Annotated in this window: 49 protein-coding genes and 2 tRNA genes (1 of these 51 running past the window's edge); 32 read left to right on the forward strand and 19 right to left on the reverse strand. The window is 36.8% G+C overall.

Annotation, left to right across the window (positions count from 1 at the left end; all coding sequences use genetic code 11):
• Positions 1-34: 34 nt before the first annotated feature.
• The 3 genes from MKL35_RS07540 to ycaC form a co-directional block, all read right to left on the reverse strand.
• A complete protein-coding gene (locus MKL35_RS07540; RefSeq protein ID WP_000343018.1) occupies positions 35-1,243 on the reverse strand; it encodes an IS256-like element ISAba26 family transposase in 1,209 nt (402 codons plus the stop codon).
• A gap of 133 nt (positions 1,244-1,376) precedes the next feature.
• On the reverse strand, positions 1,377-2,351 hold the full coding sequence (locus MKL35_RS07545; RefSeq protein ID WP_065286462.1) for a LysR substrate-binding domain-containing protein: 975 nt from the start codon (positions 2,349-2,351) through the stop codon (positions 1,377-1,379).
• A 20-nt stretch (positions 2,352-2,371) separates the two neighbouring features.
• On the reverse strand, positions 2,372-2,998 hold the full coding sequence (gene ycaC / locus MKL35_RS07550) for an isochorismate family cysteine hydrolase YcaC (RefSeq protein WP_270913262.1): 627 nt from the start codon (positions 2,996-2,998) through the stop codon (positions 2,372-2,374).
• Between the two features lie 275 nt (positions 2,999-3,273).
• Between ycaC and MKL35_RS07555 the strand changes: the two genes are divergently transcribed.
• The 4 genes from MKL35_RS07555 to MKL35_RS07570 all read left to right on the forward strand — a co-directional run bounded on the left by MKL35_RS07555 (position 3,274) and on the right by MKL35_RS07570 (position 7,150).
• On the forward strand, positions 3,274-4,146 hold the full coding sequence (locus MKL35_RS07555) for a pirin family protein (protein WP_032011892.1): 873 nt from the start codon (positions 3,274-3,276) through the stop codon (positions 4,144-4,146).
• 439 nt (positions 4,147-4,585) lie between these two features.
• Positions 4,586-5,884 carry an NAD(P)/FAD-dependent oxidoreductase gene (locus MKL35_RS07560; protein WP_002052191.1) on the forward strand — a complete coding sequence of 433 codons (1,299 nt, stop codon included), beginning with the start codon at positions 4,586-4,588 and terminating at the stop codon, positions 5,882-5,884.
• A gap of 4 nt (positions 5,885-5,888) precedes the next feature.
• Positions 5,889-6,716 carry an SAM-dependent methyltransferase gene (locus MKL35_RS07565; protein WP_032011893.1) on the forward strand — a complete coding sequence of 276 codons (828 nt, stop codon included), beginning with the start codon at positions 5,889-5,891 and terminating at the stop codon, positions 6,714-6,716.
• An 8-nt stretch (positions 6,717-6,724) separates the two neighbouring features.
• A complete protein-coding gene (locus tag MKL35_RS07570; protein WP_002052170.1) occupies positions 6,725-7,150 on the forward strand; it encodes a GFA family protein in 426 nt (141 codons plus the stop codon).
• A 331-nt stretch (positions 7,151-7,481) separates the two neighbouring features.
• Here the strand turns inward: MKL35_RS07570 and MKL35_RS07575 are convergent.
• Positions 7,482-7,557 (reverse strand) — tRNA-Thr (locus MKL35_RS07575).
• 124 nt (positions 7,558-7,681) lie between these two features.
• Entirely contained in the window at positions 7,682-8,926 is a 1,245-nt protein-coding gene (gene sxtP, locus MKL35_RS07580) for a multidrug efflux MFS transporter SxtP (protein ID WP_032011894.1), read from the reverse strand.
• Between the two features lie 138 nt (positions 8,927-9,064).
• On the opposite strand from sxtP, the gene sxtR reads away from it, so the two are divergent.
• Complete coding sequence (gene sxtR, locus MKL35_RS07585) at positions 9,065-9,985, forward strand: multidrug efflux pump transcriptional activator SxtR (RefSeq protein WP_032011895.1); 921 nt, start codon at positions 9,065-9,067, stop codon at positions 9,983-9,985.
• On the opposite strand, the gene MKL35_RS07590 is transcribed toward sxtR, so the two are convergent.
• Entirely contained in the window at positions 9,982-10,869 is an 888-nt protein-coding gene (locus MKL35_RS07590) for a DMT family transporter (protein ID WP_065286463.1), read from the reverse strand. The genes sxtR and MKL35_RS07590 overlap by 4 nt on opposite strands.
• Before the next feature lie 228 nt (positions 10,870-11,097).
• Here MKL35_RS07590 and MKL35_RS07595 point away from each other — a divergent pair, with 228 nt between their 5' ends.
• Together MKL35_RS07595 and MKL35_RS07600 are read left to right on the forward strand one after the other, a co-directional pair.
• On the forward strand, positions 11,098-11,841 hold the full coding sequence (locus tag MKL35_RS07595) for a hypothetical protein (protein ID WP_032011897.1): 744 nt from the start codon (positions 11,098-11,100) through the stop codon (positions 11,839-11,841).
• A 25-nt stretch (positions 11,842-11,866) separates the two neighbouring features.
• Positions 11,867-12,262: a hypothetical protein gene (locus MKL35_RS07600; protein ID WP_032011898.1), complete on the forward strand. Its 396-nt coding sequence runs from the start codon at positions 11,867-11,869 to the stop codon at positions 12,260-12,262.
• 47 nt (positions 12,263-12,309) lie between these two features.
• Here MKL35_RS07600 and MKL35_RS07605 read toward each other — a convergent pair whose 3' ends face one another.
• The 3 genes from MKL35_RS07605 to MKL35_RS07615 form a co-directional block, all read right to left on the reverse strand.
• Positions 12,310-13,311, reverse strand: a complete 1,002-nt coding sequence (locus MKL35_RS07605; protein ID WP_032011899.1) for an aldo/keto reductase — start codon at positions 13,309-13,311, stop codon at positions 12,310-12,312.
• A gap of 111 nt (positions 13,312-13,422) precedes the next feature.
• Positions 13,423-14,325 carry a helix-turn-helix domain-containing protein gene (locus MKL35_RS07610; RefSeq protein ID WP_209796557.1) on the reverse strand — a complete coding sequence of 301 codons (903 nt, stop codon included), beginning with the start codon at positions 14,323-14,325 and terminating at the stop codon, positions 13,423-13,425.
• Between the two features lie 122 nt (positions 14,326-14,447).
• Positions 14,448-15,248 (reverse strand): GNAT family N-acetyltransferase, encoded by an 801-nt coding sequence (locus MKL35_RS07615; protein ID WP_065286464.1) that lies wholly within the window; start codon positions 15,246-15,248, stop codon positions 14,448-14,450.
• 697 nt (positions 15,249-15,945) lie between these two features.
• Here MKL35_RS07615 and MKL35_RS07625 point away from each other — a divergent pair.
• Positions 15,946-16,497 (forward strand): TetR/AcrR family transcriptional regulator, encoded by a 552-nt coding sequence (locus MKL35_RS07625; protein ID WP_065286465.1) that lies wholly within the window; start codon positions 15,946-15,948, stop codon positions 16,495-16,497.
• A 159-nt stretch (positions 16,498-16,656) separates the two neighbouring features.
• Entirely contained in the window at positions 16,657-17,352 is a 696-nt protein-coding gene (locus MKL35_RS07630; protein WP_032011902.1) for a DUF4145 domain-containing protein, read from the forward strand.
• Between the two features lie 270 nt (positions 17,353-17,622).
• Here the strand turns inward: MKL35_RS07630 and MKL35_RS07635 are convergent, their stop codons facing one another.
• The 3 genes from MKL35_RS07635 to MKL35_RS07645 all read right to left on the reverse strand — a co-directional run bounded on the left by MKL35_RS07635 (position 17,623) and on the right by MKL35_RS07645 (position 19,434).
• Positions 17,623-18,588, reverse strand: a complete 966-nt coding sequence (locus MKL35_RS07635) for an Abi family protein (RefSeq protein WP_050598863.1) — start codon at positions 18,586-18,588, stop codon at positions 17,623-17,625.
• 264 nt (positions 18,589-18,852) lie between these two features.
• A complete protein-coding gene (locus MKL35_RS07640; RefSeq protein WP_209796556.1) occupies positions 18,853-19,071 on the reverse strand; it encodes a DUF6500 family protein in 219 nt (72 codons plus the stop codon).
• Positions 19,072-19,098: 27 nt separating this feature from the next.
• The gene (locus MKL35_RS07645) at positions 19,099-19,434 is read right to left on the reverse strand and encodes a winged helix-turn-helix transcriptional regulator (protein WP_032011905.1); all 336 of its coding nucleotides are present in this window, start codon (positions 19,432-19,434) and stop codon (positions 19,099-19,101) included.
• A gap of 116 nt (positions 19,435-19,550) precedes the next feature.
• Between MKL35_RS07645 and MKL35_RS07650 the strand changes: the two genes are divergently transcribed.
• The 4 genes from MKL35_RS07650 (at position 19,551) to MKL35_RS07665 (ending at position 22,691) form a co-directional block, all read left to right on the forward strand.
• On the forward strand, positions 19,551-20,108 hold the full coding sequence (locus tag MKL35_RS07650; protein WP_017392575.1) for an NAD(P)H-dependent oxidoreductase: 558 nt from the start codon (positions 19,551-19,553) through the stop codon (positions 20,106-20,108).
• A 144-nt stretch (positions 20,109-20,252) separates the two neighbouring features.
• Positions 20,253-21,032, forward strand: coding sequence for a hypothetical protein (locus MKL35_RS07655; RefSeq protein ID WP_032011906.1), 780 nt, complete (start codon positions 20,253-20,255; stop codon positions 21,030-21,032).
• A 52-nt stretch (positions 21,033-21,084) separates the two neighbouring features.
• A complete protein-coding gene (locus MKL35_RS07660) occupies positions 21,085-21,657 on the forward strand; it encodes a hypothetical protein (RefSeq protein ID WP_022576025.1) in 573 nt (190 codons plus the stop codon).
• A 302-nt stretch (positions 21,658-21,959) separates the two neighbouring features.
• The gene (locus MKL35_RS07665; protein WP_270913264.1) at positions 21,960-22,691 is read left to right on the forward strand and encodes a Fic family protein; all 732 of its coding nucleotides are present in this window, start codon (positions 21,960-21,962) and stop codon (positions 22,689-22,691) included.
• A 126-nt stretch (positions 22,692-22,817) separates the two neighbouring features.
• Here MKL35_RS07665 and MKL35_RS07670 read toward each other — a convergent pair whose 3' ends face one another.
• Positions 22,818-23,702 (reverse strand): hypothetical protein, encoded by an 885-nt coding sequence (locus MKL35_RS07670; RefSeq protein ID WP_270913266.1) that lies wholly within the window; start codon positions 23,700-23,702, stop codon positions 22,818-22,820.
• 514 nt (positions 23,703-24,216) lie between these two features.
• Between MKL35_RS07670 and MKL35_RS07675 the strand changes: the two genes are divergently transcribed.
• The 3 genes from MKL35_RS07675 (at position 24,217) to MKL35_RS07685 (ending at position 26,091) form a co-directional block, all read left to right on the forward strand.
• Entirely contained in the window at positions 24,217-25,158 is a 942-nt protein-coding gene (locus tag MKL35_RS07675; protein ID WP_270913268.1) for a YagK/YfjJ domain-containing protein, read from the forward strand.
• A gap of 69 nt (positions 25,159-25,227) precedes the next feature.
• Entirely contained in the window at positions 25,228-25,353 is a 126-nt protein-coding gene (locus MKL35_RS07680) for a hypothetical protein (RefSeq protein WP_270913270.1), read from the forward strand.
• A 66-nt stretch (positions 25,354-25,419) separates the two neighbouring features.
• Positions 25,420-26,091 (forward strand): hypothetical protein, encoded by a 672-nt coding sequence (locus MKL35_RS07685; RefSeq protein WP_270913271.1) that lies wholly within the window; start codon positions 25,420-25,422, stop codon positions 26,089-26,091.
• Positions 26,092-26,190: 99 nt separating this feature from the next.
• Here MKL35_RS07685 and MKL35_RS07690 read toward each other — a convergent pair whose 3' ends face one another.
• Positions 26,191-26,700 carry a hypothetical protein gene (locus MKL35_RS07690; protein ID WP_270913273.1) on the reverse strand — a complete coding sequence of 170 codons (510 nt, stop codon included), beginning with the start codon at positions 26,698-26,700 and terminating at the stop codon, positions 26,191-26,193.
• Between the two features lie 113 nt (positions 26,701-26,813).
• Positions 26,814-27,935, reverse strand: a complete 1,122-nt coding sequence (locus tag MKL35_RS07695) for a hypothetical protein (protein ID WP_270913274.1) — start codon at positions 27,933-27,935, stop codon at positions 26,814-26,816.
• Between the two features lie 792 nt (positions 27,936-28,727).
• Between MKL35_RS07695 and MKL35_RS07700 the strand changes: the two genes are divergently transcribed.
• The 10 genes from MKL35_RS07700 (at position 28,728) to MKL35_RS07745 (ending at position 41,147) form a co-directional block, all read left to right on the forward strand.
• Positions 28,728-29,045, forward strand: coding sequence for a hypothetical protein (locus tag MKL35_RS07700; RefSeq protein WP_270913276.1), 318 nt, complete (start codon positions 28,728-28,730; stop codon positions 29,043-29,045).
• A 65-nt stretch (positions 29,046-29,110) separates the two neighbouring features.
• Positions 29,111-30,160, forward strand: coding sequence for a DUF932 domain-containing protein (locus tag MKL35_RS07705; protein WP_270913278.1), 1,050 nt, complete (start codon positions 29,111-29,113; stop codon positions 30,158-30,160).
• A 165-nt stretch (positions 30,161-30,325) separates the two neighbouring features.
• A complete protein-coding gene (locus MKL35_RS07710) occupies positions 30,326-31,468 on the forward strand; it encodes a YqaJ viral recombinase family nuclease (protein WP_270913280.1) in 1,143 nt (380 codons plus the stop codon).
• A 144-nt stretch (positions 31,469-31,612) separates the two neighbouring features.
• On the forward strand, positions 31,613-32,509 hold the full coding sequence (locus MKL35_RS07715; protein WP_270913282.1) for a recombination directionality factor: 897 nt from the start codon (positions 31,613-31,615) through the stop codon (positions 32,507-32,509).
• Between the two features lie 88 nt (positions 32,510-32,597).
• Complete coding sequence (locus MKL35_RS07720) at positions 32,598-32,828, forward strand: helix-turn-helix transcriptional regulator (protein ID WP_309004436.1); 231 nt, start codon at positions 32,598-32,600, stop codon at positions 32,826-32,828.
• A 258-nt stretch (positions 32,829-33,086) separates the two neighbouring features.
• Complete coding sequence (locus tag MKL35_RS07725; RefSeq protein ID WP_270913286.1) at positions 33,087-34,358, forward strand: DUF6361 family protein; 1,272 nt, start codon at positions 33,087-33,089, stop codon at positions 34,356-34,358.
• A 3-nt stretch (positions 34,359-34,361) separates the two neighbouring features.
• On the forward strand, positions 34,362-36,194 hold the full coding sequence (locus tag MKL35_RS07730; RefSeq protein WP_270913288.1) for a phospholipase D family protein: 1,833 nt from the start codon (positions 34,362-34,364) through the stop codon (positions 36,192-36,194).
• A 1-nt stretch (position 36,195) separates the two neighbouring features.
• Positions 36,196-39,456 carry a C-terminal helicase domain-containing protein gene (locus MKL35_RS07735; protein ID WP_270913290.1) on the forward strand — a complete coding sequence of 1,087 codons (3,261 nt, stop codon included), beginning with the start codon at positions 36,196-36,198 and terminating at the stop codon, positions 39,454-39,456.
• Between the two features lie 70 nt (positions 39,457-39,526).
• Positions 39,527-40,114, forward strand: a complete 588-nt coding sequence (locus MKL35_RS07740; protein WP_270913291.1) for a class I SAM-dependent methyltransferase — start codon at positions 39,527-39,529, stop codon at positions 40,112-40,114.
• A 7-nt stretch (positions 40,115-40,121) separates the two neighbouring features.
• Positions 40,122-41,147 carry an HNH endonuclease gene (locus tag MKL35_RS07745; RefSeq protein ID WP_270913292.1) on the forward strand — a complete coding sequence of 342 codons (1,026 nt, stop codon included), beginning with the start codon at positions 40,122-40,124 and terminating at the stop codon, positions 41,145-41,147.
• On the opposite strand, the gene MKL35_RS07750 is transcribed toward MKL35_RS07745, so the two are convergent.
• Together MKL35_RS07750 and MKL35_RS07755 are read right to left on the reverse strand one after the other, a co-directional pair.
• Complete coding sequence (locus MKL35_RS07750) at positions 41,140-43,050, reverse strand: hypothetical protein (protein ID WP_270913293.1); 1,911 nt, start codon at positions 43,048-43,050, stop codon at positions 41,140-41,142. The two genes, MKL35_RS07745 and MKL35_RS07750, sit on opposite strands and share 8 nt — an antisense overlap.
• Before the next feature lie 61 nt (positions 43,051-43,111).
• On the reverse strand, positions 43,112-46,297 hold the full coding sequence (locus MKL35_RS07755; protein ID WP_270913295.1) for a DEAD/DEAH box helicase: 3,186 nt from the start codon (positions 46,295-46,297) through the stop codon (positions 43,112-43,114).
• Positions 46,298-46,546: 249 nt separating this feature from the next.
• Here MKL35_RS07755 and hsdR point away from each other — a divergent pair, with 249 nt between their 5' ends.
• The 5 genes from hsdR to MKL35_RS07780 are packed head-to-tail and all read left to right on the forward strand — an operon-like array spanning position 46,547 to position 55,940.
• Positions 46,547-50,062: a type I restriction-modification system endonuclease gene (gene hsdR / locus MKL35_RS07760; protein WP_270913297.1), complete on the forward strand. Its 3,516-nt coding sequence runs from the start codon at positions 46,547-46,549 to the stop codon at positions 50,060-50,062.
• Positions 50,063-50,081: 19 nt separating this feature from the next.
• The gene (locus tag MKL35_RS07765) at positions 50,082-51,644 is read left to right on the forward strand and encodes a class I SAM-dependent DNA methyltransferase (RefSeq protein WP_270913299.1); all 1,563 of its coding nucleotides are present in this window, start codon (positions 50,082-50,084) and stop codon (positions 51,642-51,644) included.
• A complete protein-coding gene (locus MKL35_RS07770) occupies positions 51,644-53,173 on the forward strand; it encodes a restriction endonuclease subunit S (RefSeq protein WP_270913301.1) in 1,530 nt (509 codons plus the stop codon). The genes MKL35_RS07765 and MKL35_RS07770 overlap by 1 nt, the downstream gene beginning before the upstream one ends.
• Entirely contained in the window at positions 53,173-54,813 is a 1,641-nt protein-coding gene (locus MKL35_RS07775) for an AAA family ATPase (protein WP_270913304.1), read from the forward strand. The genes MKL35_RS07770 and MKL35_RS07775 overlap by 1 nt, the downstream gene beginning before the upstream one ends.
• On the forward strand, positions 54,813-55,940 hold the full coding sequence (locus MKL35_RS07780; RefSeq protein ID WP_270913306.1) for a hypothetical protein: 1,128 nt from the start codon (positions 54,813-54,815) through the stop codon (positions 55,938-55,940). Before MKL35_RS07775 ends, MKL35_RS07780 begins: the two co-directional genes overlap by 1 nt.
• A gap of 77 nt (positions 55,941-56,017) precedes the next feature.
• Here MKL35_RS07780 and MKL35_RS07785 read toward each other — a convergent pair whose 3' ends face one another.
• Positions 56,018-57,199: a tyrosine-type recombinase/integrase gene (locus MKL35_RS07785; RefSeq protein WP_270913308.1), complete on the reverse strand. Its 1,182-nt coding sequence runs from the start codon at positions 57,197-57,199 to the stop codon at positions 56,018-56,020.
• Positions 57,200-57,366: 167 nt separating this feature from the next.
• Positions 57,367-57,456: transfer RNA gene (locus MKL35_RS07790), tRNA-Ser, on the reverse strand.
• 118 nt (positions 57,457-57,574) lie between these two features.
• Between MKL35_RS07790 and MKL35_RS07795 the strand changes: the two genes are divergently transcribed.
• Positions 57,575-57,671: the 5' portion of a potassium transporter Kup gene (locus MKL35_RS07795; protein ID WP_006581027.1), read on the forward strand. 1,781 nt of this gene lie beyond the right edge of the window; 97 of the gene's 1,878 nt are visible here — the first part of the coding sequence; it begins with the start codon at positions 57,575-57,577; the stop codon falls past the right edge of the window.

A 57,671-nucleotide genomic window follows, 5' to 3' on the forward strand; every position in this document is an offset into this window, starting at 1 on the left:
GAGCCTGTAAATTATTTTGTGTAAGTTCCATTTTTTATAAATGATCTTTTAATCGATCATCGAACTGAATCGTAAACCAATTCATTGCTAAACGCCAATTTTGAATTGGCATCGTCCATTTCTTCGCAGCATTTGATGTTGCTAAGTAAATGACCTTCTTTACTGAGTCATCAGATGAAAAGATTTTCCTTTTCTTCGTTGAATGGCGTATTACGCTATTCAACGACTCAATCGCATTTGTTGTATAAATTGCATGACGTATTTCGGCTGGATAGCTAAAGATCGTTCGGATATTTTCCCAATTGGCCCGCCAGGATTCTCCAATTTTGGGATACTGGTGATTCCATTGATCACAGAAGATGTCTAGGGATTTTAAAGCATTTTCCTCTGTACTTGCCTGATAAATCGCTTTCAGACCCGACGTAACAGCTTTGTAGTCTTTCCAGCTTACAAATCTCAGGCTATTGCGTACAACATGCACGATACACAGTTGAATATCAGTATGAGGGTAAACAGAGGCTATCGCGTCAGGGAAGCCTTTTAATCCATCTACACAGGCAACAAGAATGTCCTGTACTCCTCGATTTTTTAGCTCTGTCATGACTGACAGCCAGAATTTGGCACCTTCTGTCTGAGCAATCCACATACCCAGTAATTCTTTTTGCCCATCCATATTGATGCCTAAAGCAAGGTATACGGACTTGTTAATCACATTGGAGTGCTGACGGACTTTGACAACAATACAGTCAAGATAGACAACAGGATAAAGGCTATCTAAGGCTCTATTTTGCCACTCAGTCACTTGCTCAATCACAGCATCGGTAACTTTGCTGATGAGAGATGCTGACACATCGGCATCGTACATTTCTTTGAAGAAGGCTACAATTTCCCTATTAGTCATTCCTTTTGCATACAGTGAGAGGATTTGGTCATCCATACTGGTGATGCGTGTTTGGTGCTTTTTTATAATTTGTGGCTCAAATGAACCTTCTCGATCACGGGGAATATCTAAAGCCAGTTGTCCATCTTGAGTTGTAATGGTTTTAGAACTAAACCCATTACGGCTATTTGAGCCTTTCTTGGGCTGATGCTTTTCATAACCGAGATGGTCTGAAAGTTCAGTATTGAGTGCAGTTTCAATCATGAATTTTTTAAAGACTGCTGTCATTTGGTTTAAGTCTTCTGGTGTTTTTAGACCTTTAGCCAATTCGGCAGCCATACTTTTGATTGTTGCTTCATCCATGTGAAGTACCTTTTGTAATTATCCTCTGAAGGATAAATGAAAATTAAGTACTTACACAAAATTTAGAACAGTCCCTGCTGTATGTGATGTTTCACAAAAACCGGTCATGCCCATTCATGACCGGTTTTTTTATTTAAGTTGGCAAATACCCTTCATGGCTTTCAGGTAAACGTCTGAGTTCTTCAATTAGCGTTTCAATGAGTTTTTCGACTACCAGACGTTGGCCTTTTCGGGACACATAAACCAGTTGTAACATGCCAATATTCGACTTCCATTCAGGAAGAATATGAACCAGTGTGCCTTTACGAATTTCCGATTCAACGGTTAAAAAGGGCAGGTCAGCAATACCTAAACCATCCATCACAGAATAATAAACACCAGCCAAATCATTACTTTTGATTCGTGGTTGATAAGGTACATCAACCGATTCACCATTTCGAATATTGCATAAATGCCAAATATAATTTTGCTTTTGAGTGCCTAAACTAATACTTGGAAAGTCTTGTAATTCAGAATAATGTTCAATAGTTCGGCCTTGCAGTAATTCAGGCGAAGCCACTAGACAGTGATCGGTTTTAATCACATCACGAACAATTAAATTCGAATCTTCATTTGGTTCGAAGTTGGTCCGAATCGCGAGGTCGATGTCATCATGCAAGATATCAACTCGGCGGCTGGTTAGCTCAAGAGATATTTCAACTTTAGGGTAAGTTTTTAGAAACTGATTTAAAATTTTTCTAATTTGAAAATGCATCATTAAAGGCGGGCAGCTGACTTTTACCAGACCCTGAGGCTCACTTTTTTGCCTTAATAACACGTTTTCTGCACATTCAACTTGAGCAATAACTTTGCAGCATTCTTCGTAGAACTCTTGGCCTAAATCGGTCACTTTAAAATGGCGGGTTGTTCTTTGAATCAGGCTGACATTAAATTTATTTTCAAGGTCAATAATGCGTCGGCTGAGTTTGGACTTACTAATATTTTCAGCTTCACTGGCCGCACTAAAGCCGCCGTGTTTTACGACTAAATAGAAATAATAAAAATCATCAAAAGAGCTTATCAATGTCAGATCAATCCATTTAAATTTAAGATTAGAGCGCTTAAGCACTCTAATCTTAGCAATTCAGCTTATTTTTGCGATGTATTAAAGCTATAGCTTGTCATTAGGTTGCGGTAATCAGGAATATGATTTGAGAAGAGAGCACCTAAGCCTTCTACATCATTACGCCAGTCACGGTGTAACTCACATGCCATACCAAACCAAGTCATCAGCTGAGCACATGCTTTTGACATACGGTCCCAAGCAGCATCACGGGTTAATTCATTGAAAGTACCAGAAGCATCAGTAATCACAAACACTTCGAAGCCTTCTGCGAGTGCAGATAGTGCAGGGAATGCCACACAAACTTCGGTCACCACCCCTGCAATAATTAGCTGTTTTTTACCTGTCGCTTTAACTGCTTTTACGAAGTCTTCATTGTCCCATGCATTAATTTGACCAGGACGTGGAATAAATGGCGCATCTGGAAAAAGTTCTTTTAGTTCTGGAACTAAAGGACCGTTTGGACCATTTTCGAAACTGGTCGTTAAAATCGTCGGTAAGTTAAAATATTTTGCTGCATCTGCAAGCGCTAATATATTATTTTTAAATTTATCAGGATCGATATCTCGAACTAAAGAAAGTAAACCTGCTTGGTGGTCAACTAAAAGAACCGCAGCATTATCCTTGTCTAAACGTGCGTAATCTTGAGCCATTTTTATATCCTCATGTTATCAAAATAAATAATCAAAATTATTAAGTAGGTCATTCGTGCCTAAAATTATGCTAGTTGAGTTTATTGTCGTGATTAAGTCTAAAAAATAGGATTAAGAATTTTAAAAATAGGACGATCTTTTAAAGAATACCGCAAACTTTATGATTGTCTCATATATGAAATAATGTGTTGCTAATCCTGATCTATAAACTGCAATTATTGAGGCGTAAAATTACTCTCAGTTCAAGAAAATCCTACATATATAGGAGAGATCAGATGAAGAAATTTCTTGGTGCATATCAAAATAACCACATGCATTGGGTTGGTGATGGTTTCCCTGTATATAACCTGTTCTCTTATGACCGTTTAGGCCAAACCCTAAGCCCATTTTTGTTACTGGATTATGCAGCGCCTTATAACTTCTCACCAACCACCGAACAACAAGGTGTAGGGTCACATCCTCATCGTGGCTTCGAAACCGTGACGATTGCCTACCAAGGTGAAGTTACACATAAAGACTCAAGTGGTGGTGGTGGAACCATTAAAACCGGTGACGTGCAATGGATGACTGCGGGTGCAGGAGTGTTACACGAAGAGTTCCATTCTCCTGAATTTGCAGAGCATGGTGGCTTGTTTGAAATGGTGCAATTGTGGGTAAATTTACCTTCACATTCAAAAATGACCCCTGGAAAATATCAAGCGATTGAAGCCAAAGATATTCCAGACATTACGCTAGATGAGCACGGTAGCCATTTGCGTGTGATTGCAGGTGAATATGCAGAGGCAAAAGGTGCAGCAACGACGTTTAGTCCATTAAACGTATGGGATGGTAAATTGGTCAAAGGCCAAAAACATACCCTTTATGTGCCTGAAGGGCATACCACACTTGTGGTGATATTAGAGGGTGCGGTTGTCATTAATGATACAAACCGTCTTGAAGGTAAAACCGTTGCGATTTTATCTCGTGAGGGAGTTGAGTTTAGCTTAAATGCTGAAGAAGACACTAAATTCTTAGTGCTAACTGGTCAACCACTCAATGAACCTATCGAAGGCTATGGACCATTTGTGATGAATACCAAAACCGAGATTATGGAAGCGATTGATGATTTTAATCGTGGAAAATTCGGTTCAATCATGCAAGAAGCATAAATTGCTAAGCTGTTCTTAAAAATCTTTAAAAGCAAAGTAATAAAAAGCCCGCTATCAAGTGTGAATAGCGGGCTTTTTCGCTGTAAAGTTTCTATTTTTATGATGGATATCATTATTGTGTCGGCATTGTTTTGTGTGATTTAGTTCTCATTATTATGATGCCATGATATCGCAAAAAGGATTGCTTGTAAAACGAATGATATAAATATAGTTAAATTATCTCATTTTATTTAAAAGAATTTTTTTAAATTTTTAAAAAATATAGGTTTTTATACACTCATCTTCTTTTGTAAAATTTTATGAACGACAGCTTCTCTAATTCGTTTAAATTCTTCTATATAAATTGATGCAAAAAATAAAAATCTGGTAGTTTTTAATACGGTGTTTTTTTAGGGTATGAGTGATAATCAAAAAAATTCTCGAAAAATGGGACATCATTTTGGATATCGCAATTATTGGCAGTGGAATGGCAGGACTTGCAGCAGCAAGAATCCTGAAAGATGCAGGACATACAATCACGATATTTGAAGCACTTCCTGGCCGGGGAATGGACAGTCATAGCATTGAGTTCGATGGTGGGATTATTGATGCACCATTGCGTGTTATGAACCCGCATCTATGGAAAAATACACTTAGCCTTGCTGCACACTTAGGTATTAAAACTTTTCCAGTACGTACCTATATGTCTTGTAGCTGGTTATTCGAAGATCGTACGGAAACATGGTTAACCACATCTCGTAGTCGTATTGGTAATTTCCCAATTATCAATAACCGTAAAGGCATCCAGCAATATGGCTGGCGTCTTGTTAAAGGGATGTTGCAATTAAAAACTGCGATTCACCAGTTCTTTAAATCTAAAAATCAAGATATTACTCTCGCTGAATTTATTAATCAGAACGATATTGAAGAAGTATTCTGGCATGGTGTAGTAATGCCGGTGCTTTATACCATTTGTACATGTAACCCAAAAACAATTGGTGACTGGCCTGCGAAAAACCTTCTTGAGTTTTTGCGTCATTTAACCGATGGCGACATGTTGTTGCGTATGAAAGGTGGTACACCTGCGTTTGTAGACAGCTTAATTAAAGGCATTGATATCCATAGCGGTTCGGCAATTAAAAAGGTTGAGCTACAAGGTGAAAAGGTTCTGGTCGAAAATGAGAAAGGTGACCAAGGTACATTTGACCGCGTTATTGTGGCGACACCAACATCTAAACTTGAAGAGTTCTTAAATCCTGAACAGTTTGCAGAAGATATGAATCTGCTTAAACAGTTCCGTTTCGAACAAGGTGACTTGGTTATTCATACAGACGCAACAGTGATGCCGCCACGCCGTAAAGACTGGTCAGTGCTGAGCTATATGATGGACCGTAAGTTTACTCGTCAGCAGTTTACGGTTTGGATGAACGCGGTAGAGCCATCGCTTGTGGGTAAAAATCCTGTATTCCAGACTTGGCGTCCAGTGACTGATATTGACCCTAAAAAAATCATTTCAAAAGTGACCTTAACGCGTGCAGTTGTAGACTCACAAACCATTGCTTTAAACAAAGAGCTACAGCAACGTCACTTAGAACCAAACCGTAAAGTATTCTACTGTGGTTCATGGTCATGTGATGGTTTGCCAATTTTAGAATCAGCCGTGACTTCAGCAATGCATATTGCGGAAATTTTAGGTGCACCTTTACCATTTGTAGGATTAAAGCCTAAGGTCGAAGTTGCCCCTGAACTCGGTTACTAAAATTGTGAAAGCAAAAGTTCGAGCAGCTCTTTCTCGACTTATCCCTCATAAATATGCAATTGATGCATCAAGTTTGGGGGATAGTGAAGAGCTTGCTTGGACAAATTTGGGTTTTTGGAAAAGTACCCAAACCTACCGTGAAGCTTGTCGCCAACTGGCCGACCATTTGGCTCAAGCTGTCAATTTAAATTCAAAAGATCATTTACTTGATTTAGGCTGTGGGCAGGGCGCAAGTTTGTTGCACTGGTTACAGTACTATCACCCCAAAAGCCTCAGTGCAGTTGAACTACAAGCTTCATGTGTTAATAAAATTCAAAAACTTATTCCTGAAATAAGCCAGATTTTCTGCGGTTCATTTTTAAATTTAAAACAATTTGAATTTAAACAATGCTTCGATGTCATTTTATGTATCGATGCAGCTTATCACAGTCATTTAAATTCATTTCTGGATTCGGTCACTCCAGTTTTAAATTCAAAAGGACGATTAGGTTTTCATTACTTAATGCGTGCCGATTCATGTCAGAACATGACCATGCTACAAGAACAAAAGCACTGTTATTTACTTAAAGCAGCCGATGTCACTTGGGATGCCTTACTCACGGAAGAGATACTGAGAACTACCTTGGAACAACAAGGTTTTACAGATATTAAAATTGAAGATTTATCAGAACAGGTATTATTAGGTTTTTCACAATATATTCGAAATCAACAAGGACAAAGCCATAGTCGAGGGTTGGCAAAGTTTAAAATTCAAATGACTGCAAAGTTGTGCCAACAACTCTATCAATATAGATATGTCCGTTATATTCAAATAACAGCAATAAAAAAATAGGATGTGCCATGTCAGTTAAATATCAAGGATCATGTTTATGTGGAGCTGTAAGCTATCAAAGCGATGCAGAGCCACGTTATAGTTTTAATTGCCATTGTCGAGATTGCCAAAAAGCCACAGGTTCGGCCTATGCGCCCATCGCTTTTTTTCATCAATCTGAATTGAAAATAACTGGCGAACTTAAATATTTTGAGACCGTCGGTTCTTCTGGCCGTCCTATTAAAAGAGCTTTTTGCCCGACTTGTGGTTCTCAGCTTTTTGGTTTACCTGAACTTGTTCCTGAAATGATTTCAATACGCGCAGGTACTTTGGATGACCCAAGTCTCTATCACCCTAAAGCGGAAGTTTTTGTGAGTCAGGCCTATGCTTGGGACATGTTGAACCCAAACCTTAAACATTTTGAAAAAATGATAGAGAAGAAGAAAGAAGGGTAGCTGTTCTGACAAGCTCGTACGCTTTTTCCTACATCCATTCAGGAAATTGACGTCTTTCTATGACCTCACGAATTGCCTATGATGAACTCATCAGGAACAGGAAGTTCCAAAACGTAAAACAACAATAATAAGTTTAGGCATCAGGACGTGAGGTACTACAGGATGTATACCTAGTAACGAAATACGAAAAAAGCCCAACAGGAAGTTGGGCTTTTTTCATTTCTTATTAATGAATCTCTTTTTCGTCTAAGGCAACACAGCTAAAAGCTATATTTCAAAACCTACAGACAACAAAAAACCCCATAAATCAAATATTCATGAGGTTTAATGATGGTGCCGGCACACGGATTCGAACTGTGGACCTACTGATTACAAGTCAGTTGCTCTACCAACTGAGCTATGCCGGCGATGTGGAGTGAATTTTACAGTTTCTTAAAAAAAATACAAGCCAAAAAATGAGCATTTAAATTTTTTCATATCATTTTTAAATACTCATCGGATTTTGCCTCAAAAATTTAGGGTTTTAATACATTAATTTGCTTTTGCGTGAGAGGTATAAACCGCTAAAAATATCCCAAGTAACGACAATACAACGGTTAAGCCCACAATCGCACTCCAGCCGCCGTGTAGCCAGAACCAACCACCTGCCGAACCGACAATACTTGAACCCATATAGTAAAAAAGTAAATACAGAGAACTCGCATGGGCTTTGGCTTGTTTGCTTTCAGCACCCACAGAACTACTCGTAAGCGAGTGGGTAATAAAGAAGCCTGTGGTAATAAAGGCAATCCCAATAATAATGCCAAAAAGCGAGCTGAGTAGGGTCATGAGGCTACCCACAATCATGAGCGCAAAGCCACTCATCATCATGGTTTTTTTGCCGAAGCGATCGGCTAAGCTACCTGCCAACGATGAAGACACCATACCGAAGCTATATGACAAAAAGATAAGACTAATTTGTGTTTGGCTCAGTGAATAAGGTGCACCGCTTAAGCGGAAGGTCGCATAGTTAAACAGAGTCACAAACACACTGGTGAGCAAGAAACCAATCGCAAACAGGCGTAATAATTTAGTATTGCTTAAATGAGCGCGCCACATTTGCATGTGAAAGCCTAAATTCAGCCCTTTTTTCTGCACAAAATTACGCGAAGCAGGCAGTAAGTTTAAAAAGGCAATTGAGCAAATAAAACAGATTGCGCCAAGTAAACCTAAAGCGGTGCGCCATGAAAAATATTCAACCAAAATACCCATACCGACACGGCCCATCATGCCACCAAAGGCCGTACCTGCAATATATAACCCCATGGTTTTACCGAGGTGCTCAGGTGCAATTTCTTCGGCAATCCAAGCCATTGTCACTGCGGGTACACCACCAAGCAATAAACCTTCTAACGCACGTGCCATCAGCAAACTGTGCCAGTTTGGGGTAAACATCGAGACAATATTTAAAATTGCTGCACACAGCATGGATGTAAAGATCACACCGCGACGGCCAATCGCTTGTGAAAAGGCACTCGATAGCACAATCGAAATTGCTAAAAAAGCAGTCGTTAATGACAGTGCCAAAGAGCTACTCGCAGGGCTAATCTGGAAGCTTTGGCTAAATGCAGGTAACAGTGGCTGTACACAATAAATGAGAGAGAAACTGGCAAAACCTACGAGGAATAAAGCAAATCCTGCGTGTTTATAGGCTTGAGTCCCTTTGTGAATCCACTCGCGGGAAAGAGCAGACGTTGCCTCAGGGTTTAAGGTACTGGGTGTAGATGAAGAGTTCATATCATGACCATGACAGAAAAAAGAGCAGTGCCTAAAGGCATGCTGCATCGAGAAAATTCGATGAATTAAAATTAGCAATTTAGAGGGTATTTTTCTAATATATTTAACAATAGGTCATGATATGTTTTATATATAACAATGGAACTTAGGCATATACGCTACTTTTTGGCAGTAGCAGAAGAAAAAAACTTTACCAAAGCTGCGCAGCGCTTAAACATGAGCCAGCCGCCTTTAAGCATGCAAATACGGGACTTAGAAGAAGAACTAGGTGCAGATTTATTTATCCGTTCGCCTCATGGGGTGGAGCTGACCGAAGCGGGGCTTGCCTTTTTAAATGCGATACAGCCAGTACAGCAGCGTGTAGAAGATGCAGCAAACCTTGTTAAACAGGTAGCAAATGGCGAGGTTGGCCAATTGCGATTAGGCTTTACAGGGACTTCAATGTTGAATCCTTTAATTCCTAAATGCGTTCGCTATTTCCAGCAGCAATACCCGAAAGTAAATTTAAAGCTTGAAGAAGCCAATACCTTACTGCTCATCGATTTATTACTTGAAGACCGTTTAGATGTCGCAATTATTCGCTCACCACGCAATATTCCAGATAGCCTCATTTTGCAAGAATTATTAGCAGAGCCACTCATTGCGGCTTTACCTTCCGAGTCTTTTAAACTGGACGATTCAACACAAGAAATTGATTTAACCACACTGCGAGAGCTTGATTTTATTGTCTCCCCACCTTCAATTAGCGCAGGGCTTTTTGATGCGATAAAACAAGCCTGTCATGAGCGCGGCTTTGAACCAAAAATTGGACAAAACGCCCCGCAAATTGTGTCAATTTTATCGTTAGTGTCTGCAAACTTAGGCGTGTCGTTAGTTCCCGAGTCGACTAAACAATTGCAAATACAGGGTGTGGCTTATCGCTCTTTGAAAGCACCTATCCCTACGGTAGGTTTAGGGCTTGCCTATAAAAAACATGCCCCTTCACAAATGGCGATTAACTTTGCCAGTGTGGTGCAAGTGGCTTGCCACCACGCCAACGAAATTGATGAAATTGGCTAGTTTGATTTCGGCGCTTTATTCATTAAAAAGATGCCTGAAATAATAAAAATCGCACCATATAAAAACGATAAAGTCGGCTGTTCATGAATGAAAACCCAAGCCATGAGCGCTGCAAAAATAGGTTCGGAAAGCTCGGTCACTTGCACCTTTGCGGCACTCATATAAGACAACGCTTTGGTGGTGCAGAAAAACCCGAGTATGGTTGGTAGAACAGCTAAACCAATCAAACCTAAAATGATGTCGGTATTAAAGTTTATGCTGTGTAAATTTATTAAAAACGGAACTGCAAGATAAACGCTACCAAATAGCAATAAATACTTAGTCAGAAACAGCCCGCCATTTAGCCTAAATTTTTTAATTAATACTGAAAATAAGCCATAACCCGTACCGGCAATTGAGGCATTAATCAGCATTAAAAGGCTATTTTCACCTTTCCACGAAATGATGCTAATACCCGCAACCGCCAATAATGTTCCAACAAGAGAGTGAATATAGATGCTTTCTTTTAAAATGAACCGACCAAAAAATAGGGCAGAAATAGCAGCCGAAGCCATGAGTACCACGACTACATTAGCGGCAGCACCGTGGTTATAGGCAATGGTTTCAAAAAAGAATAAAGAGAAAATCCCTAAAAAAGCGCATATAGCAATTTGAGTAAAAACGCTGAGTTTACTTGGCATGCTGCTAATAAATGCAATCTTTTGGCTGACAGGCACTTTAAATAAAAAAACACTTAAAAAGAAAAAGGCGATAATGGTTTTTAAAAAGGCAATGTCTTGTGGGTTTAAACCACTGTGCATGAGTAATTTACTAATGACACCAATCGATGCATTTAAAGCCGCTGCACACAGTGCAAATAGGGTTCCGATAATTAAATTATTCACTTTTATAATTCTTCCTAAATTTTACGCATGCAGTCTACATGATTTTTTGGATGAATATTCAATTAAAATAACCAGTTAAGGTTGAATATTTACAGTAGTTTATTCTGTGTGAATTTAACTATTTTTATAAAAAACTAAACGCTTCTAATAGACTTTTGTTTCAAAGAATTGTGATTTATAGTGCCAGCTCATATTATATAATTAGTTAATTATTAAAGAATTTTAAAAATGATTAAATCGATTATTACAGGTTGCGCGGTTCTTACACTTTCAGCTTTAACGGTAACTCATGCTGAGTTTTCTTATGAACAAGAATTACAACAAGGCTGTAATAAAGTGAAGCAATACGCAAGCTTAGGTAAGAAAAACTACGACCAAAAACAATATAAAAAAGCGCTCGAAAACTTTCATAACCAAGCCTCTTGGACTGCTTTTTGTAAAGCCAATGAAGATGAAACCACAGTTAAATTTACCGACCGTGATATTGAAGTTGCTAACAATAACGTAGGTTTGGCCTATGCCAAATTGGGTCAGCCACTTTGGGCAAGAGCATGGTTTATGCTCGATGAAAAATCAAAATCTAGCCAGTTTAACCTTCAGCAATTGCCTGCACCTAAAACCTCAAATGACCTGTCGGGTGAGTATGTACGTTACTCAGGTTTTGGTGAGTGGGATCACATCACGGTAAGTCGTAAACAGGGCCAATATGCCATTGGCTATTCGGGTGTTTATATGGGCATAAGAAGTTTAATTTATGGCCCAAATATGGGTGAGTTTGGCACTACAATGCCGACCAATGCCAAACAAACCATTTATAAAGATCAAGACTGTCGCATTCAACTCGACTTTAAAACTAACGCGAAATTAGGAAATTATATTCAGGTCAAACAAAGCGAAGGTGAGTCGGGTTGTGGCTTTGGACATAACGTTTATGCGGATGGAACGTATTTAAAAGTTGAGTCTGGAAAATAATCTTAAAAACTCTAGGAACTAAATAATGAAAAACATATTTGTACATTTACTACTTCTTTCGACAGTTATTTTCTCTGTTCAGGTGTATGCAGAGGTGGCAAATAGCTCATGTAAAGAAGTGAAATTCCAAAAAGCCGATGAAGCGTGGAGTGGGCACTATTATTTACATGGTGTGATGGAAGTCGGTTCGGAACTTTTACTTCAACCAGATGGTAAGTTTAAATGGATGCTTGCAGTGGGCGCGTTAGACCAATATGCCGAAGGCACATGGTGGAAAAACGGTGACTGTATTGGTTTAAAACCAGAAGCCAAATTTAAAAAGGATTTAAGTATTTTTCCCGAAAGCCTAACGATTTCGGATAAATCCTTAGATGCAGTCTGGCAGGGTGGACGCCAACAAGGCACATATAGCAAAGACTAAACTAAAAAAGTCCGACACTGAGTCGGACTTTTTTTATGGCTTATATATTAGTGGTTCACTGCAGCAAGTTGCTGAGCGTTATAGCGTGCGCCCATATTTGGGTATCTCGCAATAATCGCTTCGATTTCTGCCAAATCTGCCGCTGATAAATGAAGGTCTACAGCACCCGCATTTTCTACAAGACGCTCGATTTTACGCGTACCCGGAATTGGAATAATGTCGTCACCTTGCGCCAAAATCCAAGCCAAAGCCAGTTGAGCCGCTGTCGCATTTTTGCTTTGGGCAAAGTCACTAAATGCTTGTGCCAAGCTTTGGTTATTTTTCCAGTTATCGCCTTGATAGCGTGGCAACTGACGACGGAAATCATTTTCGTCTAGGTTGCCCACATCAAGCGTATTGGTGATTAAACCACGCGAAAGTGGTGAATACGGCACAAGGCTAATACCTAACTCACGAATGGTTTGCAAATGGGTTTGCTCGAACTCACGAGTAAGTAGCGAGTATTCATGTTGAACCGCTGCAATCGGGTGTATCGCATGCGCTTTACGAATAGTTTCCGCCGACGCTTCACTGAGTCCTAAATAACGAACTTTACCTTGTTGCACCAAGTCAGCCATTGCGCCAATGGTGTCTTCAACTGGAACATTTGGGTCTATGCGGTGCGCATAATACAAATCAATCACGTCTGTATTTAAGCGTTTTAAGCTATTTTCGACCGCAACTTTAATCCACTCTGGAGAACCGTCAATATAAGACTCTAAAGAGTTTTGTGGGTTAAGGTTGTCTTCTTTATAACGGAAGCCAAATTTGGTCGCCAAGAACACTTTGTCGCGGTTTTTTTCTAAAACTTTTGAGAGCAAAACTTCGTTTGCGCCGTTGCCGTACATGTCGGCGGTGTCCCAAAAGTTAATGCCGAGGTCTAATGCCTTTTCTAGAGTGGCAATGCTTTGTGTGTCGTCTGAGGCACCATAGGCAAAGCTCATTCCCATGCAACCTAAACCAAGTGCTGATACTTTTTCGCCTGTTTGTCCTAAAGTTCTATATTTCATTTTTCACACTCTTTTTGCAAAATCACTTGAGTAGAAAAACTATAAAATGCTTTGGCTCAAACTGACGTATAACATTCAAACCAATAATTATAAAATTCAAACAATCTGATTTTAGGCTACACAGTCTTCGCGGAACTTTTTAGGCGAAAAGCCGGTATTTTTCTTAAAGAAGTTGGTGAAATACGCTGAATATTCAAAGCCTAAGCTATAGGCAATTTCGGAAATATTCCAACTGGTGTGTTGTAGCAGTGCTTTGGCTTCTTGCGTAATACGCGAGCTAATATGCTCAGACGTGGTTTTGCCTGTGGCTTCTTTTACAGCGCGGTTTAAATGGTTCACATGTACCGACAAGCCATAGGCAAAGTCATTTGCCGTTTTTAGTTTAAGCTGAAAATGTGGCGAGTCGATGGGGAACTGACGCTCTAATAACTCAAAGAATAAATGGCAAATACGAACCGCAGCATTACTATGTTTTTCAAACTGTTGGGTCGGTTGCATTTTCATGGCTTCATGCACAATTAGGTGCAAATAATTTCTTAAAACATTGTATTTATGAATATAGTCTGAATTTATTTCATTCATCATCTTTTTGAAAATAAATGAAATTTCCTCAACCTGCTGGTCATTTAAAAAATACAGCGGGTCGCCGTCGACTTTAAACAGTGGTGAGTCTTGTAAAAAGCTTTGTCGCGATTCTTGGTTTACAAACTCTTCGGTAAATAGACAAAACCAGCCTGCCTGTTCAGGCGAATTAATTTCCCATGCATAGGGCACCATTGGGTTTGAAAACAGTAAAGCAGGGCGGTCGACTCGTATCCAGCGGTTAGCATAGTGAAGTTCACCTGTGCCTAAAACTAGTGAAATTTTATAATAATCGCGGCGGCTATAAGGTGTCAGAAATGAGCAGGCGTCGCGTTGGAACACGTTAAAATGTCCAAACGAAGTCGATGGAACCGAGTAATCGCTATCTCTGGTTAAAGAAAAGCGGCGATAAAAATCATGTATGGTTTCCATGTCTTTGCCTGCGTGCGTTATTAATTTATTTAAAGTTATAAAATTCAAACTTTATTTACTGTAGCTTTTATTTATAGCGCGATCAATCTGTTCATTTAAACAGGTTTGAAAATGAATGATTTTTATAAATACTCTGGGTAGGCAATGTAAGAAGACTCTACACATTCGAAGCCCATTTGCCGATAAAGGGTAACCGCTGGAGTGTTATCAACGTCGACAATTAAGTGGGCAACTCGTCCAGTTGCAACAATCCGATTTACTGCAAATTTTAAGATGCGTTCGGCAAAACCTTTTCGGCGATAAGCAGGGAAGGTATATGTGCCGCCAATAGAAACGAGTCGATCTGTTTCTATGCCTAAACGCACAATCGAAACGATTTGTTGATCTGCTTCAAGCACAATAATTTTTTGTTGTTGAATTAGAGATACCCAGTCAGGTGTTTCATTTACTGAGCGCTCATTATTGTATTGATGTTGATATTCGTTAAGGCGGGCAATATCCGAAATTTCAGCCAAGCGGCCTTGAGCTTCAGAAAATTGGCGTGAGCAAACCATGATCCATTGATCATACTCTCGCAAAATACGTCCTTTTTGCTTTATCTCGGTATGTAATAAGTCTCGCCCGATTGCGGTGGTTACAATCCGACGCGGCTTAAGCTCTAAAATGGATGTACAGAGTAATGATCCAGATGATGCCTCTGATGGAACCCAAAAACAGGTGCCGCCAGCAAGAATGACCGCGACTCCTAGCAGTTGCTTGGCATTTCGTGAGTCATACAAACGTAAGAGTTGCCACTCGGCATTGGTAGCTTGTGTTTGAGCAAGGAAAGCCATCGCCCCAATAGAATAATAAAACCGCTCTTCAAGCCATTGAAAGATAATTTGATATTCTTCTGAACTAGTAGGAGGTCCCTTTATTATCATTATTAATTACTCATTCAAATGATGAACTCAATCATAATTCACTATCCTACATTTTTATTATCATGACATCGTTAAATTTAAGTTGAAGGTCTTTTTAGCTTAAATATCTAATTGAATAAACAACAATAATTATTTAACCAATTTCTATTCAACCTTACATTGACACTCCAAAACGTGCGGATTATCCTTTGCCTGCTGGCCTACATTGCCAGTCGGTTTTAGCAGACCGTCGTACAGATTACATCAGATTTATTCCTTCTGAGGGAGAGATCTGCATGTATTCAACCCGTCTCCCTCACGTTGCGGTAGGGCGAGAGGGGGACACCTTCGGGTGTGCTGGTTCTGTACCCAGTCTGCTAACCCCCTTTCGTTCTGCCACCATCTTTTAGCAGAGATAGGCAGAATCCTTATTTGTACAGGAATCCGTCATATGCGTACTATTTCATCTCTCTCATTGGCAACCTTCGCCAAAATCTTTACATCTACATCCCACTGGTCTTTAAAACGGGTTAACCGACTCTAGGTTTTAAGCCATAGGTCATTACGACTAAAAAATCATAGCAACAATAAAACCCGAGATAGGCGAGCACACCATTTTTGTGCGGCTTCTGCATGCCTGTTTTTTAGCGCTCAATTTAAGAGTGACGGCATTTCTATCTCTTTTATTTACAACAAAAAATTATTTTAAGCGATATACATGAAAAATTTAGAAGCTTCATTTAGAGCATTGCGAGTGCTCCACACGGCAAAAGATTTATTTAACCAATATGGGTTTCACAAAGTCGGGGTAGACCGAATTATTGCCGACTCCCAAATCAACAAAGGCACCTTTTACAACTACTTTCGCTCCAAAGAACGACTCATTCAGATGAGTTTAACTTTTCAAATAGACGCTTTAAAAGAAGAGGTATTTTCCACGATCTATTCGTACAGCGAACTGATGGTATTCGATAAACTCAAGAAAATTTTCTTTTTACATGCTGACTCAGAAGGTTTTTATCGTTTGCCCTTTAAGGCAATTTTTGAAATAGAAAAGCATTATCCGTCGGCTTATAAAGTGGTGGTTGATTATCGAAACTGGCTTATTCAGGAAATTCATAAACTGCTTTTAACTGTAAAACCTGCCGCTACAGTTGAAGATGCGCATATGTTTTTATTTGTGGTCGATGGCGCGATGGTGCAGCTTTTAGGATCAAATCAAACCGATGAAAGGGAATATCTGATTGATTATTTTTTAAGTCGGGTTTGAGGGGAGAAGGCCTAGATTTAGGCCTTTTTAAAACTTTAAGTATTTTAATTATATTGTTGCCTTGAGTTATTTTTTAAATAGTTATTGAGTAAAGTTTTTATGTTATATAGGAAATATAAAATTTTGTTTTTGCACTTATATTAAAATTGAGGAAAGAATATGTCTTTTGGTTGGAGATGCCCATATTGCAATCATACATGTACAATAACTAATTATAATATTAGTAATAAGACACACACATTTAATTTAAAAAATAAATATAAAGTTGCATTAGGTTTAGATACATTGGTAATTGTTTGTCCAAACCCTGAATGTGAGGAAATATGTGTTAAAGCATCACTTTTTAAAAGTCAAAGTCCAAACTTGTATTCACCTGAACCCCTTCCAGAAAAGGAATGGAGTTTATTGCCTCAAAGTAGTTCGAAAACGTACTCAACAACTATCATCCCTGAAGTCATCCTTAATGATTATGAAGAAGCATGCTTAATTAAAGATTTAAGTCCTAAAGCTTCTGCAACGTTAGCTAGAAGATGTCTTCAAGGAATGATACGAGATTTCTGGAAGGTGAAAGAAAAGAATTTATTTGAAGAAATAAAAGCCATACAAGATAAGATAGAACCAGAAGTATGGGAAGCTATTGATTCTATTCGATCACTCGGAAATATTGGGGCTCATATGGAGAAAGATATCAATATTATTGTTGATGTTGAGCCGGATGAAGCACAATTATTAATAAGTCTGTTAGAGATGTTATTTGATGAATGGTATATAGCTGCTAATGAAAGAAAGGAAAGACTTCAAAAGATTAAAGATTTGAAAGTAATTAAAGATGATTTAAAAAAAATTGGGTCATAATAAAAAATTATTTACAAGAATAAATAGTTAGATATAATTCCCTATAAGGAATCTCTCCAATTCTTACCCATTGTATAAGCAAAGTTAGGCTAAAAATGGGTGTTAGTTCCCAAAACTAACGTAATTAGATAAGGAGATAGACAATGTCTAAGAAATTAGTCAATGTTCGAGCATATCGTCGTTATCGCTTAGGTGTATGGGAAGATGTGTGTAAGCACAAACGCTCATATCCTAATCGATAAGTGAAATGTGGGAGAGATTCTGGACTAACTAATTCCATATAGTTTCTGTATTCCAATTTTGTGGAAAACCCATCTGTTTCTCTAAATTTATAATTTTATCTTTATAATCTGCGAATAATTTTTGCATTTCTTCTTTTATATTTTTGTCGATAGTAATTGAGTCTTTAGTCATTAAATATATAGATAAAATAATTAAATATATTCTGTGAGGATTTATGTTTTCTTCGGTTGGTTTTGAATATCCTTCTAATCCTTTTGGGATCATGTGTTTAGAATTCCATAGTCGACTATTGTGACAAGCTTGATTTCTAATATATTTGATAACTTCTAGCCAACTTTTTAGTTGCTTAAAATTTTCTGCGCCAAGCTTTTTGGCACATTTATCTAATACATTCTCACCCTTTTTTTCAAATGTTTGTGGGTTTAACTTCTCTATAATTTTTAAAAACTGATCAAAAGTAATAAGTTCCATAGCTATCCAGAATGGAGGCAATAATCTGTATGAAATATAGGGGCTTTTATAATTTTTCTTAAAATGTTTTACAAAGTCGGCATCAGATTTGGCCATCTTACTTAATATTTGGCTTCTTTCATAATAAGGCTGCTGATTTTTTATGAAATAGTCATCATTTACATACCAAAAAGGATCATTAGTGAATTCTGTAATTGCTTGATCTATATAGCTTTTTGAAATTATTTCGATTTTTAACGTGTATTTAATAATGATTTTTCTTAAATCATCATCCAATAAATAGATATTCCAACCATCACTAAATTTAGTTTGAGGCTTATATTTTTCCTCTGGTGCATTTAAATCCTGAATGAAGGGGTAAAAATATATTTTTAAATGATACCAATTAATTTGAGATAAGACTTTCCCAGCAAAATCAATTTCATCCCCTTGAATTGATAAACCTTTTTTAGCTACTAAATAATCTGTAACCAATTTTTGAGGTGTAATATAAGGTTTGCTATATTCTTGTAAAGTATTCATATAAATCATAAAAATAGAAAAGCCCGTAATGTATATCACAAAATAATCATGATCTCCATTACGGGCGTCGTTAGAGTTACTTTATAGAATAAAGTACTCTAATGTCAATATAGCTGTAAGAAATTTAGTTAGAATACATAGGAACTCTATAGACTTTTTAATATATGAAATTAAAAAGTTGTATTTCGCTTGTCTCGTTCATAAATCATATCTAATAAATAATTACAAACAACTTTCTTCATGCTTCGTGACAGTCTTAAGCCTTTACTGTTCACTCAAAACCAATTTTTTAATCTTCACAGCTTTCTCGAAGTGATCTAGCTTATGCTCCATAATCCACCAATGCGCTGCTTCCATTAGTAACTCAGGTTTATCATTCTTATTTTTAAAAAAAGCATAAAAAGACAGACCAACATTGTCTCCCTTCTTTTCAATTTTATCTTCGCATCCCTTAATAAAAATTTCTCTTAATTCATTTCTCATATTGAGTATCACTTCAAGTCTATAAAACTAAGACGGCTTATTCCGCTCGCCCCATTGGCACATCATATCTAACAAAGGAATTAAAGATTGTCCTCTCTCAGAAAGCCGATATTCAACTTTTGGCGGAATTTGAGGATATTCTTTACGAATAATAAGTTCGTCTCTTTCTAACTCTTTGAGTGTATTGCTGAGTGTTCTAAATGAAATATTGCCAATGCAGCGTTGCATCTCATTAAAACGCATGACATTTTTTTCATACAGCCAATACATAATAATCATTTTATATTTGCCATTAATCAAAGAAAGGGTATATCCAAATCCCGTTTCTTCTAATGGCGTGTTTGATGGAACGCACTCGGTCATTTTAAAAATCTACACTATCTTTTAGTATAGTATATAACATAAATTACCGTACTTATATTTAGGAAAGCACACTTCTATAATCGATTTATCAACTTTCCGATAAGAGTGTTTTTATAATGAAAAAGACATTAGTCATTGTTACCCATCCTCACATAGACCAATCAGTCGTAAATAAAAGATGGGTAGAGGAATTAGAAAAATACCCAGACCAATTTACGGTTCACCAGATTTATCAGGCCTACCCAGATGGCGTAATTGACGTTGCCAAAGAACAAGCGCTTGTAGAAGAACACGAAAATTTAGTTTTTCAATTTCCAGTGTATTGGTTTAACTGCCCACCGCTTTTGAAACAATGGCTTGATGAAGTTTTAACATATGGATGGGCTTACGGTTCAACAGGTGACAAAGTTAAAAATAAGAAGTTTATGCTGGCTGTGTCTGCGGGTGGCCAAGAACATATTTATTCAGAGCAGGGTGAATATAAACTTACGTTGGACCAAGTTTTTAGTTCTTTTCAGCTCACTGCTTTATATGTTGGGGCGGACTATCAACCACTTCATGCATTTTATGGTTTAGACACAAACCCTTCAGAAGATGACGATGTTCCTACTCATCAAGACGTAGCAAATAATGCGATTGAGTACGTTCAGAAGTTATTAGCGTTGTCTGAGTAAGTTTTAAGGTAGGGAGGCCTAAACGTGAGAGTTTGGGCTTCTTATATAGAGGATTTTTAAAAAATTACATTAAGGTTTTAAGTTAAATATACAATTTATTTATGATATAAATGTCCGCTAAATATAGATTAAATTTAAAAATTTATGACTATTCTTGATATTAAAGAAAAAGAAAATTCCCTTATAACTGACGATGCTCATGAATTAATATGCTACGCAACAATCAGTGAAATAAGCTCATGGAAGGATGTTACTAACTTATATTCAGAAATTAAGCAGAAGCATTTACCTAAAAAAGTATTATTACTTTTAGAAGATATAGGACAGTGCCAATACACCTCTATGCATGCTTCAATGGGAGATGGACTTTATTTTGATACCACAGAACTCGTTGAAGATGACAGTGAAGTAAGTTGGGAAAATACTCGACCTTTAGAGCTTCAATATCATATAGAACAATTATTAAAGCCAGAAAATTATATAGACTTTAATAACTTGCCTAAAAAACTTAAGTATAGCGATGAAGATCAAGTAACTCTGCTACAGATTAATGCTGAACCCGACAAAATTTTAGATGCCGTTATTCAAGTAAAGTTAGTCAATAGTCAAACTGAAACTCAAAAATTTGCAGCATGCCTCAATGGATATTTTAGTTGTGATTTGAACCCTTTTGAATCTTTTAGCTTGATTGAGCATTTAAATCAAAACTATGGCTTAGAGTATGTGGGTTTAGGGGCAAGCTTATTATTTTTTATGAAAACACCAAAATTTGATGCAAATAAAACGCCTCAATTACTTAATGAGTTGAGCAGCTTTTATCAATTCAATCAAACAACGCATCACTCGCTAGAACAACATTTATCTCATCATGAATATCTTATTTTGCCTTATGTAGAGTCATTAGAAGTGTTCGATTTGGATTAAGTTAATTCGAGATAACCAATTTTTATTTTTTAAAACTCATGAGATTCAAAGTATGAAAAAACTACTCAGTTTAAGTGCATTAGTATTAGCAACTACATTAACAGGGTGCGCGATCAATTTACCTTTTAATAACCGTCTAAACTATACGTCTGTTTCAGAATTATCAGCTCTGCCAAAAGTGCAAGATACTGTGCATATCAAATGGAATCCAGATACTTTCCCTCAACGTATTGATATTCAAGGGGCAGACGGTTTTGTAGGAAGTGCTTCTAGAACACGTATTCCTACAGGCGTAGCTCTATCGAGTCGTATAGAAGAAGCGATTGCTCAGATAGCAAAATTATCACCAAATGGAAGCCCATTAACGATTACGGTTGAAAAGGCTAAATCTGGCTTTGAATACTCAGCTGGTATGTTCAATATTACTCCTGCAATTGATGTGGCAAATGTAACTTTAGTGGCTACCTTTGAATATAAAGGTCAGAAATGGACGAATACATTTAACTCTAAGTTAAAGGATCCAAAAATTGGTGGTACTTCACAAACAGCTTTATTAGATAAAGCGTGGGATGATATTGCTGTACAAGTCGCTAAGGATGTTTCTAAACATTTAGCTAATAACTAAACTTTTAATTTTTATTAAAAATAAAAAAAGACCTAAATCAAAACGTTTTAGGTCTTTTTGAATTCTGGCGGTGAGAGAGGGAATAAACTTATTAATTTAAGCGTATGATAAATAATGAAACTTAAAAATCTTATTTTATATTTTACCCCCAGTTATACCCCCAACCGTATAAGGGTACTTCCGTATCTACTCAACTACTGTTTTTACTATAGCATGGACGCATTGGATTAACCTGATGGATTTCATTGCCATCATTTTTTAATGTATGATCATTTGATACTTACGTACGTACAGAGATAAGCATGTTTGAGATCATTGATGATTTAAAAGCTAAATTAGATCAGCATCGACCTCTTTCACCTGCGATTGTTAAAAATCTACATGAAGACTTGATCCTGCGCTGGACTTACCATTCCAATGCGATTGAGGGTAATACTTTAACCTTATTGGAAACCAAAGTTGTTCTAGAAGGGATTACGGTAGGTGGTAAGGCATTAAGAGAGCATTTTGAAGCGATCAATCATCGTGATGCAATCTTGTATGTCGAAGATATTATAAAAAAAGAAGAACCATTTTCTGAATGGCAAATTCGGAATATTCATCAACTAATATTAAAAAACATTGATGATGAAAATGCTGGACGATATCGCCAGCAAAATGTATTAATTTCAGGTGCTACAACTAATCCGCCAGACTATACTTTGCTTAATGACAAAATGGCTCAGTTTATAGATTGGTATAACACGGAAGCTCATGCATTACATCCAGTTGAACGAGCAGCCAAAGTCCATGCAGATTTCGTTGGTATTCATCCTTTTGTTGATGGCAATGGTCGAACATCACGTTTATTGATGAATCTGGAACTATTAAAAGCTGGCTATCCACCTAGTGTGATTACTGTAGAAAATCGCTTGACCTACTATGAGGCTCTAGATCAATGGATGGCTTATGGTAAGACAGAACCATTCATCAATCTGATTGGTGAAGTTGTATTGGATGGATTTAAACCTTATCAGATAGTTTTAGGGATTTAATCATTTTAAATAGTTGTGGTTAGAGTCTATAAAATAATAGAGTTAGAAAGTATGAACTAGTTGCTTTAAAGATAGTGAGTAAGTAATTAATCTTAGTCACTATCCAATATCAAGGAGTGGGTAATACTATTTGTATTTAGGTTTACCATTTTCATCCAAGTTTAGTAACACAAACTCTTTTTCGATCAGTTGCTCAATAACTTGTTCTCTTCGGCAGTTTTTTAGCTCAGCTAATTTCTCAAGTTGCTTTTGAGTGTTTTTTGTTAAAGGGAGATGATAAGGTTTTTTCGCCTTTCCTGAATCTCTAAATTTCTTTTGACTCCATGTCTTTTTCATACGATCTAAAAATAATTTCTTATCAGATGGAACTCCATAAGACATATTGTCTAATGAAATTAGAATTGCATTATAAAGATCCATATTATTTTGAGGTGGATAGAAAATATTTATATTTTTATAAAATTTTATTAAATACTCCCATGCCCATGTTAGTTGATTGTTATTTGTTTCATCCAACCATTTTATTTCTTTGTCTGGTGTTTTTATATTTAACCATTCTATTTTCTTATTTTGTATGAAAAAAATTTTATGATTCACATCTAAGGGAATTATATCTAGGTGATATATAAAATCTTTAAATGGATCTCCATTGATTACAATTGTTGGTGTTAGATTAAATTCACTTTGAATTTTATGTATTAACCATATTATTTTCCTATTATCATTTTTTTCTATCCACTCTAAGTATTCCAATGGTATTAGATGATTTTCAATATTTATTTTTAAATTTCTTATGTGGACTTCTTTATCTTGTAAGTTATTTATATGGTTAATAATAATTTCTTTTTTTTGTGTGATCGATGAGTTGGGCCCTAAAAAATATAAATTAAACATTTGTAAGAAATTCCATGACCACCTAATTTCTCTTTCTTCAAATCGACCTAGCCCCTCCAAATGTTGCTGAGTTTTGTTGGATATGATGACTTGACCATTGTCACGAGTAATAGTCATATTTTTATCACTATGTAGAATTATTTATAAAATATTAATAATATTTTTTGTAGATTACTAGTGGGATATTCATAATTTTTTTATGAGTTTTTAGTGATACATATATGGTGTTTTATGTAGTTATAGCCCCCTTTTTTGCTAAAAATAGCCCTTTTATAGGTATGAAAAAGTAAAAATCATATAGCCAAATATCAATTTTCTAAAAATTAAGTCGACGTAAATTTTTAGTTCATACTCATGAAGAAGGATCAAAGTCAAATGATGGATCACAAATTGTTGCTTAAAACTAACTTTAGCTTGTTCATGTTGACCAAGTTTAGGCTAGTGAAGTGTCGGATTGTAAGGTGTTCTTAGAGGCAAGTAGCTATCCAGCTTAGCTGGTTATTAATATTATTAATTACTTCTATATATTTTGATTCATATGTATAGGCTATATTTTATAAGCTAATTTATGACTATTAATTTTTTACAGAATAGTAAGTGATATGAATCCTAACATGATGAGTATCACGACATGAATTTGACTACAGTTATTTGGAATGAATCCAGTGTTTGTACTGCTATTGAAGACTTTGTTTACGATGTCTGTTTTGAACAGATGGATGAACAACAATTCAAACAAATATTGAGTACATTATATGAAGCCTTTCAATATTTCTATTCAGCACAGCTTCACTACGCTGAATCCATCCAGTATTTTATTCAGTGCAAGTATTGGATTGATCATTTTCTGAATGGTCAATCTGTATCACATATCTTGAATTTTAATATTCAACAGGTTCAAACCCTATGCTGTGTACTCAGCCAATATAAATATGATTATTGGAATGAGCATGCTCGCTTTATTCAGCAAGAAGAGCAGAATCGAAGGTCACTGTATCAGTATCTGACTAAACTCATGACACATTATTCTGAACTGTTATTTGTACGTGTCGATTTGGGTTATCTCAAAGAACAACAGGTTTATATTGGTATCGAGAATGTTCAACAGCATATGAGTATTTTAAGAAATCGTATAGCAAATCAAGATGGATGTTTCATGGGATTACAGGGCTATGCATGGGCATTAGAGCAGGGCGTAGATAAAGGCTACCATTGCCACTTATTGCTGATTTATGATCCATCGAAACGGCAAAATGACTGGTATCTTGCTGATCAGGTTTGGCAAATGTGGAACAGTATTACGGGTAATATCGGCATACACTTTAATTGTAATACTACGGAACATAAGCAGAAGTTTATGCAGAATGATCGTTTAGGGGTAGGACCTATTCGATGCGATAATCTCGTGGAAGTAACGAATGCCTTGAATGCGGGCATGTATTTGGTCAATCCTGAAAAGTATGCACAGCATTTACGAGCAAAGATACCGTATATGCGTAGCTTTGGTACAGGTCAATTTGAAGTGCATTGGCGTAGAGGTGTTGCTCAAACCTTGCAGATATGTGGATTTTAAGTCAAACAACAATTAAAAAACTACGGCACTCCTAGTGATATGAACCAATAACCTAGGATGTGTTTTCTCATGACGACCTACAACGAAGCTCAAACCTTTTGTGAAATTGAAAAATTTATCAAGGATGTGGTGGATGACCAAATCAGTTGTGAACAATTCAAGCAACAAATTGTTCCTTTAATCATCAAGTCTTGACGCTTTTTTATTCAGGGTTATGACTATGTTGATTCCATCATTATTTTTAAGCAGATTGAAAGAGCCTTGTTTCAAGCCAATAAATATGGATTGTATGAAAATATTAAAGACCTGCCCGATCATGTGATTGAGTCGATGATTGCCGATATTCAGTCAAAATCTGAATTGATACAGCATGGTCATCAATACGATCAGAAGCAGAATAAAGCTGAAATGAAAAAGGTTGAACGCTTCTTATTGGATTTGATACAAAACAAGGACTGCTTAATCATCTTTCCAATGCGGTTGGGTATCAGGGCAGATGTATCGTCATTAGCATTTAACGAATTTGAATGTTATGTCTATGCCTTGTTGAGAGAGGTTAGGGCAAGAGAGATCAATTTATTCCGTTGCATCCATTCGGTGATCTGGAAAATGAAACATTATCCTGATCGTGGTTACTACCTCCAGATCTACTTCATTTATGCAGGACAAGCACAGGACACGACTTTATCTGACCATGCCAATAAATTGGCAGCGAAGTGGGAAGAACTCAGTAATGGTTATGGTGAAGCCCATATTGAAGAACAAGCCAAGAAAGGCTGGTCAGTGAATTGCCAAGATGACAGGCAGATTCAGCGTATCCTGCAATTGCTCAAGAGTGATTTTAATGCGAATAGTAAAAATCATTATTTAAGGGTGATGCGAACTCGTCGCAAAACTTTTGACTGTGAACGCATCCCTTTAAAGCTGAATTAGTTTTGTTCAGTAAAATTAATGGAGTTGTTGTCGAATAGTGGTCTAAGGAAAACAATGCGCTTAGACCACTAATCCACTGAAGCATGAATGGACGAATGCCTAGAAATTATAGGTATAGGTCAAGCCACTGCTGGTCGTGATGGTCACTTCACGGACATATTCAGCCGAACAGCCTAAGTAAACTTTTGCTACCGAACCATAACGCATATTTTGATAATCGTAAGTGCCTTTGCTTCTACAATTGCCACGATTGATTAAAACACCTGTGATGGTGGTTGGAGCATCGTTCAAGGACATGATGTTTAACAAATCGCTATAGCCTGTCATGGAGTATTGTGATTCTTCACGACGAACACGGACTTCAAACTGTTCTTGTACAGTGGGTTCAGTCCCTTCCTCAGCATTGTATGTTTCATCTTCTAAAAAGGATTTATCTACGGGTGGAAAATCATCTTCGGATTGAGGGGGAGTTTCAGTCGTATCAGCAGTGCTATTCTCACTTGTTTGAGTTTGGACATCTTTGGATTTTGGTACATCGTTGCCCGAATTACATGCGCTTAAAGTCAGCAGCAACACACTGGATAAAACAACAGATGGAATAAAATTCATTACACATGCCTATATTTAATTGAATGTTGTGATCTACAGGGTTGGGCGAAAGCCCAACTCTGTTTATTTAATTTTTAGATAAATCAATTTTTTGCTTTTTATAAAAATGGGAGTCATTCACTGATCTTTTTAAATACCTTCTCGATCGGCGTGTAGTTTTCCAAGCTAAAATCAAAAGGAATTGGCTTTTTCAGTGGCACATCAAATTTCTTTAATGGCGCATTTTCTATGCCGTTGAAATGTTTGCGTTGAAAGGACATGGTACTTGGTTCAAGGATTGCGATTGGCTCATTTGCAGAATCAGCTTGAGTAATGTTGGTTTGATAAATGACTAAGCTATCTAATTCCAATTTATGGTTATTGAAGTTAAAAATATAACCGACATATTTTTGTCCACCAGCCGTAATGATATTTTGTGCTAACTCTGACGTGGATGGAGCTGTGAAATTCACAATAAGATCAGATGCGAAATTCATGTTCTCAAAATGTAATTGTTTCGAGTCAGCATCGTAATAAACAAAATTATCAATCGGACCCTTCGGTCGATCATTGGGTGTATAGCTGCTCGGCATGAACTGGCTTTGTGCAGACGTAGCATTTAAACTGAGCTCTAAAAGTTTTAAGTCATAATTTAGATGGGCATTTTTACTATCTAATTCTTTTTGAAGTGTTTGAATACGTTGTTGATATTGTTCAGTACTTTCAAATTGATCTTTTTGTGGTGGAGTCACCTGCATTGTCGATCTTATATAATTGATGGCTGTATCATGCGCTGCACGCAAAGAATAGTTATCACCTAAAGCAAAGGTGAATGCAGGAAATTGTTGACCTGTATTTCCAATTACTAAAACTTGATTGTTTTTTAAAGCCAGCACATTTCTTAAATCATTCAGAATAGATTGGAAATGCACACAGTTTGCACAATAGTCAGCCACATCTGAATTTTCAGCAAACATCTGCAATCCAGAGATAGTTTTATACGGTGGATAAAAGGAAAAATATCCTTCGTCTTTAATGAGCTCCTGAAAGCTTTCGCCTGTTTTGGTGAGCGGAGGGGTAACTTTATTTCGAGCAATAATCAAAGGAGAAGAAGTAGTCTGTGCAGGGGCTTCATCATTCAATGACATTGTTTCAATCTTTTGAGATAGCTCTTCTTTCTGTACATCATCATGTTGTGGTTTTGAGCAGCCGACCAACGCAAGGCTGGTGAGCAGTGCAATTGAAACGTATTTCATCCTATTATTTCCCCATCCAATTTTTTTAAAGTTTTTAAAAATGAATTATGAAATTGACTGTAATTTCAAATACATTCTGGTTGGCTGTCACAGGCTCTAGCTATACTTTTACTGAGTACAAAAATGACAACTCAAATAAGCTGTGTGATGAATTCGATGATTGTTATCCAGCACAAAACACCACTGACCAAAATAGATGCAGCAGTTAATTGATGCCTTGAATTAATCAGGACACAGCGAAAGCGTGCGATAAATGAATCGGAATGAAATGCTTGAGAGGCTTAGAAAGTGCAGGGGAATAAAGCACAGTAAATTGCGTCATGGTTGACTATTCCTTTTGTGATGAGAAGTAGTCTTACCAAATTACTGTCAAATAATGGTGGCAAGACTAGAAGGGTTGACAGACTGATACAAAAGGAAATCAGCGCACGCAAGCGTGCCCCTCCTAGCCTCACCATAAAGGCGTGACTTAAGAGAACGCACAAAAACCTATATCGCGTTTGTTGTGCGCCTTTTGTAAACGGTCTGTCAAAACCGACTGACAATGTAGGTCAGCCCTTGCATCATAATCGTTGCTAAAAAACAGGTCAATTGATCTATTTAAGCATCATTCAAAAATCACCCAAAACTGATGGTAAAAAACGCATTCTAAAAAAATACAAATACATAGCATCTAAATGAGAACGGTGTTTCTCGATTCGAGATAGCACCAATACATGCTTCAGCTACATCGCAATCATTTTGCCTGCTTCCCCAGCAGGCTTTTTTTATTCATTTACAGGAAATACCACAATGAGTTTGCCATGTCCTTATTGCCAGTCTAGAGAGACGGTACTGCTTGAATCAACCCAACATTTACCCAGTACCTCAACCAATAACCCTATTGCCAATAGCGTGATGTCACCTATGGCACTTGCTACTTTGGGTGTTAGCGTTTCTAAAAGTCTAAATATGCCTCCGATAGCAGGCGCAATCGTTGGGGTACTGATCGGTGGTATCTGGATGTTGATCACTGAAGATGAACTGCAACAACCGCTACTCCCAACTTATCGCAGACAGTATTACTGCAACAACTGTGACCGCAGCTTTAGCCCAAATTTACGCAATTAAGCATTCAACAAAATTCACAAATCGAACCTTATACCCATTTTAAAATTAATACAGGAATTATTCTTATGGCACATTTAGTTGAAACCATGGCATTCGTTGGACAAACTCCTTGGCATGGTTTAGGTAATGAACTTACCCCAAACCAACCCATCGAGGTTTGGGCACAACAGGCAGGCATGGACTGGCGCATCGAATCCTCCGATGTCAGTTACATGGCTCAAAATGAAAAAGGCCAAAGCATCATTATGCCTTTTGAGGAACAACGGGTACTGTATCGCTCAGATACCCATGCACCGTTATCGGTGGTGAGTCAGCGCTTTCAGGAAGTCCAGCCGATGGAAATCCTGCATTTTTATAAAGACCTAACCGAACAATCAGGCTTTGAACTGGAAACAGCGGGGGTACTCAAAGGCGGTAAGAAATTCTGGGCATTGGCGAAAACAGGACAAAGCACAACACTTAAGGGCAAAGATGTGAGTAATGGCTATATTCTTTTAGCGACAGCCTGTGATGGTACATTAGCTACCACAGCCCAATTCACTTCGATCCGCGTGGTGTGTAATAACACTTTAGCCATTGCCCTTAAAGGGCAAAACACCAGTGCAGGTGTAGTTAAAGTGCCGCACAGTACCAAGTTCGATGCAGAGAAAGTCAAACAGCAACTGGGGATTTCAGTTCGTGCATGGGATGAACATATGTATGAAATGAAGCAACTCAGTCAGCGTAAAGTAACCCAACAGGAAGCGGCAGCCTATTTTGATGCGGTATTTAACAATACCAATCTCAGCACTGCTGAACAGGATGAAAGCATTATTCAGTTTTATCGAAATGCAGCCATGCCGAATCAAAGCGCTTCATCTCGCTCAGACAATAAAACTGAACCGAATGGACGTGCTATGTCAAAAGTCATGACTATGTTTAACGGACATGGGCGAGGGGCGGAACTGAGTTCAGCCAAGGACACCGCCTATGGTTTACTGTGTGCCATAACCGAATTCTGTGATCATGAACGTCGTGCCATGAGTACGGATCACCGACTTGATTCAGCATGGTTTGGTGCAGGTGCAGTGATTAAACAACGAGGTCTGGAACAGGCCTTAAGAATGGTGGGTTAATAAAAGCCATACCATTCATTCAGTTTCAATTAAGTTCATCTATTTAGCCTAAGCTTACGGTAACACCGTACAAGCACAGCAACACCTTTAGCCGCACCCTCAGATGCGGCTTTTTTATGCCCAAAATTCAGCTTTTACGATTTTACCCATACAGGAATAGTTACAATGAATAGTCATACTCAAATTCAAAATGCCTTAAATCATCCACCGTTACAGCCATATTCACCAAACCTGAATCCAACCACTCAAAACTCATCGACTCAACAGGTTGAAGTCGGAACTCGAACCAAACGAGACCGACCGAATACGCAGCCACGAAAAACCAAAGCACCCACAGCTAAACGCCTTGCCAACACCAAACAGCTCAATTACCAACAATGGCTAGAAGTCCGAAAGCAGGGCATTGGCAGTAGTGATGCCGCTACAGCATGTGGTTTAAATCCCTATATGTCGATGCTGGAACTGTGGATGATCAAGACAGGACGGATGCAACAAAATATCGAGGATGAAAGTGCTGGTTATGCACCGTTGTACTGGGGCAAGCAGTTAGAACCCTTGGTGGCTGAATACTACAGCATGCACACCAATAATAAGGTGCGTCGAGTCAATGCAGTGTTACAGCATCCTGATGAAGACAAACACTTTATGTTGGCGAACCTTGACTATGCCGTGGTGGGCAATGATGAAGTTCAAATCTTGGAATGTAAAACTGTAGGGGAATATGGTTCTAAGTTATGGCGAGATGGTGTGCCTTTATATGTCCTCTGCCAAGTGCAACATCAACTGGCAGTGACAGGTAAACAGGCAGCGCATATCTGTACCTTGATCTGTGGACATGAAAGTAAAATCTTTAAAGTGACCCGTAATGAAACCGTGATTCAGCATATCATTAATGCGGAACGTCACTTCTGGCAATGTGTGGAATCGGATATTCCACCGAGTGTCGATGCTTCTGACTCAGCAGCCAAAGCCTTGCAGCAGCTTTACCCTGAGCAGATACCACTAACAGTGGAAGATCTGACTCAAAATGAACAAGCCAACTACCTATTTAACCAATTGCTTGAAGAGCGACATAAGGTTGAGCAGCACCAACAGTATTTTGATGAACTCAAACATCAACTGCAAATGATGATGAAAGATGCTGAACGAGCAGTGTTTACGGGTGGTTCAGTGACGTGGAAGAAATCACAAGACTCGATCAGCCTAGACAGCAAATCCTTACTGAAACAACACCCTGAATATCTACAGCAGTTTCCTCAAACCAAAGCAGGTACACGGCGATTTCAGATTTACCCGAATGGTGGATAAGGCAGCAACGCAGATCCAGCATTTATTTCTTCAACAAACGTATCAAATCAACCAATACCCAAAACCAACCGATCCCAGACCCGAACAGGTATGGGATTTTTTATGCCCAATTTTTATTTATACATCTATATAGAGGACATCACCATGATTAAAGGTTTAGCAATTACACCGCCAGTATTAGGACGTATTAGTATCGGCAAAATCATCGAAAAGAATGGTAAACGACTCCCTGAAAAGGATGACCAATTTACCATTACCAGTCAAATTCAAGGAAAAGATGGCTGGGTGAAACATCCACTGGATGAACAGTTACGTGCTAAAGCACAAAACCAGAAACTCAGAACCATTCCAGTACGCATGATCTTTAACGATCCTGAACTGAATCTACGGGCAGAGTACAGCCTATTTGACCGCCAAACTGGACGCTTAATCTGCTCAGGTAATGGAGAAACCTGTCAGCGACTGGGACAAAATGGTATTGAACAGCATCCATGTCCATCACCTGATCTTTGTCCATTGGCACAGGGTGGGTTGTGTAAACCTTATGGGCGGCTGTATGTGAATTTAGATGAATCGGATGAGTTTGGCACTTTCATCTTTAGAACCACAGGCTTTAATAGCATTCGTACCTTGGCTGCACGATTACGTTATTACCATGCTGCTTCAGGTGATTTACTTTCATGCCTGCCATTGCAATTGACTTTACGAGGTAAAAGCACCACGCAAAGTTATCGTACTCCGATCTATTACGTGGATTTAACTTTACGTGATGGAATCAATTTACAGGAGGCAATTACGTCAGCCAAACAGATTGATGAAACAAGTAAGGCAGCAGGGTTTTATCAGGAAGCTTTAGATCATGTGGCACGGCAGGGCTATGGCAATGCTAGCTTTGAGGTGGGAGGTGAGGAGGGGCTGGATATTGTTGAGGAGTTTTATAGTGATGAATCAAGACCAGAACAGTCTCAACAAACGCATGACCTAACCCATGTTCAGGATATTCAGAAAGGCTTGCAGCAATCGGTTCAGGCTTTGAATTGATTAGGTGGAAGCAGGACGTTTTTTCTTACAGCGGGCTCTATTATTTGAGCGAAATTGCGCTCGCATCATTGATTGGGAGAAAAACATCATGAATGCGTTCACAGGTCAAACTTTTCAGATGAATCAAATCATTAATATCAAGCATGTCGTTGAATTTACTGCTCTGAGCAAATCAAAAATCTATGAGATGATCAATAAGAAATCAAAGTATTACGATCCGACATTTCCTCAACCTGTGCGCTTGACCGAAATGCGTATCGGTTGGTCAGCTTGGGAAATTCACCAGTGGATTGAGGCTAAGATGGAAGAACGAGAGTAATGGGAGCTTTTGCTCCCTTTTTTTTGTGTGTTTTGAGCGTTATTAGCAAGACATAATCTTGATTACCACTTCTCACTCTCTTAGTAAGGCTTAAATTGTTTTACTGAGCATAGAAAGGCTTTCTGTAGGATACTCATAACTGAACCATCATTAACAATCGCTAGTGGAAATAAATGGGAGTTAATTAAAAGCAGAATTATTGTATTCTGATATTGGAAAATTGATAAATTGAATTCATTACCTAAATAGAAAAGTTATATGACCATTACACTTAAATCATCACTTTCATGGATAGATAATGATAAAGAGTCTAGAGGAAAAGTATTAGAGCTTTTATCTCATTTCAATGAAAAGGACAGCAGGGATGAGCTAGGGATTGGTAGTATTAGGGATCGTATATCAGATCTCTTATTTCCAGGTACGAGTACCATTCAAACGAGGCTTCGTTATTTTTTCTTTATACCTTGGCTTTATCAGGAAGCTGAAAAAAAACATTTAAATGATAATGAATCACTCAAAATTATTGATCAGCTTGAGCGGAATTTGATTACTAGCTTGATGCAGTCTGATGATTTAGATGGCGTGTTTGGTAAGACTTCTGGCATCACTTTGAAACGATTACCAAGTTCAGTATATTGGTCAGGCTTAGAAAAATGGGGAATTAAGAGTAAAAATTGTTTGCAAACTGAATATTTCTTTTATGCTAAGAAATTAGAGAACAAAAGAGCTCAATTAGAGAAAGAAATAGCACATCTACAAAAGCGTAATGATGATTATTCAGAATTCCAAATTGAAAAAAATAAATCTTCTATATGGCATTTCAGCCTTCCCAAGCCACCTAAAGATTTTCCCAACAGTGTGAATTTAAAAGTTACGGATGAAGAAGCTGGATTTATAAAAGAACAGCTTCGTTGTCATTGTGGTGAGAGCCTTTTGGCTTATCTTGCTTTAAATAGTCACTATAGCCAAGACGTAACAGTACCATGGGAGCATCCACAATTTGAGAATTTTGATGTGGAGACTCAGAAACTCCTTAAACATGCAGAGTTCTTTTCTGTCATTATTCACGGCGCCTATTTACTTTATAACCTATTACTTGCTGATCTTAGCGAGAATAAAAAAGTTTATCAGGAGTATAAAAATAAATTACATGAGTGGTATCAGAAATTATACAGCAGGGATTCTAAGGTATTTCACCTTGATAATTGGTTCATAGACGATTTCTGGATAACAATTGAAAAAAGAAAAAATTCTTATGCTGAGCCTATATCAATCAATCGTACGACTAAAATCTTTATTGAATCATGGGTAAGTATTCTTCAGTTAAAAGATCCTAAATTTTATAAGTTGAATAAAGTGAAAAAATTAATCATAGAGCGTGAGAAGCATTTAAAAGGTGCTAGATCAAGGTTTACCAATAAAAAAGCGTTAGAGCAGTGGGGCGGAGCCGCGGGTGTAAATGAGTTGAGATATCGTTGGCCGACGGCAAAACAATTTTTGAAAGATTTATCTGTTGTTGAGGGAATTTAGGTCATGTTGAACCCATCGCATAGAAGCTTAAATACGTCTTTCTTAGTGCCTCCTGTAGGGATGATATTTGATGAAGCAATACTGACAACTTATTCCCTAGATCCGTCTGTTGTATTAGAGATTCCAGTCTATCTTTCATTGTTAGCAACTGATAGTAAGCCAATCGATCCTTATTCAATTTTGGCATCAATCAAAAAGTTGAAAGAACGAATAACTATATTTTCACAAAAAGGACTTATTCAGGTTCCAAAAGACAGAAAGCCAAATCCTGTTTTTAGTTATTTGGAAGATATGATCATAGAAAGTGAATCTCCTAGAGGTGGTGTTTTTCATCCAAAGATATGGTTATTACGTTTCGTCAATGGAAAAGATATTGTATATAGACTGGTTGTACTTTCTAGAAACTTAACTAAAGATAATTCGTGGGACATTGCCTTACAGTTAGATGGACATGTGGGTAAGAAGCGAAATCCGAAAAATAATCCAATAATTTATTTCCTTTCAAACACCTTAAGTCGTTTTCAAGATAGTGAGCTAAAATATAAAAAGGCTCAACAAATGAATAAAATGACACAGGATTTAATCAAAGTTCAATGGTGTTTGCCTGAAGGTTTTAATGATATTTCTTTCTACATTTTAGATCAGGGTTCCTATCCATGGAACATTCAAAAGAATGAGAAATTACTAATTATTTCGCCTTTTTGTTCCGATGCTGTATTAAAAAAATTAGCTAGTTCGAGTAAAACCTGTTTTCTTCTGACAAGAGAAGAGGAACTCTTAGCTTTAAAACCTGCAACACTTAAAGCTTTTGACCAAGAAATTTATACGTTAGCTGATGGTTTGGTTGATGATGATTATACAAATGACGATCAAAGCAATAATTTCCAAGTTAAGACAGATCAGATTTTAACTAAAGGATTACATGCAAAAGCATATATCTATGATGTTTTAGAAGATGGTAAATCTAAGACACATGTGGTAGTAGGTTCTGCGAATGCGACGGATGCAGCTTTGACGTGTCAAAAAAATGATGAAATATTGGTTGAACTGGTGAGTGAGGATAGTGAATTGATTAATGTTGATCACTTTCTTTCAAGCATGAAGGCTAATGGTTACTTGACGCAATATGATGATCTCTCCGCAATTGGTGATTCAAGTCTGAGTGAAGATAATAAACTTCTAGAGGAAATTCGAAAATGGATATGTAGTACCACAATTAGAGGTTATTGCACATTCGACGAAACTTCGAATTATTGGAATTATGTGCTAAATGCAGAGGGAATGAATACTCAGAATAATTATCAAGATTATGAGATCAAGGTTTGGCCTATTACTTTAGATGAAAAACGTGCACAGTCTTGGAATATCAGCAAGACAAATGAAAATATTGTTTTCTCCAACTTAACTAGTACGGCGATTTCAAGCTTAATTGCATTTGAAATCAAACATAAACTTCAACAAGAACAAGTAAGGTTTGTATTGAAAATAACAGTATCAGACTTACCTTCTGACCGTGATGCGGAGATACTCAGAACATTAATAAATAATAAAGAAGGATTTCTTCAGTACTTAAGAATATTGCTCGGGTACGTTTACGCTACCGACAAAATAGGTACGAAAAATAGTGAAGCTGACTTCAATTGGTTAAATAGGTTACTTGAAGATGAAACGACATTGTTTGAAGATTTGTTTGTTATCTATATGAAAGAACCTGAACGATTACAAGATATTCAAAAGTTAGTTCAGGATTTGGGCGGGGAAGGTAGTGCTCATATTCCGAAAGAGTTTATTCAATTGTGGCATGCATTTGAGCAAGCAATAAAAGGAAAAAAATAAATTGAATAAAGCAACATTTTCATCTGACTCAGTTTTACATAATTTAAAAGATTTTCAACGTAATACAGTTCATTGGGTGTTCTCTAAACTTTTTGAGCGTGAACATAATGCGAGATTTTTAGTAGCTGATGAGGTTGGCTTAGGTAAAACCTTGGTTGCTAGAGGTGTAATTGCTAAAACGATCGAACATTTAAGTACCCATCAAGAGCGAATTGACATTCTTTATATTTGTTCAAATGCTAGCATTGCTACTCAGAACATCCGTAGATTGAATGTGACCAATAAAGATGAAGTGGTTAGAGTGACACGTTTAACCTATCTAGTAAGAGAAACTTCTTTATTGAAGCAAAGTCAGGTTAATTTTATCAGTCTGACACCGAGTACTGCATTGGATCATACCCGAAGTAAAGGCGGGCAGGCCGATGAAAGAGCAATACTTTACTATCTTCTAGAACCATTATTTGCATCAACCCAAGTCAAAACAGCGCTAAAAGAATTGCTCAGATGTAAGGTCGGGCTTAATCGTTGGGATGAACGAATAGATGAATGTTTAAATCAAGGCAAGGAAGTTTATGATCAAACTATTGTGAATTCATTTAGACAAGAGCTTCAAAAAGATCTAAAGCTAATGAAGCAGATTGAAGAAACAAGTATTCATTATAGTGATTCGGCTGAATCTGATATCTATGTCATACAGTTGAGAGATAGGTTAATAGCAAAGCTTAGATCAATTTTAGCCTCTGTTAGTTTGTCAGCATTGAAACCTAGTTTAATTATTTTAGATGAGTTTCAACGTTTTAAAAACTTGTTAATTCAACAAGCAACAGATGGTCAAAGTATTGATAATGAAGCACAGATGATTGCTGAAAAGATTTTCTCAGATGATCAAAGTAAAATTCTTATGCTTTCAGCGACACCTTATAAAATGTATAGCGTACAAGGGGAAGATGAAACAGATCATTATGCTGAATTGATGCAAATCCTCGGTTTTCTTTTTAATAATGAGTCTAAGTTAGAATTTCTAAAAAAACTAATGTTGGAGTACAGAAGGGAACTTGCTTTAGGCTTTACGAATAGAGAAAAAATTGATGATTTGAAGCGTAAAGTAGAGAATAACTTACTTGAAGTAATGTGCCGCACAGAAAGAGTATCATTGAGTCATGATAATAATTCCATGCTTTCAGAACATAATGAAAGTTCGGTACTAGATGTGGAAGATTTGAAGTACGCAGCCTCAATGAGAAATTTGTTAGATTCACTCAATGTGAGCAATGTGACTGAATATTGGAAGTCCATACCTTATACGCTTAACTTTATTAAAGATTATGATTTGGGTCGGAAAATTGAAAATACTAAACTATCTCATGAATCTGAATTTTCAGAAAAATTTAAAAATGGACTGAGAGAAGCCAATAAATATAGCCTAAAAAAAGAGCATATTCAAAAATATAAGCCTATCCCATTGAATAATTCTAAACTTCGTTTATTGATTAGAGAGACCCTTGATCAAGGGATGGCAAAATTATTATGGATGCCACCATCTTTAGTTTATTGGGAACCTTATGGCGTTTATAAGGGGAAAAATCATTTGACGAAACAACTGATCTTCTCTGCATGGAATGCTGTTCCAAATGCGATTGCAGCATTTACCTCTTACGAGGCAGAAAGGTTAATGTATGGTAAAACACAAGACTTGACTTATTTTAAAAAAAATACACCTTCGAGACCTCTAGATATTAAGACAAAATCTTTTCATTTTCTCAGCCTCTTATATCCTTCTATCACCTTAGCTAAGCTAGATCCTTTGGATTTGATTTTGAGTGAAATCGATTTAATTGAAGTCAATATTACTTCAATTAAATCTCTAGTAATTGATCAACTAAAAAAACAATGTGTTGTTCTAGATAGTTTTAAAGATCCTGATATATCTGATTTTGATACTAATTGGTATTGGTTGGCACCTATTTTATTAGATATTGTGCTTGAGGATGATTTGGATTGGGAATTGAGGTTTGATACATGGGCAAGTCATTTCTCCCAAAAACTAGATGATGACACTGAGACATTAGAAAATAAGACCATTTTAGGTTTTGTGGATGCAATTAAATCAATAGTCAAGGAACTTTTAGGTGGGAGGAGGTTAGGCGGATTACCAGAAGATTTTTTTGAGGTCTTAGCTGATATTGTTCTAGCATCACCTGCATTATGTGCATATCGGGCATTAAAACGTGTCCTAACTGAGAAGGAGGTTAAGAACGATGCACATGAATTATTTTTAGGCGCATTACGCATTACAGCAGGTTTCCAAAGTTTGTTTAATGTTCCTGAAAATGTTGGATTGATTAAATCTCTTAGTGGTAAATCCTATTGGCGAAAGGTACTCCAATATAGTTTACAAGGTAATTTACAAGCATTATTGGATGAACATATCCATGTACTGATAGAGTCTTTAGGTTTAACTAATCGATCTGCGTGTGCACGTATAAACGAAATTTCAGAGTCTCTTTATTCAGTATTAACGCTACGTACAAGCCATGTACGGGTACATCAATTCAAAGTAAGAAATAATCAAGTGGTTGATGATGCTTTTGATGTACGTTGTAAATTCGCTTTAAGATTCGGTAGCGGGAAAAATGAAGCAGGACAAGAAATTCGAATTGAGAAAGTAAGAGATGCTTTTAATTCACCTTTTAGACCATTTGTACTAGCATCAACATCTATTGGTCAGGAAGGTTTAGATTTTCATTTATGGTGCCATGCAGTTATGCATTGGAATTTGCCCTCAAATCCAATTGATTTGGAGCAGAGAGAAGGTCGTGTACATCGTTATAAAGGCTATGCAGTTCGGAAGAATATTGCAGAATTTCATAACTTTCATACTTTGAAGCCTGTATACCATACAGGTCAAGATCCATGGAAAATACTTTTTGACAAAGCCTATTTAGAGAAATGTACATCTAAAAATGACATGATTCCGTTTTGGATTTCAGAGAAAGGAACAACCACGATTCAACGCTATGTTCCATGGCTGCCGTATAGTAAAGAAGAGAAAAAGCTGACCCGATTAAAATCAGATTTAAGCCTTTATAGAATGGCATTTGGTCAGCCAAGACAAGATGATCTTTTAGCAAGATTTCAGGATATACAAGATATAGAACAGTTGTCAGCGTTTTGGATTGATCTCAGACCACCGTGTTCTAGTAGAGCTATTGAAAAAAAGTACAAACATAAGATTGATGTTGAAGCTAAGTTGGGAAACTAAGCAAGTGGATGGGGGAGCTTTTGCTCCCTTATTTTTTTGGTAGAATCGAAAAAAATTACTTATGTTATAAATGAAACAAACTTTAGATTATTACGATATAAATGCATTAGGGTTCTTCGAGTCTACATTCAAAGTAGATATGGAGAGCCTATATCAACCATTTTTACGCTATCTACCAGACCATGCCTTTATACTTGATTTAGGTTGTGGTTCAGGTAGGGATACCTTGGCTTTTAAGAATAAAGGTTATCAGGTGGCAGCAACTGATTATTCAAAAGAACTGGTTGATAAGGCAAGTCAAGTGACTGGAATTGATGTGCGTTTTGAAAGCTTCTATGAGTTGGCTGAGCTAAATCAATATGATGGTATTTGGGCATGTGCTTCACTATTACATTGTGAAAGAAAATACTTACCTGATGTGTTGGGAAAAATACTAAAAGCATTAAAAGTGAATGGTATCTGCTATATGTCATTTAAATATGGCGCGGGAGATCGTTACAAGGATGGACGACAATTTACAGATATGGATGAATTACAAGCACAGAGTTTGTTAAAAAAATTTGCTAATATTTTATTGTTACAACAATGGATTACCATTGATAAACGTTCCGATCATAATGAAGATTGGCTGAATATCGTATTTCAAAAACAAAATTGAATAAATAATGTCAGTATCTGTACCAACACCACAGCAGCAACTTAAGTTTCTGAAACAGATTCAGCAAATTTTGCATTCAGGAAGTTTTTCTTCGACTTATAAATTTGCTTTATTGATGAGTCTTTCCCGCTTGGCAATTGAACAAGGGTGTGATACTGGAGAAAACTTAACTTTAGACTATCTGGATATTGCAGAAAAATTTATAGATTTATACTGGAAGCAGACTTTCCCATTTCATTTTAATGAAAATGAACCATTCCTGTTACAACAGAATAATGGTAAGCAAGCAGGAATTATTAGCTTAATTCATACAGCCCAACAACGGTATAAATCCCTTGCTTTAGCCAGACGAGACCATGTGTACTGGCTGCAATTGAAAAAGAAAGTGGCAGATATCGTAAAGAAGATGCCTGTAACTTACCTACAAAATTTGAAAGGTCAAAATATTGAGTTTTTATATCGTTTAGAAGAGTCTCGAAAACAACTCATACTTTTGCCAAATGTCATGTATTGCTTACGTCAATTCAGTGAAATTATTGAAGAGTTATGTCAAAAAAAGTGGGTTGATTTTGTCAGGTTAAATAAAGGTAATTTATTGGTTCTAGATGGCTTGCCTGATTTGGCAACATTCATGTTTGAGCCAAGTCGAAGTCAGCTTCGACAAGTAGGGGCATTTCTAGTTGACCTACAGGCATGTAAGTGTTTTTACTGCCAAAAGCCAATTAAGCAAAATAAATGGGCTGTAGACCATTTCATACCTTGGGCAATGTACCCAGCAGATACAGGTCATAATTTTGTGCTTGCAGATGAAAAATGTAATTCAGCTAAAAGTGATTTCTTGGCGTCAGAAGAGTTTTTATTTCAATGGCAAGAGCGAAACCAAAACTTTGATAGTTTAATTACGGATGAATTGTCGAAGTTTGGTTTTCTGACAGATATTGGACGGTCACATAGTGTTGCTAGTTGGGCATATCGACAGGCAAAGGATAATGGATATTTATTGTGGACAAATAAGCCCTATTCGTTTACATAAATTTAGAGTATCTATCTATAAGTAGTTGATGGTCATGGAATTCTATAAAAGGTTTAAGAGCTAAATAAATTTTCTCTTGTAGATTGATGTCTATCCATGATTCATCACCATAGATACATTCACACATGGCTCTGAAAATAAGTTCAATTTCATGATTATTCATTAAAAAAATCTCTTCTTCTACTCTACTTATGAGTGCATTAAGAAGTTCCTCAAAATTTGCAAATTCTTCATTATAGAAATCGAGCTTTGAAGAAATATAAGAAAAAAAGCCTTTTGCATTTTCAACTAAAGGAATGAGACAAAGATAGAGCTGTGAAATTTCATTAGTTGTGAAATAGGCTCGATTGCTGTGATGGGAGATGTAAAATGCTTGAAGTAACTCAATGGTTTTCAATATACCTAAAGTCCGATAGAAGTGATCTTTTAGCAAAGCAAACTCACGAATGTCTCTGATATAACCAAAGTCTTCTAAATCCTTGAAACCTTTAATTCTTTTTAAGGGGGAAAAATAAGTAAAAATGCTTTTCTTTTTATCCCAGCTAATAACTTCAGGAATAAATCTCTCTGTTATCCATTCAAATGAAGTTTGACAAGACCACCATTGTTTTTCTGATACAGGGATTTTGCTAAGGGGCGGTTCCCATAACAAGGTGAGTTCATCTTTGTCATTGATATCTTCAATGTTTTCTGCCCAAAACATACCATGATAAACATCCTCTACAGGTTTATATTTTTCTCCTGTATATAGTTGTATGAAATTTCGAGATGCTGAAAATATATGCCATTCAGTGTCTCCATTATCTACATCATGAACGTGCGTAAATTTAATCATTAGGTCCCAAATTTTCTTGGACAATGTACATAAAGCAACGTATGTTCGACCATTCCATGAAATAAAAGGAAAGTTATAAGCTTTCCATATGTCTTCAATTTTTTGTATTGCTCCGAGATAGGCAGAAGTAAGATTGTCTGCAACTTCTGTAATTTGTTGAATAACTTCAATTGGTAGATTAAAGCGACAGTTTTGTAAGTCTATAACCTCAGATTGATTTGATGGAGTACCAATATAAAATGGTCTATAGCGAGAATGGATAGGTTGTCCTGAGTTCCCTAAGAAATTTTCTAACATCCATTTGTTTTCTAGAATAACACTTGCCCCATGAGCATCATGAGTTTTAACCGTAATAGTGGCAGAGCCGACATGGTTTTGTGTTGGTAATAAAGCCGAAATTTCAATCCACTTTTTTTTAATTTTCCAATTGCCATCCTCAAAAAAGGATTCATCAAAATCTGAATAATTTAATGAAGAGAAATCAAGAAATTCTTTAGCCGCTTCTCGATTATTTTCATCAGGATCAATTAACGCTTTATGTAATGTCTCAATAAAGTGAGTTCTAAGCATCCATTCATTGTAAAACTGACTTTCAGGAGCCATTGGAAAGAACTTGCTAACAATGTCAGGATAGGATTGTGACATTGTGGTTAAAGTTACGGCTGTCCATAACTCGGACTCAATTCCTAAAGCATGTAGTTCTTGGTGTATCTCATGCCATTTCTTCGAAATATTTCTAGGTACTTCTTCTTGTGCAAGGATAATGACATATTTATTTATGTTAGGGAGTAAGTCGTTTTGTTTGAACTTTTTTATAGTTTTCTCTAGTTCTTGAATTGATAAATTTCCCCAGCATTTGCATTCATAAACAGCTAGCATTCTAGGGGATTTTACAAAATTGGCGCAAATATCAAGCCCACCCTGATAGTGTCCATTACCTTTAATACGGTGAACATTGTTTAAATTTTTATCTTTAATAAGTAACCATTCGCAATATTGTTCAAATTGCTCGCTGGTAAGTCGTGTGAATGGTAATACAGTAGCATCGAATGGAATATAATTTTTCATAGATTAATTTTTTATAAAAATGTATATTATTTAACCTTTTTTGATTTTTATACACGAAGAATTACTTATTGAAATAACATTTAAGTTTAGTCTCAGTCATATCAATAACAGTAGAATAGATGGAACTCAAGAAATCATACATATCTGTAGTAATTAAAGAAATGTTTACTCCTGGTTGAGCTATTGAGAAAACAAACTCAACATTTGTGTACTTTAGTGCTTTATTGATCTCGTTTAGCTCATCTTGCTCACCATAGTAAAATCTCTTTCCAGCAAGAACGCCTGTTTGATTGCGGCGTAATAAATGTCGTATTAATTCTTCAGGTCTCCATTTATAACGTAAAGATATTATTGCTTGTCCACATACTTCATATAGATCGGATAGCCTTGCTCCAGCCTTTTCTTTAGAATATTTACAGTGAGCAAGTTCAAAACGAATAAGATTTTCCTCTTTGAATATTGCAATAATATCTGCGGCCTCTCCAGAATTATCATCATTAAAGACAATATTGGCCCCGTCAGAAATAAACTTTTTCATCATAAATTCTTGAATGGAATTTGTACGCATTCCTCCATCTTTATAGATAGATTCAATCTTAAAATTTACATCATTCCATTCCAAAGCTTCCATTCTCTCTTTTGGAATTCGATATTCTGGTTTATCACTAAATTTTGTATGGATACATCCTGCGATAGTATCACTATTAATTAAAAAAAGTGTTGGTGGGTAGTCTTCTAAGAATTTTTTTAATAGTATTTCATCTTTTTTTATACCTGAAATATATATTTTTTTATCTTCTAATCTTTCAATTTGGAACCCTTTTTCTCCGCCTAACGTAAGTGAAAATAAGATTTCAGTTTCATAAATAGATATCTTGAAATGAGCTGTCTGGGTAGTAAAATTAATAAAATTAATTTTTGCTTCAGAGAGTAGATAAGAAATTCCATCTACCTCTAAAGTTAGCTTATGTATTTTTTCATAAAGATCTTCTGCCCAATCTGTACCTAAAACAACCATATTGTCAGGATATTCTTCTAGCTGAATTTTTTCAGCTGAGTCCTCTAGAATTTGATTCGCATCAATGTTGGGATCTGTAATTACTTTTCCAATATTAATACACCATTCTTTCCACTCTTTTAGATCAGCAGCTTTAGAAGGGCTCCAGACTTTACCTTTAATCGATGCTCCTATGCTGATAGGTTTACCTTCTTTAAAACCGATACCAACAAAATCTGATTTCTTGCATCTATTTCCTTCTTTCCATTTGCTTAACTCAGCTGTTACATCAGCCCCACTCAGTCGAGAGTAGCGATGTAGATGATTAGCTGGTTTGAAGATACCTGCATGGACAATACTTAATCTTTTTATATTGTGAAAAGCTTTAAAAACATTATCATCTTTAATTTGAACTGCCGTATCTAGACTAATTTTTTTAATTAAATTTTCAATATCAAGTAGTTTATCTGAGTATCCTAAATAAAGAAGTTTAGTTGAAATGTCGTAATGTAAAACAATAAGCCCCCAAGTTTGATCCCTAATTTTATCTGAACGAGCCCATTTTACTTTGTCCCGACTTTGTGTGGTGAAATAAAAAACATTTTCTAATTGATTAAAATAGGGTTGGGAAATAGCATATCTATTTATGTTAAATGCATCTTTAAATTTAAGCCAATCTACTTTATCCGCATGAAAACAAACGCAGCTTAAAGCCGGGTATACTAACTTGGGATTTAATGTGATATCGGGAGAGTCAAAGCCAGCATATGGTTGACATCCTTGTAAAAATGAAAGGAGAGATTCTGCTTGAGCTTTTCTAGCATCTGCAATTTGGCTAATAACATGTTCCCATCCAGTGCCTTCTTGAAATAAGTTCTCCAATTCTAGATACATATTTTCTTCAGCATAATTTACAATGAACGAGGCATCTCCAAGTCCCTCCTGTGTTCTGGTAAAACGACCAATAAACTGTAGTAAGACAGAGATGGATTTATGCATACCGTGAACAGCAGCAATTTTAAAATTAGGATAATCAAAACCTTCTTTAAGCATATCTACACAAATTACAATGTCATACATATCCCTTTTTATATCTTCAATAATTCTTTTTCTTTGGGGGGAGTCAGAGTGAACAAGTGTAATTCTCTCATCTGGAAAACAGCTTTGATATAGCGCTAAAAGCTCGGTAGCTTTTTCTAATCTATTAGCTCGAACCATAATTCTATGATTTTTCCAGCCTTGTTTTCGATCTGCTATTAACTTTTGTACAGCGGCTTGGGCGATAGCTAAATCTTTCTTTTTTGGATGTCTTTCATCCACTGCGATAAGTGAAATTTTTGAAAAGCATTTATCTTTTAAAGCTTGAGAAAGTGGGTAATTGAAAACTACCTTACCCTCTATAGGCTGTCTATCATGTCTGTAAGGTGTAGCTGTGAATTGAACAATTTTAGATGTTTTAAACAATTTTTTTAGCAGATCCCATTCACGTGCTTTGACATGATGAGCTTCATCAAAATAAACATTACTAAAAAGTTTTTGAAGTTTATTATGTAGTTTAATTGGACTACGAGCCAATAATGCAGGTGTTGTAATAACAACTTCGGCCGAATTTATTACATCTATATCTTCATCAGTTGTTATTGTTTTTTCGAGTGCGATAATCTTGGGGTTTTTAAAATTGTAAGGGATTACCCCAAGTTCTCTAAGCATCCCCCAGTTTTGAAATTTTTCAAAAATTTGTTCTTTTAAATCTATAGTTGGAACAATAACTAACGTTTTAATAGCTTGCGTTACAATACTTGTTAGGAGCATTGTTTCGGTTTTGCCTGTCCCTGTAGGGAGCACAACTGTGGCTACCCCATTTTCTAAAGACCAATGTGATAAGAGAGAGTGTATGGCTCCAATTTGTGCGGGACGAAGGCTCTTTTCTGTTGCATGCTGAGGTAAAAGCTGTACTTCGGTTAAACTCTTCTCGTACTCAAATTTTGGAAATAAAAGATTATTCTTTATTTTATAGCTATTTTTATACTTTGTGAGTTCAGCTTCAAATTGTAGACCAGATTCTTTATGAATTAGTGTATAAGTACAATTTTCTTTTTTTTGAATAAAAAAAATATTTTCTTTTTGAGGTAAAGCTAAACGAGATATACTGCCTATCTTATTTTTTTCTTTAGAAACAAAAAGATAGTCTTTGGTTGAGTATTCTTCTTCAAACAATAAATATTGATTAGTATTAGAATGTGAATTCATATTCTTTGTATAAAAATAAAATAGAATTTAACAACTAATTTAGTTCTTAGCAATTGATTTGCCTACCTAAGTTCTAAATGAAATCAGATCTATTCTCCTAGGAAATATATATAGATCTTTTGATCTATATAAGTCATTGTTCGGCTAATATAAAAGATATTTATTTGGCGTAAACTTGTAACCTGATGTCATTATAGTTTGATTATCTAGTTATTACCTTTGATAAAAAATAAGACTGAGAGATTTAGCGTGACACTTGAATCGACAAATTTTGCTTTTTTGGTTGAGTACGACCCTTTATTCGTTGAATTGGCTGGGGCAGCTGAGAGAGCTTTCTATAGCGATCCTAATACAACTTTAATTAAGCTTCGTCAGCTAGGGGAAGCTATTGCACAACATATGGCGGTAACACTTGGTATTGAATTTAGTGAGCAAACCACTCAGGCAGACTTAATTTATAAGTTAAACGGTGAGCTAAAATTAGATAAAGTTGTACGTGATTTATTTCATACTTTACGGATTGAGGGTAACAAAGCAACTCACCAATTTAAGACCAAACATAAAGAAGCTATTAGTGGTTTAGTTGTAGCGCGTAATTTAGCAATTTGGTTTCATCGATCTTTTGGTAAGGCTGGACCAGATTTCAAACCAACACCTTTTGTTCCTCCTGCTGATCCTAGTTTACAATTGCGAGAGTTGCAGGCTGAAATATCTAAATTAAAAAATGACTTACAAGCCACTAATGTTCAAGTGGATTCTAGTCAGCAGTTGAATGAATTAATTGCTAAAGAAAAAGCAGAGTTTAAAGCATTAGCTTCAGCAATGGATGAGGCTGCTCAGAAATTTGCTATCCAAGCTAAAGCCCATGAAGATGCGCTTGCAAAGCAGCAACGAGAATATGAAGAAAAGGTTAAAGAGTTACAGCAACAACTTTTAAGTAAGAATGAAAAAGAAGTTTCTGTCAAACGTCAACAGATTGGTCGTAATGCAAGAACAGCAAGTCAATCTATTGTATTAGATGAAAAATTGACTCGTATTTTAATTGATCAGCAGTTGCAAGAGGCTGGTTGGGATGCCGATACACAAGAACTAGATTATCGTAAAGGTGCTCGACCTGAGAAAGGGCGAAATATTGCAATTGCTGAATGGCCTATGCGAGGAAATATTAAAGGTGAACGTGCTGATTATGTGCTGTTTTCAGGATTAACGCCAATTGCTGTAGTTGAGGCAAAAAAAGAAAATCTGAATGTGGCTGGCGCTATCACTCAAGCTGAACGGTACAGTCATGGAATAACGATCGAAGCTCCACTACAAGGTGCTTGGCTGCTAGAAGGATTATCACAACCTTGGTCTGATGGTGTTGATAGCTTCTATCATATTCCTTTCGCTTATTCTTGTAATGGTCGCGAGTATTTCAAACAATCGGCAGAACAGTCTGGAACTTGGTTTAGAGATGTACGCAGTGTGAGTAACACTAGACGTCCATTACAATCCTTTCATAGTCCAGACGGTTTATTAGATATCCTTAAACGAAGTAAAGAAGAGGCGCAACAAAAATTAAAAGATGAGCCTTTTGGATATTTAAAAGTTCGTGATTATCAACAAAAAGCAATTATTGCAGTTGAAAATGCTTTATCTCAAGGTGTTCGTTCAGCGCTGTTAGCAATGGCAACAGGGACTGGTAAAACAAGAACAATTATTGGTTTGATGTACCGTTTTTTAAAAACAGAAAGATTTAAACGTATCTTATTTTTAGTAGATCGTACTGCTTTAGGTCAGCAAGCGCTTGATGCGTTCAACGAAGCTCCATTAGAGCAAAACTATACGTTATCTAAAATTTATAATGTAGCTGAGCTGGGTGATATGACTGCTGAAGCAGAGACACGTGTGCAAGTGGCAACGGTGCAGGCAATGGTCAATCGCATATTTAAGAGTGATAACCCACCTCCAGTTGACCAATTCGATTGTATTATTGTGGATGAAGCCCATCGGGGGTATGCCCTAGATCAGGAAATGACTGAAGGCGAAATCGCAACTCGTGATGCCGCTCAATATCTATCTAGCTATAGAAGAGTGTTGGACTATTTTGACGCAGTCAAAGTAGGTTTAACAGCAACTCCTGCAAAACATACGAGTGACATATTTGGTAAACCCGTCTATACCTATTCTTACCGAGAAGCAGTCGCAGATGATTGGCTTATAGATCATGAGCCACCGATTCGTTATGAAACTTTACTTTCTCAAAATGGGATTAAATTTTCCAAAGGGGAAAATGTTAATGCGATCAATACACAAACAGGCTCAATCGAAAGTGCTGAACTCGATGATGAGCTTAATTTCGAAGTTGATGCTTTTAACCGTCAAGTAATTACTAAAGACTTTAATAGAGTGATCTGTGAACAATTAGCTCAAGAAATTGATCCATTTGGTGATGAGAAGACCATGATCTTCTGTGCGACCGATGCTCATGCTGATATGGTGGTACGTCTTTTAGGGGATGCTTTTAAAGATATTTACAATGGTGGGTATAATCAATCTGCGGTCGCCAAGATTACAGGTAAAAGTGACAAGGTTGATCAACTAATTCGTCAATACAAAAATGAGAGATACCCGAGTATTGCAGTTACTGTTGACTTACTTACTACAGGGATTGATGTTCCTAAGATTTGTAATCTTGTGTTCATGCGCCGAGTGAAGTCTCGTATTTTATATGAACAGATGATTGGTCGTGCGACCCGTCGTTGTGATGAGATTGGCAAAACTGTTTTTCGTATCTATGACCCTGTGGATATTTATGCTGCTTTGCAAGATGTAAATACCATGAAGCCGTTAGTAAAAGACCCGAATGTAACTCTAGAACAACTCGTTGAAGAGTTAACAGATCCTGAAATGTTGAACAGAGCATTAAACTGCCCTGGTGAGCAATTAGGGGAAACACATGCGCATGTTGTCCTGAGTCAGCTAAGCCAAAAATTAATGAGAGTTTTGCGTAAAGCTGAGAAAAAAGCAGAAAATAAGCCGTTATTAAAACAAAAGTTAAATGAATTGCAGGAACAGTGGGGTGTTGAGCCTAAGACACTTCATAAGCATTTACATGATCTAGGCCCTAAAAAGGCTGCTGAATTTATGATACAGCATTCAGGCTTAGTCAATCAGTTAGCTAAAGTTGATGAACTTCTTGGTTCTGATAGGAAGCCTATTATTTCAGAGCATCAGGATGAGTTGGTCAATCGAGAACAGACTTATGGTGCAAATCAAAAGCCTGAAGATTACCTAGATCAATTTAATCACTTTATTAAAGAACAGTTGAACTTGTCTGTTGCTTTAGGTGTAGTGGTAAATAGACCTAAAGATTTAACTCGAGAGCAGTTAAAAGAAGTTAAGTTGTTGTTGGATGGCAACGGGTATAATGAAGCCAATTTGCGGAGTGCAGTTCTCCAGCAAACCAATCAAGACATTGCCGCGAGTATTGTTGGGCATATACGTCGGGCAGCTTTAGGTGAAGCATTAATTCCATTTGAACAACGTGTCATGCAAGGGATGCAACGAATTTATGCTATGCATCCATGGACATTAGCCCAACGTAAATGGTTGGAACGTTTAGCAAAGCAGCTTGTACATGAAGTCATTATTGACCGTGAGTTTGTTAATAACCGCTTTAGTGATCAGGGCGGTGCTAAGCAAATGGATAAAGTGTTAGGCAATCAGCTCGATACTGTTTTAGATCAATTGAGCGAAGCTATTTGGCTTTCGCAAAGTGCGTAATTTTTAATTTGGATTGACCATGACAAATAATGATATTGTTCAAAAACTCTGGAATCTGTGTGATGTATTGCGCGATGACGGCATTAATTACTCAGATTATGTGACTGAACTGGTTTTATTATTATTTATTAAAATGGTTCATGAAAACACTGAAGCTGGCACTTTAAAGAGTCATCCTTTACCTGAAGGATGCCGTTGGGAAGATTTAAAAGGAAAATCTGGTCTAAATCTACTTAATGATTACAAGCGCATATTATTGAGCCTATCAACAGGTAAAGACCACGATGGAAAGCAGATTCATGAAGACCCTCTAATTTCTGCTATCTATGCAGATGCGCAGACACGTTTGCGAGAGCCGCGCCATTTAGAACAAATGATTAAGACCCTAGATCAGATTGATTGGTTTAGTGCCACGAAAGATGGTTTAGGTGATTTATACGAAGGTTTATTAGAAAAGAATGCCTCTGAAACAAAATCTGGTGCAGGCCAATATTTTACACCACGTCCCTTAATTAATAGTATGGTACGTTGTTTAAAACCGCAAGCTGGAGAAACAATTCAAGACCCTGCTGCGGGTACTGCTGGATTTTTAATTGCTGCTGACCAATATATTAAAGAACAAACAGATGATCTGTATGATTTAACGAGTGATCAACAAAAATTTCAAAAGAATAAAGCTTTTGTTGGTGTTGAGCTTGTTCCTAGTACGCGTCGTTTAGCCTTAATGAACTGTTTACTGCATGGTATGGAAGGCGATGATGAAGGTGTGATTCACCTTGGGAACTCTTTAGGGCAAATCGGGGCAAACTTGCCGAAAGTGGATGTAATTTTAGCAAACCCTCCATTTGGTACATCAAAAGGTGGAGAAGCTAGTATTACTCGTGATGATTTAACTTATCCAACCAGTAATAAACAATTAGCATTCTTACAACATATTTATCGTGGTTTAAAACCGGGTGGGCGAGCAGCTGTTGTATTACCTGATAACGTTTTGTTTGAATCAGGTACAGGTACAGAAATTCGTCGGGATTTGATGAATAAGTGTAATCTGCATACGATTTTGCGTCTACCGACAGGGATTTTTTATGCACAAGGTGTGAAAACGAATGTCTTGTTTTTTACGAAAGGCAGTGTTGAAGAAAAATACCAAGAAGAAAATTGTACCAAGCAGGTTTGGGTCTATGATTTGCGCACAAATATGCCAAGTTTTGGTAAACGAACACCGTTTACAGAGCAACATTTAAAGCCATTTGAAGTGGTATATGGTGATGACCCTAAAGGTACTAGCCCAAGACAAGAAGGTGAATATAGTTTTGATGCTTTATCAATAGAGTTAGCAAATGACGATGCAAACCGAAATGTAGATAAAGAGTTAGCTCATAGCCGTTGGCGCTGTTTTAGCCGTGAGTGGATTGCTAAGAACAAGGATGATTCATTAGATATTAGCTGGCTAAAAGATAAAGATAGTGTAGATGCTGCAAATTTACCTGAGCCTGAAGTTTTAGCGAGTGAGGCTAAAGAGGAACTGGTAGCTGCATTGGCTGAGCTAGATTCGTTATTAGCTGCTTTAGGGGTTAATTGATGAGTCAGAAAGAATGGTTGCCTAATGGATGGGTGATAGCGAAGGTCGGTGATTATTTATTTTTGAAGAATGGGTTTGCTTTTAAAAGTAATAGTTATGTTCAACCTAATGATGTGACATATCCTGTTATTCGCATTTCTGATATTGATGGCATGTATGCATCAGATGCGGATGCGATACACGTTTCGGACCCTGTGGTTGGGTTCGAAGTCTGTAAAGGCGATTTGCTGATAGCAATGTCTGGGGCAACAACCGGAAAAATTGGAGTATATAAAGGCAAAGAGCCAGCGTTCCAGAATCAGCGAGTTGGTAATTTAAAATTACGCTCAGATAAGTTAGGCAGTACGAGATTTAGGAACTATCTTATTGCTTCATTAAGCGAGAATATTCTTAAAGAGGCTTATGGTGGGGCACAGCCTAATATTTCGGGAAAAGCTATTGAGAATATGGAGATTCAACTCCCACCACTAGCCGAACAAAAAGTCATTGCAGATAAGCTTGATACCCTACTGGCTCAAGTAGAGAGCATTAAAGCTCGTTTAGAGCGGATCCCTGAGATTCTTAAACAATTCCGTCAGTCTGTGCTTGCTGCTGCTGTGAGTGGGAAGTTGACGGAGGAGTGGAGAGGGAAACAATTAGGCAGTTCACCTATAACTCGAAAGGATATTTTAGAGGCTAGGAAATCACATTGGGAGCATGCGGAGTATCAGAGACTTTGTAGACAAGATAAGGTTCCAACTAATGAAAAATGGAGGGCAAAATATAAAGATCCAGAATCTGTTCTGGATGAAGATTGCTTTGCACTACCTGCAGGCTGGTTGTGGACTAATCTCGGGGAGTTAGCTTGGAGTGTTAAAGATGGACCACACTTCAGCCCGAAATATACACAGGAAGGTGTCCCATTTATATCTGGTGGGAATATTACTGAAAAAGGAATTAATTTTACTCAATGTAAGTTTATTAGTAATGAGCTCCATGAAGAATTATCTAAAAGATGCAAGCCTGAAATAGGTGATATTCTTTACACGAAAGGGGGCACTACAGGAATTGCCTACTTTAATCAGGAAAGTAGGGATTTTAATGTATGGGTTCATGTTGCTGTCTTAAAAATAACAAACGTGATTGACGGGAATTATCTAGCGAAGGCTATGAATTCGAGTCATTGCTACCAATTGTCTCAGAGATATACTCATGGGGTGGGTAATCAGGATCTAGGTTTAACTAGGTTGATTAAAATTACAGTTCCAATTCCTCCTTTGGAGGAGCAATTGGAAATTATAAATCGAGTGGATCAGTTATTTAGCACTAGTGAGAGCATAGAGCAGCAAGTGCTGTCTGCTTTAGATCGTGTAAATAACCTTACTCAATCTATCCTATCTAAAGCATTTCGGGGAGAGCTCACTGCTGAATGGCGTGAGGCTAATCCAGAGTTAATCAGTGGTGAAAACAGTGCTGAAGCATTATTGGAAAGGATTAAAGCAGAGCGATCAGCTAAATCTGTTACAAAGCCTGGTCGAGGTAAAGCATAATGCGTTTATTGTCTTTAGAGCTAATTGGGCAATATAAGGGCTTAAAAAATCAATATTTTGATTTTCGAAATACTAAGGGAAATATTCATGCTTTGATAGGCTTGAATGGCTCTGGTAAGTCTCAGCTTCTTGAGTTAATCGCAGAAACCTTTGCTTATCTTGAGCGTTGGCAGCGTGAGGATTTTGTTGTACGAACTCCATTACCATTTGAAGTAAGTTTGGAGTATGCAATAAAAAATCAGAATCAAACTGAAGACGTGATTTTGGTGAATATTAATGAGAATGAGGTCAAGTCTTATAAGATTACTAATGATGGCGAACAACATCTATTGCTTTTAGGAGCTCCATTACCTGATTTTATAGTGGGTTATGCATCTGGATTGAATGAAAATCTTCAGCGTGCTTTTATGAAAAACTCATTACAGTACTTTGAAATTAAAAGAATAAGTGCACAGCGTCAAAAACTATTAACTGAGAGTGTTGATGAAGAGCAAGTTTCTGAAATTAATAAAAAATTTCTTAAGAAATATCCTCATATATTCGATAATCTCTATTCTGAAGATTATGATCAAGAGAACTATTTAAGTCTTAGGGAAGTTAACCCACAGCCAAGTAATCTTATATATCTGGATTACGATAGCACAAGCCTTTTGTTGTTGAGTCTCGTTTTATTACCTTTAGAAAAAGTTGAACAGATATTAGGGGAGTTAGGCTTTAAATATCCTATAAAGGCTAAGATTTATTATGATTTGAGATCGGGGGTTATCGATACAGATGCGATCCGTGATATAAAAATGCTCGTACGGTCTGTTGGGGAAAATAATATAACTCCTATTGGAAATAGAACGACTAATGATCAATTTGATCAATATGAGTTAAATTTTCTAGCTGGTATAATTGAGCTTGATTTTAGTAATTCGAGTATTTTGAATAATTTACGAGAAGCTAATTATCATGATCCTAGATCGTTTTTCCTAAGATTGTTGAAATTACAACAATTAGGGAATAAAAAATGGCCTATTACTAATAGAAGAAAGTTAGCTAAAGATGACTTTATTGAAACAGTTAAAACACCTTTGAAAACTCAGTTACCTTTAAGTATGGTTGAGCTGAGATTTCTGAACAATAAGAATCAGGAAGTATGTTTTGATGATCTTTCTGATGGTGAAGCTCAACTTATGCAGGTGTTAGCAGCTTCAACTATTTTTGGTCTTGGGCAGTCTCTCTTTTTATTTGATGAACCAGAAACACATCTTAATCCTTCATGGCGAACTTACTTCCATACTTACCTTGAAAAAGCATTGAATCTAAATGATGAGGGAGTTGAAGATTCACAAATATTTTTATCAACACATTCACCATTTATGATTTCTTCACTTAAAAAAGAAAATGTCTTCTTTTTTGAAAGAAATCACAATGGTTTGATTGATTTAAAACCTGTTGAGGAAGAAACTTATGGGGCCTCTTTTGATGTGATTATTAAACGGTACTTTGGGCTAAGATCTTTGATTTCTCATAGTGTCATTGATGAAATACGTGAGCAATTAAAATTCGGTGATGCTCAAGCTAAGCAATGGATTGAAGACAATTTGGGTCTTTCAGCTGAACGTGCATATTTGATTAAAAAGTTGAGTGATTAATGCTTTTTAGATTACATCCACAAACTCCTAAATTTCGAGTTTTCGAGTTGTTAAATGAAGAATTAATTTATTTCTTAAACAAATCTATTAATCAGCAGAGATTTGGGAGACGTCTATTTAGCTATACTCCTGTTGGTAAAGCATGTTGGAATAACTTTAGAAAACCAACTGGTAAAAATGATTTAACTCGTGATAAATTTAAAAAATTATTTCTATGTCTAAAAGGCGAAGAACAATTAATTCGTGAACAATTGTATCAAGTAATGATTGATAATCAAAATCTTGAAAATTTTTTTTCAACGCCTAATCCCAATTTAATCAGCTTTTTATCGCAAGAAAGTTTTGAAGCATTTAAAGTTCTAGCAACACATCTATATGAAAGTACTAAAGAATTGCAGCCTATTATTAATCAAGCTGGTGGTGTAAACATCTTAACTCATTTTCTTGAGTTTCGCTCAGATTCAATCAATGGAAATGTTTGTAAGGCCTGTGGTATGTCTACATTAGCAGATATTAGAGCAAATATTCCTGATGAAAAACAATGGAGGTCGGATTATGATCATCAATTATGTAAATCAGATTACCCATTGTTTTCAGTCCATCCTGACAATTTAGTTCCTATATGTGATACTTGTAATAAAAAAGCAAAAGGAGACGATAATCTCTTTTTTAAAAATAATAATATAAGATTTAGCTTTTATCCTTATACAGAATCCGCTTACAACTGCTTAGAACTAAAAATCATTAATTTGCGAGATCCTGTACCTATTATAGAACTTAACTGGAATACATCAGATCCAGATTTAATCAGTAAGTTGGATACATGGAATGATATCTATGAAATAAAAAACAGAGTTGAGGGTGAGTTTCGGTGTTTAGATGAAACAATTCTAGATATAATTAATCCTATAGATTTTAATGATTTCCAAGTACAAGTTCTACGACATGCTAGGCCAGTAGGCGATGAAACTCTCAAGAGAAAACCTTGGGCATATTGGTATCAGAAGTTTTTTTGTGAATTGAATTCTACAGATAAAGCTGCTTTTTGGCAGAAAAGTCGATTTTTTTGTGATATGGCGGAAGAAAGTGCTTTTTATATTTTAAATCGGACGAATAATCCTTCTTAGTACTATACTAAAAAAATAGATTAAGAAATTGATAGTTTTACATTCTATGTTATTAAAAATATTGAGAATAGTGAGTGTTATTTGCCCCTTAACCCATCAATAAAATCTGACCATTCTTGCATCATTTGAGTTCGATATTCAAGATGCTGTGCATGATTATATGCTTGAGATACAGCATTACCAACTCTATGAGCTAATTGTATTTCAATGGCATCATGCATATAGCCTTGCTCATGTAGGGTAGTTGATGCAAGTCCACGGAATCCATGACCAGTCATTTTACCGTTATAACCCATTGTTCGAATTGCACATAAAAGAGCATTGCTGCTAATTGGCTTAGCGGTACTGTAATTATAGAAAACGTACTGTTTTATACCTGTAATCGGTTGAATCCTTTCTAGTATCTCTAAAGCTTGCTTTGATAAAGGCACTATATGAGGCATAGCCATTTTCATTTTATGTGCAGGAATTCTCCATAAATGATTCTCATAATCAATCTCATTCCACTCCATCATTCTCAGTTCTGCTGTTCTTACAAAGGTAAGAGTCATCAACTGCAAGGCTGACCTAATGATCAGGTTGCCGTGGTAGCGATCCATACGTTCAACAAAGGCAGGAAATTCAGAAATGTCCAGACGAGCCATATTTTTTACTTTACGAGGCTTGAGAGCCTCGCCTAAGTGAGGGGTAGGATCGTTCTCAATAATTCCTTTACGAATCGCAAATCGGAAAATACGCCCAGCTAAAGGGATTGAGCGTTTCGCCATTTCCAGCGCACCACGCTCTTCAATTTTTTTGGCACAAGCGAGTACATCTTTACCTTTGATTTGATCAATTGGCATATCACCTAGAGCAGGGAAAAGGTCTTTCTCAAATACGGATAAATCACGTAAGTAAGTTGCTTCTTTTATAACTGCTTTACGATCTTGCATCCATTCCATAGCAAGTGCTCTGAAAAGTGTGCTTTCATCTACCTGCAATTTTTTTTGTTTCTTCGCTTCGTTTGGATTAATTCCATCTTTTAAGTTTAAGCGTGCTTCATCACGGATTCTTCTTGCTTGGGCAAGTGTGGTGTCGGGATATGTGCCAATGCTGAAAATATTTTCTTTCCCATTGAAGCGAAATTTCATACGCCAATGCATGCCACCTGAAGGGGTAACTTCTAAATACATGCCTTTTCCATCAGGATATTTTACTTTTTTTTCAGAGGGTTTGATCTTTCTGAGTTGAGCATCTGTAAGTCGTGTGGCATTTTTCATAGAAATTTGGGGGTAAAAAAATGAGGGTAATTTATTATACCCCCAGTTATACCCCCAACTATATCAGGATTCAATAGGGTCAATTGGAAAACATAAGGCAATAAAAAAGCCTAAACCCTTTAGATTTAAGCTTTTAGGACTCTATGAGATATCATAGAAAGTAAACTTGGCGGTGAGAGAGGGATTCGAACCCTCGATACGCGCAAACGTATACACACTTTCCAGGCGTGCTCCTTCAGCCACTCGGACACCTCACCAAGGCGTGCGATAGTAACTAAAAAATTAGGTTCTGCCAAGATTTAAGACGAGCATTACAGAAAAAAAATAATAGAGGTGATAAGATTGCGCTAAAAATCATATTGGTTTAATTACACAATGCAAAATACGGCCAAAAAAGCGACCTTGCCTGCCACGGCTTTGGCAGCTCTTGGGGTGGTCTTTGGAGACATCGGAACAAGTCCGCTCTATGCCT

This window comes from Acinetobacter sp. AOR41_HL (assembly GCF_027854645.1).
GTDB lineage: Bacteria > Pseudomonadota > Gammaproteobacteria > Pseudomonadales > Moraxellaceae > Acinetobacter > Acinetobacter nosocomialis.

What these genes read in the sequence shown, in the direction of transcription:
- MKL35_RS07540 (WP_000343018.1), bottom strand. Translation starts at nt 1,243, where the DNA reads ATGGATGAAGCAACAATCAAAAGTATGGCTGCCGAATTGGCTAAAGGT.
- ycaC (WP_270913262.1), bottom strand. Translation starts at nt 2,998, where the DNA reads ATGGCTCAAGATTACGCACGTTTAGACAAGGATAATGCTGCGGTTCTT.
- MKL35_RS07555 (WP_032011892.1), top strand. Translation starts at nt 3,274, where the DNA reads ATGAAGAAATTTCTTGGTGCATATCAAAATAACCACATGCATTGGGTT.
- MKL35_RS07570 (WP_002052170.1), top strand. Translation starts at nt 6,725, where the DNA reads ATGTCAGTTAAATATCAAGGATCATGTTTATGTGGAGCTGTAAGCTAT.
- sxtP (WP_032011894.1), bottom strand. Translation starts at nt 8,926, where the DNA reads ATGAACTCTTCATCTACACCCAGTACCTTAAACCCTGAGGCAACGTCT.
- sxtR (WP_032011895.1), top strand. Translation starts at nt 9,065, where the DNA reads ATGGAACTTAGGCATATACGCTACTTTTTGGCAGTAGCAGAAGAAAAA.
- MKL35_RS07595 (WP_032011897.1), top strand. Translation starts at nt 11,098, where the DNA reads ATGATTAAATCGATTATTACAGGTTGCGCGGTTCTTACACTTTCAGCT.
- MKL35_RS07600 (WP_032011898.1), top strand. Translation starts at nt 11,867, where the DNA reads ATGAAAAACATATTTGTACATTTACTACTTCTTTCGACAGTTATTTTC.
- MKL35_RS07605 (WP_032011899.1), bottom strand. Translation starts at nt 13,311, where the DNA reads ATGAAATATAGAACTTTAGGACAAACAGGCGAAAAAGTATCAGCACTT.
- MKL35_RS07610 (WP_209796557.1), bottom strand. Translation starts at nt 14,325, where the DNA reads ATGGAAACCATACATGATTTTTATCGCCGCTTTTCTTTAACCAGAGAT.
- MKL35_RS07615 (WP_065286464.1), bottom strand. Translation starts at nt 15,248, where the DNA reads ATGATAATAAAGGGACCTCCTACTAGTTCAGAAGAATATCAAATTATC.
- MKL35_RS07625 (WP_065286465.1), top strand. Translation starts at nt 15,946, where the DNA reads ATGAAAAATTTAGAAGCTTCATTTAGAGCATTGCGAGTGCTCCACACG.
- MKL35_RS07630 (WP_032011902.1), top strand. Translation starts at nt 16,657, where the DNA reads ATGTCTTTTGGTTGGAGATGCCCATATTGCAATCATACATGTACAATA.
- MKL35_RS07635 (WP_050598863.1), bottom strand. Translation starts at nt 18,588, where the DNA reads ATGAATACTTTACAAGAATATAGCAAACCTTATATTACACCTCAAAAA.
- MKL35_RS07640 (WP_209796556.1), bottom strand. Translation starts at nt 19,071, where the DNA reads ATGAGAAATGAATTAAGAGAAATTTTTATTAAGGGATGCGAAGATAAA.
- MKL35_RS07645 (WP_032011905.1), bottom strand. Translation starts at nt 19,434, where the DNA reads ATGACCGAGTGCGTTCCATCAAACACGCCATTAGAAGAAACGGGATTT.
- MKL35_RS07650 (WP_017392575.1), top strand. Translation starts at nt 19,551, where the DNA reads ATGAAAAAGACATTAGTCATTGTTACCCATCCTCACATAGACCAATCA.
- MKL35_RS07655 (WP_032011906.1), top strand. Translation starts at nt 20,253, where the DNA reads ATGACTATTCTTGATATTAAAGAAAAAGAAAATTCCCTTATAACTGAC.
- MKL35_RS07660 (WP_022576025.1), top strand. Translation starts at nt 21,085, where the DNA reads ATGAAAAAACTACTCAGTTTAAGTGCATTAGTATTAGCAACTACATTA.
- MKL35_RS07665 (WP_270913264.1), top strand. Translation starts at nt 21,960, where the DNA reads ATGTTTGAGATCATTGATGATTTAAAAGCTAAATTAGATCAGCATCGA.
- MKL35_RS07670 (WP_270913266.1), bottom strand. Translation starts at nt 23,702, where the DNA reads ATGACTATTACTCGTGACAATGGTCAAGTCATCATATCCAACAAAACT.
- MKL35_RS07675 (WP_270913268.1), top strand. Translation starts at nt 24,217, where the DNA reads ATGAATTTGACTACAGTTATTTGGAATGAATCCAGTGTTTGTACTGCT.
- MKL35_RS07680 (WP_270913270.1), top strand. Translation starts at nt 25,228, where the DNA reads ATGACGACCTACAACGAAGCTCAAACCTTTTGTGAAATTGAAAAATTT.
- MKL35_RS07690 (WP_270913273.1), bottom strand. Translation starts at nt 26,700, where the DNA reads ATGAATTTTATTCCATCTGTTGTTTTATCCAGTGTGTTGCTGCTGACT.
- MKL35_RS07695 (WP_270913274.1), bottom strand. Translation starts at nt 27,935, where the DNA reads ATGAAATACGTTTCAATTGCACTGCTCACCAGCCTTGCGTTGGTCGGC.
- MKL35_RS07700 (WP_270913276.1), top strand. Translation starts at nt 28,728, where the DNA reads ATGAGTTTGCCATGTCCTTATTGCCAGTCTAGAGAGACGGTACTGCTT.
- MKL35_RS07705 (WP_270913278.1), top strand. Translation starts at nt 29,111, where the DNA reads ATGGCACATTTAGTTGAAACCATGGCATTCGTTGGACAAACTCCTTGG.
- MKL35_RS07710 (WP_270913280.1), top strand. Translation starts at nt 30,326, where the DNA reads ATGAATAGTCATACTCAAATTCAAAATGCCTTAAATCATCCACCGTTA.
- MKL35_RS07715 (WP_270913282.1), top strand. Translation starts at nt 31,613, where the DNA reads ATGATTAAAGGTTTAGCAATTACACCGCCAGTATTAGGACGTATTAGT.
- MKL35_RS07720 (WP_309004436.1), top strand. Translation starts at nt 32,598, where the DNA reads ATGAATGCGTTCACAGGTCAAACTTTTCAGATGAATCAAATCATTAAT.
- MKL35_RS07725 (WP_270913286.1), top strand. Translation starts at nt 33,087, where the DNA reads ATGACCATTACACTTAAATCATCACTTTCATGGATAGATAATGATAAA.
- MKL35_RS07730 (WP_270913288.1), top strand. Translation starts at nt 34,362, where the DNA reads ATGTTGAACCCATCGCATAGAAGCTTAAATACGTCTTTCTTAGTGCCT.
- MKL35_RS07740 (WP_270913291.1), top strand. Translation starts at nt 39,527, where the DNA reads ATGAAACAAACTTTAGATTATTACGATATAAATGCATTAGGGTTCTTC.
- MKL35_RS07745 (WP_270913292.1), top strand. Translation starts at nt 40,122, where the DNA reads ATGTCAGTATCTGTACCAACACCACAGCAGCAACTTAAGTTTCTGAAA.
- MKL35_RS07750 (WP_270913293.1), bottom strand. Translation starts at nt 43,050, where the DNA reads ATGAAAAATTATATTCCATTCGATGCTACTGTATTACCATTCACACGA.
- MKL35_RS07755 (WP_270913295.1), bottom strand. Translation starts at nt 46,297, where the DNA reads ATGAATTCACATTCTAATACTAATCAATATTTATTGTTTGAAGAAGAA.
- MKL35_RS07765 (WP_270913299.1), top strand. Translation starts at nt 50,082, where the DNA reads ATGACAAATAATGATATTGTTCAAAAACTCTGGAATCTGTGTGATGTA.
- MKL35_RS07770 (WP_270913301.1), top strand. Translation starts at nt 51,644, where the DNA reads ATGAGTCAGAAAGAATGGTTGCCTAATGGATGGGTGATAGCGAAGGTC.
- MKL35_RS07775 (WP_270913304.1), top strand. Translation starts at nt 53,173, where the DNA reads ATGCGTTTATTGTCTTTAGAGCTAATTGGGCAATATAAGGGCTTAAAA.
- MKL35_RS07780 (WP_270913306.1), top strand. Translation starts at nt 54,813, where the DNA reads ATGCTTTTTAGATTACATCCACAAACTCCTAAATTTCGAGTTTTCGAG.
- MKL35_RS07785 (WP_270913308.1), bottom strand. Translation starts at nt 57,199, where the DNA reads ATGAAAAATGCCACACGACTTACAGATGCTCAACTCAGAAAGATCAAA.